Origin of the sequence: Pseudoalteromonas sp. SR41-1 (genome assembly GCF_014164015.1) — a bacterium.
GTDB classification, from domain to species: domain Bacteria; phylum Pseudomonadota; class Gammaproteobacteria; order Enterobacterales; family Alteromonadaceae; genus Pseudoalteromonas; species Pseudoalteromonas distincta.
In genome coordinates this window covers 1-41898 of the sequence record NZ_JACJEK010000027.1, presented here as the reverse complement: position 1 = coordinate 41898, position 41898 = coordinate 1, and the positions used below count along the sequence as shown (strand labels likewise).

General features: G+C 38.8%; 35 protein-coding genes and 1 tRNA gene. 9 read left to right on the top strand and 27 right to left on the bottom strand.

What is annotated here, in order from left to right:
* From tolA to H5118_RS18845, 8 genes are all read right to left on the bottom strand, one after another.
* Positions 1–369: cell envelope integrity protein TolA (tolA, locus tag H5118_RS18880; RefSeq protein ID WP_182749697.1), on the bottom strand; the 369-nt coding region annotated here is incomplete at its 3' end.
* A 4-nt stretch (positions 370–373) separates the two neighbouring features.
* On the bottom strand, positions 374–802 hold the full coding sequence (gene tolR / locus H5118_RS18875; RefSeq protein WP_002960641.1) for a protein TolR: 429 nt from the start codon (positions 800–802) through the stop codon (positions 374–376).
* The gene (gene tolQ, locus H5118_RS18870; RefSeq protein WP_002960643.1) at positions 789–1493 is read right to left on the bottom strand and encodes a protein TolQ; all 705 of its coding nucleotides are present in this window, start codon (positions 1491–1493) and stop codon (positions 789–791) included. Before tolQ ends, tolR begins: the two co-directional genes overlap by 14 nt.
* A 963-nt stretch (positions 1494–2456) precedes the next feature.
* On the bottom strand, positions 2457–3464 hold the full coding sequence (gene ruvB / locus H5118_RS18865; protein ID WP_002960645.1) for a Holliday junction branch migration DNA helicase RuvB: 1008 nt from the start codon (positions 3462–3464) through the stop codon (positions 2457–2459).
* Between the two features lie 7 nt (positions 3465–3471).
* Entirely contained in the window at positions 3472–4089 is a 618-nt protein-coding gene (gene ruvA, locus H5118_RS18860) for a Holliday junction branch migration protein RuvA (protein WP_002960647.1), read from the bottom strand.
* 2 nt (positions 4090–4091) lie between these two features.
* On the bottom strand, positions 4092–4616 hold the full coding sequence (ruvC, locus tag H5118_RS18855; RefSeq protein WP_002960649.1) for a crossover junction endodeoxyribonuclease RuvC: 525 nt from the start codon (positions 4614–4616) through the stop codon (positions 4092–4094).
* Between the two features lie 129 nt (positions 4617–4745).
* Entirely contained in the window at positions 4746–7247 is a 2502-nt protein-coding gene (locus tag H5118_RS18850; protein ID WP_182734437.1) for an ABC transporter permease, read from the bottom strand.
* Positions 7237–7950 (bottom strand): ABC transporter ATP-binding protein, encoded by a 714-nt coding sequence (locus H5118_RS18845; protein ID WP_008137049.1) that lies wholly within the window; start codon positions 7948–7950, stop codon positions 7237–7239. The genes H5118_RS18850 and H5118_RS18845 overlap by 11 nt, the downstream gene beginning before the upstream one ends.
* Between H5118_RS18845 and H5118_RS18840 the strand changes: the two genes are divergently transcribed.
* Complete coding sequence (locus H5118_RS18840) at positions 7951–8574, top strand: arylesterase (protein WP_039490141.1); 624 nt, start codon at positions 7951–7953, stop codon at positions 8572–8574.
* A 111-nt stretch (positions 8575–8685) separates the two neighbouring features.
* Positions 8686–8762: transfer RNA gene (locus H5118_RS18835), tRNA-Pro, on the top strand.
* A 438-nt stretch (positions 8763–9200) separates the two neighbouring features.
* Here the strand turns inward: H5118_RS18835 and H5118_RS18830 are convergent.
* Together H5118_RS18830 and H5118_RS18825 are read right to left on the bottom strand one after the other, a co-directional pair.
* Complete coding sequence (locus tag H5118_RS18830; RefSeq protein ID WP_024596835.1) at positions 9201–9449, bottom strand: hypothetical protein; 249 nt, start codon at positions 9447–9449, stop codon at positions 9201–9203.
* A 92-nt stretch (positions 9450–9541) separates the two neighbouring features.
* Positions 9542–11179 (bottom strand): cyanophycinase, encoded by a 1638-nt coding sequence (locus H5118_RS18825; protein WP_182749695.1) that lies wholly within the window; start codon positions 11177–11179, stop codon positions 9542–9544.
* A 262-nt stretch (positions 11180–11441) separates the two neighbouring features.
* Here H5118_RS18825 and H5118_RS18820 point away from each other — a divergent pair, with 262 nt between their 5' ends.
* The 3 genes from H5118_RS18820 (at position 11442) to H5118_RS18810 (ending at position 13442) form a co-directional block, all read left to right on the top strand.
* Positions 11442–12029, top strand: coding sequence for a hypothetical protein (locus H5118_RS18820; RefSeq protein ID WP_182696232.1), 588 nt, complete (start codon positions 11442–11444; stop codon positions 12027–12029).
* Positions 12030–12127: 98 nt separating this feature from the next.
* Positions 12128–13042 (top strand): zinc dependent phospholipase C family protein, encoded by a 915-nt coding sequence (locus H5118_RS18815; RefSeq protein WP_182696233.1) that lies wholly within the window; start codon positions 12128–12130, stop codon positions 13040–13042.
* Between the two features lies 1 nt (position 13043).
* Positions 13044–13442: a hypothetical protein gene (locus H5118_RS18810; protein WP_002960664.1), complete on the top strand. Its 399-nt coding sequence runs from the start codon at positions 13044–13046 to the stop codon at positions 13440–13442.
* A 23-nt stretch (positions 13443–13465) separates the two neighbouring features.
* On the opposite strand, the gene H5118_RS18805 is transcribed toward H5118_RS18810, so the two are convergent.
* A complete protein-coding gene (locus H5118_RS18805; RefSeq protein ID WP_182696234.1) occupies positions 13466–15736 on the bottom strand; it encodes an EAL domain-containing protein in 2271 nt (756 codons plus the stop codon).
* A 126-nt stretch (positions 15737–15862) separates the two neighbouring features.
* The gene (locus H5118_RS18800; RefSeq protein ID WP_182749693.1) at positions 15863–18712 is read right to left on the bottom strand and encodes a UvrD-helicase domain-containing protein; all 2850 of its coding nucleotides are present in this window, start codon (positions 18710–18712) and stop codon (positions 15863–15865) included.
* 271 nt (positions 18713–18983) lie between these two features.
* Between H5118_RS18800 and H5118_RS18795 the strand changes: the two genes are divergently transcribed.
* From H5118_RS18795 to H5118_RS18785, 3 genes are all read left to right on the top strand, one after another.
* Positions 18984–19721, top strand: a complete 738-nt coding sequence (locus H5118_RS18795; RefSeq protein WP_182749691.1) for a hypothetical protein — start codon at positions 18984–18986, stop codon at positions 19719–19721.
* A gap of 114 nt (positions 19722–19835) precedes the next feature.
* Entirely contained in the window at positions 19836–20750 is a 915-nt protein-coding gene (locus H5118_RS18790) for a M14 family metallocarboxypeptidase (RefSeq protein WP_182671832.1), read from the top strand.
* A 73-nt stretch (positions 20751–20823) separates the two neighbouring features.
* Complete coding sequence (locus H5118_RS18785; protein WP_182749689.1) at positions 20824–21234, top strand: hypothetical protein; 411 nt, start codon at positions 20824–20826, stop codon at positions 21232–21234.
* Between the two features lie 41 nt (positions 21235–21275).
* On the opposite strand, the gene ccoG is transcribed toward H5118_RS18785, so the two are convergent.
* The 10 genes from ccoG to H5118_RS18735 all read right to left on the bottom strand — a co-directional run bounded on the left by ccoG (position 21276) and on the right by H5118_RS18735 (position 34393).
* A complete protein-coding gene (gene ccoG, locus H5118_RS18780; RefSeq protein ID WP_182749687.1) occupies positions 21276–22658 on the bottom strand; it encodes a cytochrome c oxidase accessory protein CcoG in 1383 nt (460 codons plus the stop codon).
* A gap of 145 nt (positions 22659–22803) precedes the next feature.
* On the bottom strand, positions 22804–24222 hold the full coding sequence (locus H5118_RS18775; protein WP_182693059.1) for a sigma-54-dependent Fis family transcriptional regulator: 1419 nt from the start codon (positions 24220–24222) through the stop codon (positions 22804–22806).
* Positions 24223–24315: 93 nt separating this feature from the next.
* On the bottom strand, positions 24316–25620 hold the full coding sequence (locus H5118_RS18770; RefSeq protein ID WP_182749686.1) for an AarF/ABC1/UbiB kinase family protein: 1305 nt from the start codon (positions 25618–25620) through the stop codon (positions 24316–24318).
* A 68-nt stretch (positions 25621–25688) separates the two neighbouring features.
* Positions 25689–26243 carry a DUF1439 domain-containing protein gene (locus H5118_RS18765; protein WP_002960677.1) on the bottom strand — a complete coding sequence of 185 codons (555 nt, stop codon included), beginning with the start codon at positions 26241–26243 and terminating at the stop codon, positions 25689–25691.
* A 95-nt stretch (positions 26244–26338) separates the two neighbouring features.
* Positions 26339–29020, bottom strand: coding sequence for a DUF349 domain-containing protein (locus tag H5118_RS18760; protein ID WP_182749684.1), 2682 nt, complete (start codon positions 29018–29020; stop codon positions 26339–26341).
* Positions 29010–29291 carry a YeaC family protein gene (locus tag H5118_RS18755; RefSeq protein WP_007378333.1) on the bottom strand — a complete coding sequence of 94 codons (282 nt, stop codon included), beginning with the start codon at positions 29289–29291 and terminating at the stop codon, positions 29010–29012. Before H5118_RS18755 ends, H5118_RS18760 begins: the two co-directional genes overlap by 11 nt.
* Before the next feature lies 1 nt (position 29292).
* Positions 29293–29619 carry a hypothetical protein gene (locus H5118_RS18750; protein ID WP_002960680.1) on the bottom strand — a complete coding sequence of 109 codons (327 nt, stop codon included), beginning with the start codon at positions 29617–29619 and terminating at the stop codon, positions 29293–29295.
* A gap of 139 nt (positions 29620–29758) precedes the next feature.
* Complete coding sequence (locus H5118_RS18745) at positions 29759–31261, bottom strand: sodium:alanine symporter family protein (protein WP_002960681.1); 1503 nt, start codon at positions 31259–31261, stop codon at positions 29759–29761.
* Between the two features lie 378 nt (positions 31262–31639).
* A complete protein-coding gene (locus H5118_RS18740; RefSeq protein ID WP_002960683.1) occupies positions 31640–32767 on the bottom strand; it encodes a M14-type cytosolic carboxypeptidase in 1128 nt (375 codons plus the stop codon).
* Between the two features lie 183 nt (positions 32768–32950).
* On the bottom strand, positions 32951–34393 hold the full coding sequence (locus H5118_RS18735; RefSeq protein ID WP_002960684.1) for a glyceraldehyde-3-phosphate dehydrogenase: 1443 nt from the start codon (positions 34391–34393) through the stop codon (positions 32951–32953).
* 174 nt (positions 34394–34567) lie between these two features.
* Between H5118_RS18735 and H5118_RS18730 the strand changes: the two genes are divergently transcribed.
* Positions 34568–35368: a DUF2989 domain-containing protein gene (locus H5118_RS18730; protein WP_024596170.1), complete on the top strand. Its 801-nt coding sequence runs from the start codon at positions 34568–34570 to the stop codon at positions 35366–35368.
* 238 nt (positions 35369–35606) lie between these two features.
* Here the strand turns inward: H5118_RS18730 and ihfA are convergent, their stop codons facing one another.
* The 5 genes from ihfA to H5118_RS18705 form a co-directional block, all read right to left on the bottom strand.
* Positions 35607–35906 carry an integration host factor subunit alpha gene (gene ihfA / locus H5118_RS18725; RefSeq protein WP_002960690.1) on the bottom strand — a complete coding sequence of 100 codons (300 nt, stop codon included), beginning with the start codon at positions 35904–35906 and terminating at the stop codon, positions 35607–35609.
* 2 nt (positions 35907–35908) lie between these two features.
* Positions 35909–38296 (bottom strand): phenylalanine--tRNA ligase subunit beta, encoded by a 2388-nt coding sequence (gene pheT / locus H5118_RS18720; protein WP_002960691.1) that lies wholly within the window; start codon positions 38294–38296, stop codon positions 35909–35911.
* 15 nt (positions 38297–38311) lie between these two features.
* Positions 38312–39292: a phenylalanine--tRNA ligase subunit alpha gene (pheS, locus tag H5118_RS18715; protein ID WP_182734245.1), complete on the bottom strand. Its 981-nt coding sequence runs from the start codon at positions 39290–39292 to the stop codon at positions 38312–38314.
* A 345-nt stretch (positions 39293–39637) separates the two neighbouring features.
* A complete protein-coding gene (hda, locus tag H5118_RS18710; RefSeq protein ID WP_002960693.1) occupies positions 39638–40348 on the bottom strand; it encodes a DnaA regulatory inactivator Hda in 711 nt (236 codons plus the stop codon).
* Positions 40348–41403, bottom strand: a complete 1056-nt coding sequence (locus tag H5118_RS18705; RefSeq protein WP_182696243.1) for a DUF2066 domain-containing protein — start codon at positions 41401–41403, stop codon at positions 40348–40350. Before H5118_RS18705 ends, hda begins: the two co-directional genes overlap by 1 nt.
* Positions 41404–41898: the final 495 nt, after the last annotated feature.

Sequence of the window (41898 nt, the reverse complement as noted above, 5' to 3'; positions counted from 1 at the left end):
TTTAGCTTCTGCCTCAGCTTGCGCTTTTTCTTTCTCTTTAGCTTTACGCTCTTGCTCTAGCTTTTTAATATTACGTGCTTCTGATTCACGTTGCTTGCGTGCATTGGCCGCTCTGCGTTCTAAATCACGGATACGTTTATCTTCAGCACTTTTTTTATCTTTTTCTTTCTTTTGAAGTTCAGCAATTTTTTGCTCAACTTGTTTTTGATCAACTGTAACGGCTGATACCGCTTTATCTGGCGTAGGTATAGCCGAATTAAGCGTTACTTCCATTACTTTAGGTGTTGGCGGATGAATATTTGCAGAAGCATACAAAAATCCACCAATCCCTAAATGAAGTACTATTGATTTTACTACTGAACTATTCATACAGCTACTTCCCCTCAAAGGATTCAGTCATTAATCCTACTGATGGTACGCCTGCATTTTTCAAAAAATCCATTAGTAATAATACTTCTTGATACGACACCTTACCCGAGCCTTTAATCATTACCGGCACGTCAGGGTTTTTCATTAGCTGTAATTTTATAACCGCAGCCACATCAAGTGCTTCCATAGGCTCTTCTGGATCAGTACCTACACTCACGTAATATTTACCTTGTGCATCTATTGAGGCAATAATAGGCGGAGTATCTTTAGTATCAACTAAATCAGACTCTTCCATTTTAGGTAAATCAACTTTTACACCATGCGTAATAAGCGGTGCTGTAGCCATAAATATTATAAGTAGTACCAACATTACATCAATGTAAGGTACTACATTAATCTCTGCGACCGGACGGCGCTTTTTACGCTGATACATTCGCTTGTGCCTCTATTTGTGTAGCTGCTTGACGGTGTAAAATATTAGCAAACTCTTCCATAAAGTTAATATAGTGAGACTCAAGCTTTTCAACACTGTTTGAAAAACGGTTATAAGCAATAACAGCAGGGATCGCCGCAAATAAACCCATAGCAGTCGCAATAAGTGCCTCTGCAATACCTGGTGCTACCATTTGTAATGTAGCTTGCTTAACTTCACCTAGTGCAATAAAGGCATTCATTATACCCCACACTGTACCGAACAAACCGATGTACGGACTTATAGAACCTACTGTTGCTAAAAACGATAGACTAGATTCCATTTTTTCAATTTCACGAGAAAGCGCAACACGCATAGAGCGGTGCGTTCCTTCCATAACAATACTCGCACTTTGAAATGTATTCTTTTTATGACGAGCAAACTCTTTAAAGCCCGAAGTAAACAAAGCTTCAATGCCTTGAGACTGACCGCTGCGTGACGATATCTCGTTATATAATTTGCTTAAATCAATACCCGACCAAAACTTTTGCTCAAATTTCTTAGCATTTATTAGCGCATCCGATATTGCTTTTTTACGTTGAAATATAATTGTCCACGACATTACAGACATGGCAACTAGCCCTAACATTACTAATTGAACAAGCAAACTTGCTTCTAAAATTAGATCTAAAAAATTAAGCCCTGATCCCACGTTAAACTCCTAAATAATTTCAAAATACGGCAAATTGGTTAATTTGTGTAAATATGACCGTTTACACGGCCAAAAGTTGCATCTAGTGTATCTAGTCCATTTCAAGCTGACAACGGTATTGCTATGAATAGGCAACAAAAAACGTTAAAAAACAGCTTTAGTTGGCATTTCCCTTTGCCTCAGTATTTTATTTAAACTTTTAAACAAACTCGCTAACTATAAATATGCGTAAATATATACATGAAACGTCATAAAATGCGCCGTTTATTCAAAATAAGAGCATAAACACTCAAAACCTATAAGCCTCACCTGCACGTAATAGTAAAACTAATACCGAGCTATAACGAAATAAATTACTTAAGTTATAAATTTCATAAACTTATAAATTTAACGATTAATTAACGCACAAGATTCAAACAACAATAAAATTCACTAAATTAGTTTTTCTAATCTGAAAATACAAATTTTCTAGTTTGAACAAAAAAGTAAACTTACGTATTATTCTCCCATACCGAGCTAGCGCACTGAATGAGATAGTTTCATTAAGCCAAGTTCTTAGTAATAGGATATTTTATCGTATTACATTGTTTTACTCTTTCTGGATAAAACCAAATTTAGTAAAACGTAGTTCCCCTGGATTACTTCCTTCAACTTGTTGTTTGCCCGCATTTTTTGCGGGCTTTTTTTTGCCTGCAATTTAGCGCGCTACATATTTTATTTATAAACTAATAATTGCCCTACCTAATTTACAATAAGTAATTCGCTTACTAGTTTGAATGGTACGCAGGATAGCCTCGCGAGTCTTAACGCCCTGTGAATTAACAGTTAACTATAAAGCGTATTTGTATTTTGAAATAACATTTGCAACAGTGTGTTGAGGTTTTGGGTATAATAATTTGAAACAAAGGGATACTGAAACAATTACCTGCTGCGCAATAAACCACAGCAAGTAAAGTATATAGGCTAGTCTTTTTTAGGAAGTAAACCAAAGTGATGGTATGCACTGTCAGACACTATGCGCCCACGTGGTGTACGTTGAATAAATCCTTGCTGGATTAAAAATGGCTCTATTACATCTTCTATTGTTTCGCGCTCTTCGCCAATAGCAGCCGCTACATTGTCGAGCCCGACAGGGCCGCCCATAAATTTTTCGATTATGGCGAGTAAATATTTGCGGTCCATATAATCAAAACCACTTTTATCTACGTCAATCATATCAAGGGCTTGCTTAGCTACATCGGCGTTTACTGTACCGTCAGATTTTACTTGAGTGTAATCGCGTACACGGCGTAATAAGCGGTTTGCAATACGTGGTGTGCCGCGTGAGCGCTGGGCAATTTCGGTAGCGCCATCGTCACACATTTCTAAACCAAGATAATGTGCAGAGCGCCCTACTATGTGCGACAAATCTTCTACAGAATAAAACTCTAATCGCTGCACAATTCCAAAACGGTCACGCAGTGGCGATGTAAGCGAGCCTGCTCGTGTGGTTGCACCAATGAGTGTAAATGCAGGTAAGTCTAATTTAATAGAACGCGCAGCTGGGCCTTCACCAATCATTATATCAAGCTGGTAGTCTTCCATTGCGGGATACAGTATCTCTTCAACTTGCGGGCTTAGCCTGTGTATTTCATCGATAAACAGTACGTCGCCCTCTTCTAAATTAGTAAGTAGAGCAGCTAAATCGCCTGCTTTTTCAAGTACAGGGCCTGATGTTGTTTTAATACTTACGTGTAATTCATTGGCTACAATATTTGCAAGCGTGGTTTTACCAAGCCCAGGTGGGCCAAATATTAATAAATGATCGAGCGCTTCACCACGAGTTCGCGCAGCTTCAATAAAAATTTCCATTTGCTGCTTAACATGAGGCTGGCCTCTGTAGTCGGCTAAAAGTTTTGGTCTTATTGCACGATCTATAGAGTCTTCATTTGTTTTTTCAGTCGCATCAATTAAGCGATCCGCTTCAATCATGGGTTACTCACAACATAGATTTTAAAGATTCTCTAATAAGAACCTCAGTAGACATATCGGGTTTACTTATCGATTTTACTGCTTTTTGAGCTTGTGGCAATTTATAACCTAATGCAAGCAGTGCCGATACGGCATCATCCGCTGCATTATTAGCAATTGTCGCATCGCTCATTGGCTCTATTACTGCGCTGTCGCTAAATGGTGTAAATAAATCATTGCCCCAATCTTTTAGTCTGTCTTTCATTTCGAGTACTAAACGCTCGGCTGTTTTTTTACCTACACCGGGTAATTTAACAAGCGATGTTGAGTCTTCGTTATTTACACAACTTACAAATTGTTTTGCCGACATGCCCGATAAAATAGCTAAGCCAAGTTTTGGCCCTACGCCATTTGCTTTTAATAGCTCTCTAAACAAGGCACGTTCAACTTTATTATTAAAACCAAATAATAGTTGAGCATCTTCACGCACTACAAAGTGAGTGTAAACAATCGCATTTTCACCAATTTTTGGTAAATCGTAAAAACAGGTCATTGGCATTTGTACTTCGTAACCGACACCACTTACTTCGAGTAATATTTCTGGTGGCTGTTTTTCGACTAAAATACCATTTAAGCGGCCTATCATAGTTATTTCCTTAGACGTCCTCTAACGGTTTTGCTTGCGCTACCCGCTAGTTTAATTAAATTTTGTTCTGAGTGGGCGTGGCAAATCGCAATAGCGAGTGCATCAGCTGCATCGGCCTGTGGCGTACCGGGTAGTTTTAAAATATTTTTTACCATGTGTTGCACTTGTGTTTTATCTGCGCCACCGTTGCCTACTACTGCTTGCTTAATTTGCCTAGCTGAGTATTCAAATACGGGTAAGTCGGCCATCGCAGCGCCAACTATCGCAGCGCCTCTAGCTTGGCCTAGTTTTAAAGCTGAATCGGGGTTGTGCGCCATAAATACTTTTTCAATGGCAAAGGTTTCTGGCGAAAACTGCTCAATAAGCTGTGTAATGCCTTGGTAGATCATTTTAAGCCTAACCGGAAAAGGATGATCGGCTAACTTAATACAGCCACTGCCTAAGTATGTAAATTTAGAACCTTGATGGGCAACAACACCATATCCGGTCAAACGTGAACCAGGATCGATCCCTAAAATGATGGCCAAACAGCGCTCCATTGTTATTATTTTTAAATTACGCTAATAATGCCAGAGCACTGTATAAATTACCAGTACAAAGAAAAACAAAAATGCCCACGTACTAGGTGGGCATTTACAGAGCATGTTAGTTTAAGCTTACCCTAGGGCACGCACTAATCCTTGGGTGTTTTGTTTAAGTGTTCGGGCAATCATTAAATAACCTAAACCTGCCACAAATACGCCGCCAGCTACCGGCCCTATAATCCATATATGTGGGTGTAACTTACCTGCTAAATCAAACATTTGTTGCTGCACAATCAAAAGCGCTATATCACTAAAAAATGCAGCCACTAAACCAGCTAAACCGCCTAGTAATAAAAACTCATACAGGGTCGCGTTTTTAATTAATCGGCTTTTAGCGCCAAGCGTTCGCAGTATGACAATTTCTTGCATACGCTCACCTAAACTAGCTTGCACTTGTGATATAAGTACAAGCGCGCCACACAGCACAACAATTGCAAGTACAAAGCCAATGGCGAGCGATACTTGCGAAATAGTAGTTTGTATTTGCTTAACAAAGTTATCAATATCAATGGCTGTAATAGTAGGGTAAGTACGTAATAACTGGCTAAAGTCACGTTTTTGATCTGGATTTATACGTACCGACGAAATATACGTCGCGGGAAAATCTGCAAGTACATCAGGGCTTAAAATAATAAAAAAGTTAGGTTTAAGCGTGGCCCAATTTACTTTGCGCACACTGGTGATTTTAGCGTCGAACGACTGCGAACCAATTAAAAATGTAAGCGTATCGCCTATCTCAACATCTAAACGCTCAAGCATCGACTCCTCTACTGAAGCCTCAGCCATCGCATTGTCACCAAACCACGAGCCTTGTGTTACTTCATTTTGGTCAGGCACATCTTTAAGCCATGTAAGGTTTAGCTCGCGGCCAATACCTGCACGTGCTTCTTCGTCTTTTTTCTCGTTGTCTTGCAGCGATACAGAGCGCGCTACCAACTCGCCGTTCACAGCATTTACGCGCCCACGAATAGTTGGATAAAACTCTGATACTTGAATATCTTTTTGTGCTAAATATTCATTAATTGGCTCAAGCTCATTTTGCGTAATATTAACTAAAAACGCATTAGGCGCGTCGCTTGGAAGTTGCGACTGCCAATCAGATATCATGTCGTTTTTAAGTACCACTAAAAACAGCAGTAATTTAATCGCTAACGAAAAACTAATTAACTGTACCGCGTTCACATTTGCACGCTTTTGGATAGATGCAATTGCAAGCGACCAACTGTTACCTGGCTTTAATCCTAGCTTTCGACCACCACCAAATATTAATTTAGATACTAAAAACAGCACACCAATTAGCGCAAGTGTTGATATAAACAAAATAAGCGTTATTTTTATGTTGTTACTAAATAACCACATTAATAAAAACACGGTTAACGCACTCATACCTAAATGCACACGACTTACTGCCAACTTGTCGCCTAAGTTACGGCGCAGAACTCTAAGCGGTGGAATATCAAATAAATCAAATAATGGTTTAATAGAAAACATAACGGCACAAATTACGCCAGTGCTTATAGCCACCAGCCAAGGTTTAAAGCCACCTAAAGGCAGCTCTGTGCCCATACTTTTTGATAAGTAACTTGTTGCTATTTCTTGCAAGCCATAACCAATTAACAGCCCAATACTTACCGCCATTGCACATACAAGCAATAAATGGAGCATGTATATTTTGCGGATCATTGAACGGCTACCGCCTAGCGTTTTCATCATCGCTACTGGGTCGTATTGGCGTTCACAATAACGTTTTGCTGAAACAGCTATAGCCACTGCGGCTAAAATAATACCTAATAAGCCGGCTAGTAATAAAAAGCTCTCTGCGCGGTTTAAGCTGTTTGAAATGGGTGATTGGCGGTCTTTAACGCCATACCATTGTTGGTTTTCTTTCATTTGTGGTTTAAGCCACTCGTAAAAGCTATTTATGTCGGCCTCACTACCTGCATAAAGTTGGCGGTAATAAACACGACTACCCGGCTGCACAACTTCAGTTTTTGCCACATCGTCAATATTAATAAGCACACGGCGGCTACTTGAAAATACATTAAATGGCGCGTCTGGCTCTTCTACAATAACTTTTGAAACATTAAATAGTGCCGCGCCAAGCTCTACTTGTGCGCCTATATCAATATTTAAACTGTAAAATACCGATTCACTTAGCCACACATTACCCGGCGTTGGTCCGCTATTAGCAACTTTAGTTTCACCGGTTAGGGTATCTTTAACTTTTAACTGCCCTTTTAGCGGGTACGCATTAGATGCCGCTTTTACTGAGCTAAACTGCATTTCATCATCGGCAAACAACATAGTGTCGAAGTACACCATTTGCGCCGTTTTTAAATTTTGGCTCTGTGCTTGAGTAATAAAAGCGGTGTCCAGAACATGGTCGCTTGCAAGTACACGGTCTGCTGCAATAAAAGCACTGCTTTTTTGCGCAATACTTTGCCCTATTCGCTCAGTAACCATCGACAGTGTAAGCACGGTTAAAACAGCAAGGGCGATAGCTGCGCTTATAACCGTGAGCTCACCACGGCGAAATTCTCGCGAAAATAACTTAAGCGCTAACTTAACCCACATTAGCAACGTCCTCTACTTGGCTTTTTACCAGTAAACCCGCTTCTATTTGAATAATGTGCTCACATTTTTGTGCAAGCCCTTCATCGTGAGTTACCAAAATAAGCGTAGTGCCGTGTTGCGTGTTTAAATCAAATAATAAGGATTCAATCATTTTACCGTTTTTGCTGTCTAAGTTAGCCGAAGGCTCATCAGCAAATAGTATTTTAGGTGTACCAATAAATGCTCGCGCAATAGCAACACGCTGCTGTTCACCGCCAGAGAGTTGCGACGGGTAATGATCAATTCGATGGCTCAAGCCTACTTTTTCAAGCAAAGCAATTGCTTGCTCTTTCGCATCACTTTCGCCAGCAAGCTCTGCTGGTAGCATAACGTTTTCAAGTGCCGTTAAGCTTTGTACTAACATAAACGATTGAAACACAAATCCAATTTTAGCGGCGCGCAGTGCAGCACGCTCTTCTTCATCTAAATTGTGTAATGGTTCACCATCTAAAAATATTTCACCGCTGCTGGCGGTATCCAGCCCTGCTAATAAACTGAGTAACGTAGATTTACCTGAGCCCGATGTGCCAACAATAGCAACAGACTCGCCATGCTTGACATTAAAGCTGATGTCGCTGAGGATGGGCAGCTCACCTTCAAAGGTAGAGACTACTTTAGACAAACCATTAACCTGAATTATATTTAATTGAGAAAGCGCTGACATATGACTCATTCAATCCTTCGTTTAGTATTCATTTTATTTTTAGTTATCAAACCGCTGAGCGCAGCAGCCGACAACACGATTTTAATACTCGGTGACAGTTTAAGCGCAGCCTACGGACTTCAACAAGAAGAAGGCTGGGTAAAATTGTTACAAGATAAATACGATGACGAACAAGCCGACATTGAACTTATCAACGCCAGTATTAGTGGCGAAACATCTGGTGGAGCCCTACGCCGTTTAGATGCATTGCTTGAGCAATACGAACCCACTCATGTACTTATTGAGCTAGGTGCTAATGACGGTTTACGTGGTTTTCCAGTCAAAAAAATGCAAACTAACTTAACGTCTCTTATTCAAAAAAGCCAAGCAGCTAATGCGATGACCGCCTTAATGGAGATTTACATTCCCCCTAATTACGGCCCGCGTTACAGTAAAATGTTTACTGACACTTTTTCGCGCGTTAGCGAAGAAACAAATGCGCATTTAATGAACTTTTTTATGCTCGATATTGCCAGCCAACCTGAGCTAATGCAAAACGATAGTTTACACCCTAACAAAAAAGCTCAGCCATTAATACGAGATGAGATGTATGACTCGATCAAAAAGTGGCTAAATAAAGACTAGCTAATTAATACACCGCAAGGGCGCCTTTTTAGGCCTCTTGCGTAATAAACACCCAAACAAACAATCGCTTATTGATTTTTAAAAAAATACACGTACTATTGCAAACAACGTCGGTATGTAGCGCAGCTTGGTAGCGCACTGTCATGGGGTGGCAGGGGTCGAGAGTTCGAATCTCTCCATACCGACCATTAATACCAATCCGCAATAATACTTAATCATTTTGCGGGGCTAAACGTGTCGCTACCTGTGTTAAAAAATTCTCATTTAGAACAACTAAATAGCGAATTTTTTGCCTAGCTATCAACACGTTTTTCCATCCTAAAAATAGATCACTTAATTAAGCGAATTGGTATAAACTCCCTCTATATGAATAAGTTAAACTTCTCTACAAAATATAGCCAAAATCCATCTGTTTTGATTCTACAATTTATCCGTAGCACTATCTTATTTATCTAAGCGCACTTAATAAAACTGAGTTTAGCTGGCTAGTTTTGTGGTTTTTGAGGGGGTTATATTTAATTGTTATTAACTTGAAGTGGCCTTTGTGGAATCTATATGAAGGCATTTGATTTCAATTTATTGAAATTAAAATAAAAAAGCGCTCTAAGCGCTTTTTTATTAAAGTACTAGTGCTTGCGCCCTACACCATTACGTACCATATCTTGCCCTGTTTGGAATACATCTTCTGTAATACCGCGCGCTAAAAGTAATTTTTGATTATCGTCAAACACGGCTACAAAACGACTACCATCACTATTGTTTGTTGCCATACCAACGCCCGAAACACCCTTAAGGCCAAGACCGCCGTTTTCTACATTTAATAAAAAGCTTTCTAATTCGGCTAGACTAGAAATTACATCATTTTCTTTATTCATTTTGACACTCTTTTAGTAAGGCTTTTAAATCATTATGGTGGCTATTTTATATAGAAGAGCCAAAAACTTAAACCCTTGGCTCAGGTTAGTCACTAAATCGATTTTATAGCTAACTCTAAATTGCTTAGCGCACAACCAAACTCTTTTGCATTTACGCGATGATACTGCGTGTCACTCGTTGCTGTAAGGCTAATTATAAACTCGTCTTGTTGGGCTACCGCACTTTGCTCTTGGCTTAGGCACATCGCTTGAGTAAGTGAACGCAGTTTTGAATTTGTTAAAATTGAGCCAAAACGCTGCACTGGCAGTGGAGGTATTTTTATAGCGGGTAACGCTTCATCTATTGTGCGTGCGCTTAATGTAAACGTATTATTGGTAATTTCAATTACACTGCTTGTAGGCCAGTACGAATAGCTATAGCTCTTACTCCCAGGTTGGGCTTTACCTTGGTTAGCCAAATGCACTACACCACTTTTGCCTATTACGGTTATTAAGCTACCTTCTGGCGATTTAATAACAACTAAGGCTGTATTTTCATCAATACCAAAACCATGTCGAATCTCTGTTTTAGTATTTTTCACTTCGTTTTTATTTAGCGCTGCTGCAAGCCTAAATGTACGGTTTTGTTCGCTAAATTGAGTATCTAGTACACCAAAGTTAAAACTGCCCAGCCCACCAGCATTAGTGTTATTTTCACTTTTACGAAGTGCCTCAAGGCTTGTCGTATTTGTAAGCATGCCCGTCACTTTACTTTGGATTGCAGCACCGGCTCCTTCACCTACAATTACTGGGCGAGTTTGCAATGCTTGCGTCCACGGGTATGGGTTATTGTTTTGATCAAATAATACCTTGTGAGTTAATGCTGTATTACCGCTATTAAACATCACACCGGTACTATTTTTAATAAGTGATACAAGTGCATTAGTGCCATTTTTACATAAAGCGTATTCGGCCTTTGTGCGATCGGGATAAATCACTTCACGGTTATACACATTCATTAATGTATTTCTAAGCGCAGGTAATTCATCGCACGAGTTACTCGTAATCGCTTTAGCAAGCGCTGGCGTTAGTGCTAACCATTGAGTGTTTATATTTGATTGTGCCAAAAGGCTTTGCGCTACATCTGCCGACTCATAAGGGTCGCGGCTCGAAGCCGTAATAGCAAGCATGGTTGGTTTTGCGTTATTAACTTTTAAACTGCCCGACACAAATTGTAAAATATTATTAGTCGCAACCTCATTATTAAAATCGGTATTTACTTGCTCTTTTACACGCTCACCGTTTTTATTAAGTAGCGGTACTTCTAGCATATCAAATACAAAGTTGTACTCTTGCTGAGTTAGACTTTCTAATTGCTGATTATTTATATCGCGCCACTGCCAGAGTAAATCTGTTTTTGATACGCTATTTGACGATTTACTTTGTATGGCTTTAAGTGTTTTTAATACAGCCGTTTTTGCCTCAACATTATTATTAGGCCAATGCTGCGCGATGTTTTTTATTTGAGAGCTGCTAAGTGTATATAAATTATGTGACTTACCATCAATAACAGGCTCTTTTTGGCAGTTATTAAGCTTGGCGCTAGTACAGGTAGTAAGCTCTGACCCCACTAAAATTAAAGTTTGGCTTTGCTCTTGAGCCACTGCATTTATTGAAAAACCGGCACCGAACAATGCCACTACCATACCCAGTAACTTTGGCTGTTGATCACGTAAAAATGCACATATCATAATGTAAACTCTAATATAAATAATAAAACTAATGTGCTGTAGTTTAACAGCTAGCCACTAGCGCCTAAATATATTTTTATAAATGTTAAATAATTCAAGTCTCTGAAAAACGTTCGGGTTAAGCACTGCATTTAAATACATTGTTTAGTTTGCCCTTCTGTCTTTGTAAATATTATCTAAACAAATTTAAACGGAGCATTTATTGACCAATTTCATTGTTTAAATTACGGTGGTGAATTATTTTATGTAACTGGGGTGAAATATGGACTTTTCTAATGAAGAGATAAATTTTTTTGCTGAGTTATTTAAGCCCAATACAAAGTCACATGCTCACAACAGTCACGTTTTAACGTTACAAAGTTCAGTACCAGCCAATATTGCTCACTTACTTAGTAGCGCTAATTTAACCCTGCTCGCAGAGGTTGCACACTATCAGTTATGGTTTCCGTTGGACTTGAAAATTGATAGCGCCGGTATAATCAAACCGATTTTAACCGCCCCCGAAGTAATAGACACACAAGGCACGCTGCGCAGTTGGCGCTGGAGTGAGCTAAATATTAAAAGCCAAGGGTTTAAAATTGAATCAATATCAAACACGGGGATGTTTTTAAAACCCCTCAGAAAAGGTAACCATTTAAATAAATCGCAGCACATGGAATTTCTTTTACCTAACAAACAAAGTATTTCGATGGAAATAGAACCCGTAAGGCAAAGCACGCAAGGTATAGCCGCTAAAATAACGCAAATTCATAGCGGTCAAGAGCAACTAAGAGCTTACCTATTTGAAGAACATAAGCGTCAACATGCTAAATTATACGAGAATGGCCAATTAGTTGAGCAGCTAATTTAATAGGTGTTTACCCCGCTATACTTGCATTTAGTTGGCTTTATTTAACCCCCTCTCAATGTTAATCTGTACCCTTATTAATAAATCATAAGGATATGACAATGCCAGGTGCTTTTGCGCACATCACTGCTGTTAATATTGCAACGCAAACCAAGTCACTCGCTAAAATGGATATGCCTAAAAAAGCAAAGCTTATTTTAAGCCAACGCCAAGCATACCTTGAACTAGGCTGTGTAGCCCCCGATTATCCTTACTTAGCTGTAGCGCAGCCTAGCCAAAATGCGTGGGCCGACCTAATGCACTATGAGCACACAGGCGATTTACTTAAAGCAATGATTGAATACTGTAAAACACTTGAAGGTGAAGCATTTGAAAAGTGTTTTTCCTGGTTATGCGGTTATATGGCCCATGTTGCTGCAGATATAACAGTGCATCCGGTTGTTGAATTAAAAGTAGGCCCTTACGCGCAAAACCAAACGGCGCACCGTACCTGCGAAATGAATCAAGACGCGTTTATTTGGCAACGTTTAAACTTAGGTGAGTTAGGTTATGCTGACCGCGTGCAACAAAATATTGGATCTTGTACTAACAAAGACGATAATTTTGATACCGATATTGCAAAAATTTGGCGACATGCTTTATTAACGGTTCACCCAAGCTACGCAGCACAACACGCTCCTAACTTTAATTCATGGCATAACGGTTTTCAGCTTGTAGTAAATAATGTTGAAGAAAGCTATCGATTATTTGCCTGTGCACGCCATGTTGCTGCTAATTTAGGCTTGTTTTATCCTCGCCCAAACGAAGTAGACCCCACTTTTATTGAACATCTAAAAACGCCGCACGAGCCTATGCATTACAACGATATTTTTGACTTTGCCGTTAGTAACATTCAGCACTACATAACCATTATTGCCAATGCCGTATTTTTAGATACTGATTACAGTGCAATTAAAAATTGGAACCTAGATACAGGCTACGATGAACACAACACGATGACGGTATGGAGCCAATAAAATGAAACACTTACTTTATATAAGCCTCATAGTATTACTTAGCGGTTGCTACACTCCTAAAAAAAACAATCCAGAAGTGATGGCCGACTTAGCCTCACAATTAAAAGATATTGCTACAGCCGTTGATGGCACACTAAAATTTAGTGAAACATCCTATTCAACAACTGATGAGTTATTAAAAGCCGCTGTTAATAACGATTTAAGCAAACTTGCACCTTTTGGGGAATACACGCTTATTGTAAACGTACAAGATGATAACGCAGTGCTACTTTTATGTGATGCCAATACGGCTTTAATTGAAGATGCAGGCTGTACTGCTCAATCAGATATACAGCATTGGGGAGCAGGAGTTATTCATCAGTGCGAAATAACTATAAACGCCCAACAGCTCTGTAACTAGGTAATAAAATACCTGCTATACATTTAAAGTTGAGCCGTCACCTCTTTGGGGTTAAACACTAAGCCATGGCGGCTAACATGCTCTGCAAAATTTTCGGCTGACATTGGTTTCGCAAAGTAAAAGCCCTGAAATTCTTTACACCCCATTTGCGCCATTATTGCTACTTGCTCTTGGGTTTCTACTCCTTCGGCTACACACTTAATATCAAGCTCTTCACACATAACGTGCACCGCTTTAACTAAACTTTTTTGACGCGTAGAGCTTGTTACTTGGCTGATTAATGAGCGATCTAACTTGAGCTTGTTAATAGGGTAATCGGCAAGGCGTGCAATATTAGAATACCCCACTCCAAAATCATCAACCGAAATAGTAAAACCCCACGATTGCAGTGTTTGCATAAGCTTTAGCGAATGCGCTTGGTTTGCCTCAAGAGAGGTTTCAGTCAGTTCTAACTCTATTTGAGGTGGCTTTACGTTGAAGTCGGCAAGGTATTTAACCAGTTTTGACATAAAATCGGTTTGGCTAAAATCAATTAGAGATATATTTATTGCCACCGGCACACTCGGTAAACCCGCCTTAGTCCAATTGGAAATTTGAGCGCAGACTTTTTGAATAATCAGATCGGTTAACCTACTGACCATTCTGTATTCTTCGGCAATAGGAATAAATACCACTGGCGACACATTACCTAGTATAGGACTGTTCCAACGCGCTAAAGCTTCAAGCCCTATACATTTACCCGTTGCATCTACTTTAGGTTGATAGTGTACCGACAAATCGCCCTGCTGAAGCGCTTCATCTAATAACATCGAAATTTCGTATTTTTCGATAAAAGCTTGTGATTGTTTTTCGTTATAACCACTTAGAGGCATATTACAGTTTGCAACTTTAAGTGCTTCGCACGCATTGCTAAGTACTGTTGTGCTGTTTTTTCCGTGATCAGGATACTTTGCAAAACCAAATAAAAATGATTGCTGACACTTAGTGCCAAACACATTATAAGTTTTATCTAATGTATTTTTTATTTGCATTAATAGCTTATCTTCAAGCTCGTTTTGCGAGTTTGCGCCAATTATAAAAGCAAGCTTTCCTACTCCTATATGGGCACACAACAACGGCCCATCTGCCATCGCCTTTAAACGCTTGTACGCGTTAATAAGTAATGCTTGAGAGTCGGCTTTAGTGAGCTTTAAATTTAAGTATTCACTATTTGCACTTTGGGTAACAACGATAAAAAAACCTTTTTGGTATTTGCTTGTTAATCTGTCGCATTGCAGCTCAAACCATTCTCTATTAGGTAGTTTTGTTTGCGAGTCTCTAAAGCGTAAACGTTTATTTTCTTGTTCCATCATCGATAAATTTTGTTTAATGAGCTGTTCTTGCGTGCAATCGTAAAAGTCGTATACACGGTAGTTTGTACTCATTGTTATTTGTTGGTAGCAGGCTTTAAAATAGCTTTTTTTGTACTTCACAATTTTATTTTGAGCATTAGGGGCGTCAAAAACTAAAGTAGGAAATAAATGAGAAAGGTTAACGCATTCTTCTTTTAATTCTTTTTTTATACCAAACATATCAATAGCGTGTTGATTAAAATCAGTAATGACAAGATTTTCGTCAACAATAATTTTGGCTTTATTTGATTCGGTGAACAGGCTTCGATAAAGCTCATTTTTATCTTTAAGGTGTGTATTAGCGCTTATCATTGTTTTGTTTAAACGCTTAGCAGCCACAATTGTGCGTGCCACAGCAAGGGGAATACAAATGTTAAAAAATAAGAATATTAGCCCTGTAATGTATAAGCTGGCATCGGGAAGTTGCTGAGCAATGCCAGTTAAGCCCGATACATCAACGTTATTGATGATCATATAAAACGGTACAATATTTAATACGCCATAAGCAAGGGCTGTTCTATAACCAAGTAGCATAAGTGCGATTATTGGGCAGGAATACATATACATAGAGCCCACTTTAGCAAGTTCTAGGTCTGTTAAAAATAAGTTCATTGACACGCTAGCAGCTACAATGGCTATTAAAAGTACATGAGCGCTGAAGTGATAAAAACGCTTACTTGCTATAAGCAAACCGCATACGGTCGCAAAAAAACTGCTTGTTAATACAACAATATAAATTAAGTTAAACTCAATAGCGCTTGCGTACGTGTGGCACACCACAGCAAAACATAACACCATTACTAATGATAGAATAATGCGCAGTGCACTTACTCGCCAATTAGCAACCTGATCAGGGGCTGAATAGTGATCGTTTAATAAAAAGAACCTATTGAAAAAATGCATAATAAACAACAGTTAAAGCTCATTCTTCTATTAGACATTGATAACTTGTTAAAATCAATCAAATGAATATAATTTCTATTTACATTGTTCTATAAAATAGACAGGTGTAAACCTGCTCGTTAGCCATTAAACATTCATTTTTCGAGTGTTTTTACAGTTATCCTCTTTAAGCGCGAAACCACTGCACCCTAAAAATTCACCGTGCTTAGATTTACGTTTACGCATTTCGCGACCACACTTTTCACAAATTGGATGCTGCGTTTTACACTCTGTATTCACACATTGTGAATACGTGCTTTTATCAACTGATGGGCTACTACAGCTTTTACACACTCGTAGTTTAGTTTCGCAAATCTGCGTATTAGTACAGCTATAATAATCACCATACTGACCCGTTTTTGGCACAATTAATCCGTCGCTGCACGTATTACACTCTCTTTGCTTTAGTTGCGACTTGTTAAACAACGTGGAGCCGATTTGAATAGGATAATCGTCATTTACTAGTTCTTTTACAAACGCTGAGCATGCATAAGGGTCTGCAATTAAATACGCTTTATGTTTTGCGCGCGTAATACCTACATAAAGCAAACGCCTTTCTTCTGAGTGAGTGAATTCATCTTGCACTGGTAATAACGACTCCACCAGGACGTTATTTTGATTATCGCTAGGAAACCCTAATTTACCTTGTTCAAAACCAATAATAATACAGTAATCGGCTTCAAGCCCCTTAGCGCTATGCAATGTCCAAAAATAAAGAGGGTTTGTATGCTTTTTATCTTTTAAATGCTGCTGCACGCTATTTAACATGTATCGGTATCGACTAAGTATGGCAATGCTCGCTGATGCATCGTTTTTTTGAATAGTGCTTATGCTCTGCTGTACTTTTATTTCTATCGATTTAGTGCCTTGGTATAAATCGTCTAACAAAATAACTTGTGGTGTGGTTACTTGCGTATGTGTGCTGATCTGCTTTTTATATTGCTCAGGGTTTTGCATTACAAAGCGCCCCGCTACATCACTAATACTATTGTTATATCTAAATGTTTTTTGCAACATAGTAAGTGAGTGGCTGCCCACTAATTCATTAAAGCGTGTAGTAAGCGCTAAATTACCACCCGAGAACCGATAAATTGCTTGCCAGTCATCACCTACCGCAGTAAAGCGTATTCCTTTGCCATATTTTAATATGGCATTTAAAAAAACCATACGCGCACTTGATATATCTTGAAACTCATCAACTAAAATGTGGCTCCATGGAATATTAAAATCTCCGCTTACTATCGCCTTTGTTGCTTGAATAATCATGTCGTCAAAATCAATGGCATTTTGCGTGCTTAGTTCATTTATATAAGCGTCATGAATTTGCACTAACAAGTTTGCATATTGTTGATAGTTTTTAATACCACTTTGCTTGATGCGCTGCGCTATTTGCTTATTACTTAGTTGCTCCACTCGAATAGCTTGTAAGCATTTTATGTACTTATCAATGCCTTGCTGTAACTGTCCTGAGTTATTTAAAGTATGAAATATTTCGTCGTTACTTAAAGGTGTTAATTCAACATTATGCTGCTTTAATTGTTTAGCGAGAGTTTGCTCTAGCTTTCCTTCTACCCAGTTGTAATGAAAGGTTTCGAGTAAAGTGGTGCCATTTTGTTTATGTAACTTACGCTTAAATGCAATTTGCTCGTTATAGTGTTTTTTATCTATATCGGCACGAGTATTCCCTTGCCTATCAATGCCAAAGTGCTCTAAGTAAATATCGTATTGAGGTATATAAAAGTCTGGTTGGTATTGCCCACTTAGCTCTGCGCCTTGATTAAAGTGATAATTCACCTCATAACTGTGCGCCACGCAATTCAAATGTAGCCAGTTTGAAATAAGCACTTCCTGATAACTTTTTACTTTATGACCCGCAAGGCTACGGTATTCGTTATCGCGTACGTACCGCTCGTACTGTGCATTATCTTTAAAGCTAAATATATCAATCGGCTCATGGAGTAAATCTACAAATGCTTTTAAAAACTGTGGCTCGGTTTGTATTTTTTTACTTACCCACCCAGTTAACCAACTATTTAATTGAACTGGGTCGGTTGCAAATTTTGACAATTCGATTGGCTTTTTAGCACTTTGTAATAATTTAAGCCCAAGCGCATGAAACGTTAAAATAGTGGGTGCTTTGGTATGCAATTTTGCATACGTGGCGCGTTTAATAAAGCGCTCTTTAAGCTCATTTGCTGCTGTTTTATTATAGGCCAGCACCAAAATTTGCTCAGGCTTGGCAATATCACACGCTATTAGATCTAACGATTTTGCGACCATCACAGATGTTTTACCTGTGCCTGCTGCCGCTAATACTAGGTTTTTATCGTTATCGCGTATAACCGCTAAGCGCTGCTCTGTTGTTAATGGATTTGACTCTACTTGATTAAAAAAGTCATTTTTAAGAGTTAGCTGTTTTTTTTCATATTTATGGCGCAGCTGTGCGATTGCATCGTGAGTATTGGGTGTGGAGCTCAGTATATTTAAAAATTTAATACTGCTTGGCGATAAGTGTTGTTGCCATGTATTTGTACTTTGAGCGTATTGTTTAGCAAGTAAAAATACTTCGTTATTAAGTATTTTCATGGAACTATCACGTAAAAACTCATCTAAAGCATAACGCTTTAGCAAAGCCTTGGCGTTATTTACTTTTTGCTCAAGCATGGCTGAAAATTGCGTATTAAGGGCGGTATTTAAAGACTTAGCTTGTGCTTTGTTTAAAAAGCTAATTGATGTATTGCTACTATCGCACAAATTAATTTTGGCGCTAAATAAACGATTTTTAAGTATTGAGTAATTATCAAAGTCTTTAATTAAAAATGTCCGTGCGGGAGCACTTCTAAAATGCACAACAAGGCGCTCTTGTTCAATAGTTACGTGTTTAATACGGGTAAAAAAACGGCCTAGCCAACTTGGAGTAGCAATATACTGCGCCATAATACTCAATATGAAGATATGCTTTGGCTTGATTGTAACATACTCTTTTATATTACATTTAACGCTAAATAGTAGCCATTTATCAAGCAACCTCTTAGCAGGCTGACTTTTAAAACTTAATGTTATCATTTTACTCACAACCATTAACAATTTTAAACATTTACAGATAGTGTGTTGTGTAACAATGCACAAATACACTTAATATATTTACCAGGTATATCCGCAATTAAACAATTACTTATAGCTAATTCAGTGGTTAAAAGGAGCTAACATGCTTAAAAAGTGCATTACCACAACTGCTTTAATTTTATTATTATGCGCCTGTACAACAGAAACAGAGTCGAATTTAGTAAAAACAAAAGGAATTTGGGCAGGCTTTGAACTGATTTCTGACGGTAACCGCACGCGTGTTAACGCAGAGCTAAATGCGGGAGATGCTAATGGCTCAAACATTATTTTAAGCGATAGCGACTCATTGCAAGCTGTTGTTAATAACACTGCTATTGTACTTACAAAAGATACCGACTTTTTAGACGTTGATTACCAAGCGTATATAAATGCTACTGATGATAACCAACAGTTTGATATAAAATTTAAACGAGACGATGGCATAAATACGAATTCAGGTGTGGAACTACCTTTAAATTTTATTATTTTAACCCCGAGTAACAACCAAACTTTTAGTATTAATAGTCCCCTTACAGTTCAGTTAGATGGCACTGATCCCAATAGTACTAGTCAAGTAGGACTTAGCAGTAGCTGCACTAACAATAATAATGAAACACTTTTACAATCAATGCTTTTTGCGCTTGGCACTTCGCGCCTTGAAATAGATTTGCAAAGCTTAGATATGTTTAGCAGCTCGCAAGTAGATCAAAGTAAAACGTGTAGTTTAACCGTTAGTGTAAGGCGTGAACGAGTAGGTAGTATTTCGGGTGAGTTCGCAAACCAAAGTTATATTAAAGCCCAGCAATCACGCGCTATTAAAAATATGACTTTAACGTTTTAATTTGCACGCTAATTTACTCAGCGTTAAGCTACGCCTTTATTAAGTAATTTTACCAATTGTAATTGCCCTCCTTATTTATAGGAGAACAAATAACAGTTGATATAAAGGTTTATTATGACTAACAGCACATACCCTATTGGCACACCAGGCAAAAAATGGAATAACAACGATAAAGCCCAGTGGTTAGCACGCCAAAACATTAAACGCAGTTACCAAAACGAAGTCGTAACGCTAATTAATGACCTTAAAAGCACCTTAGATATAGAGCAATACGGCGAGCTTAATTACGCCGCTGGTACTTACCCATTATATATATTAAAAACGCCTAACTTTAATGCCAATAAACCAACTGTTTTAATCACAGGTGGTGTACATGGCTACGAAACCAGTGGCGTACATGGCGCACTTAGATTTGCTAAAACATCCGCTATGCAACACTCAGAGCAGTTTAATATTGTTGTTGCGCCCTGCATTAGCCCTTGGGGATATGAAACTATAAACCGCTGGAACCCTGATGCTATTGATCCTAACCGCTCATTTTACGAAGGCAGCCCAGCACAAGAGTCAGCAGCTATTATGGCGTTTGTAAAATCACTCAATGTAGACTTAGTTGCTCATATTGATTTACACGAAACAACCGACAGCGATAACAGTGAATTTAGACCCGCACTTGCTGCCCGTGAAGGCACAACAAACACTAATTGGAACATACCTGATGGGTTTTATTTAGTGGCCGATACCAATAAGCCTGAGCCTGAATTTCAAAAAGTAATTATCGAAGATGTAGCAAAGGTCACGCACATTGCACCGAGTGATGAAAATAACCAGTTAATAGGCGTCCCTCAAGAGCAATTTGGCGTTATTAATTACGCAGCACGCGATTTAGGTTTGTGTATGGGCTTTACAGATGCACCCTATGTAACCACAACAGAGGTATACCCTGATAGTCCAACAGCCACAGATGAAGAATGTATTTTGGCGCAAGTAGCGGTTATTAAAAGCGCCCTTAACTATATTAAAGCACTTTAATAAGTTTGCAGCCGCTTGTACCCTCTTGGCTGCTAAACTAAATTTAGATAAAAAGCTAATTTAGGAGGTATTAATGGAATACAAAAATAAAAACGGACACGTTAATTTATCGCTTGAAAATAATATAGTTATTGCACAATTTAGCGGAAACCTAGAACTTGAGCTTTTAAGTAATTTTAAAACAGCGCTTTTTGAAACCATTCAATCATTTAAAGGCGAGAAATGGGGTTATATAAGTGACTCATCAAACGTTGTAGCAGCAACCCCACAGGCCGAGCAAGAAATGGTAGCCATAAGCCACAGCATGCAGCAGAATAACTGTTTAATTAGCGCGTTTGTGCTTACATCACCTATTGCTATAAGCCAAATGCAACGAATAATGCAAAACGCCAAAAGAGACGTTTCTTTCAAAGATTGTCTTTTTGATAATCTAGAATCGGCAAAGTATTTTATTTTAAATGAATTAAACAATGACTTGAGCTAGGTAAAGCTCAAGTCATTGTTTATATAGAGCTTATTACTGGACTAATTTTTATAAAATTGGCTGTCTTTGGTTATAGTAATGCTGGCATCTTCTTGCGCTGTTACTACAAATTGTAACTTACTCACTTTGTGCGCAATATTGTAACCATCGGCTGTTACAGTAACGGGGACTCTTTTCATTGCACCTGGCTGTATAAGTGTAGAACTTGGACTTGAGAGTGTTGCTTCTGGCAAGCCCTCTATGGCAATACTGTAATGCAGTGCTTGCTGCGTTTTATTAATAATAGTAAGTGTATAAGGGTTTTCTACCAGGCCCTCGTAGTTCACTCTATAAAGCGCATTTCTATCGCGTAGTACTGAGGCTTCTATTGGTGTGCGTTGCAGCATCCATGCAAACATAGAAATGATTAACAAAGCCGTTAATGCGCCGTATCCTATTAGTTTTAATCTAAATGGATTGGTTTTTTTGCCTTCCATTTGTTTTTCGCTGGCGTATTTAATTAAGCCTTTTTGATAACCAAATTTCTCCATGGTATCGTCGCAAGCATCAATACATAAGCCACAGTTTATACATTCATATTGTAAGCCATTTCGAATGTCTATACCTGCCGGGCAAACCTCTACACATAAGTTACAGTCTACACAGTCACCTAAGTTAAGCTCTTTTGGATCGGCTTTGCGTTTACGCGGTCCACGACTTTCACCGCGCTTGCTATCATAGGTTACAAGCAACGTATCTTTATCAAACATAACAGCCTGAAAACGAGAATACGGGCAAGCAATCGTGCACATTTTTTCGCGTAAAAACCCTGCATTACCGTAAGTACAAAAAGCGAATAAAAACACCCAAAAGCTCGTAATACCTGACCATTCAAATGTAAGCATTTCCATATACAAACTTTTTGCTGGAATAAAATACGCCATAAACGAGGTGGCGGTTAAAACTGAAATAATAATCCACGCACTGTGCTTAGTTATTTTTTTGCGCCAAGTACTTAGCGTCCACTGAGATTTATCTAATTTAATTCGCTGATTTCGCGTGCCTTCTATGCGCTGCTCTACCCACGAAAACATGAGCATCCATATTGTTTGCGGGCACGTGTATCCACACCAAACCCGACCAAGCCAGTTGGTTACAAAAAATAACGCAAAAGCCCCCACCATGAATAGCAAGGCTAAAATCATAAAATCTTGAGGAAGGAGTGTTAAACCAAAAATAGTAAAGGTTTGCGTTGCCACATCAAGCAGCACAGCTTGTTGACCGTTATATTGGATCCACGGTATTGCAATAAAAGTTAGCATTAACAGCCAACCTAAATTACGGCGTATGCGCTGAAAAAATCCTTTTTGCTCGCGGATATAAATTGGCCCTTCGGTGTTATAGGGCTTAATGATCATGTCTTCTTCTTTAATATCAAACTTCATAGTACTTGCTTCACAATGACGGGTATTACGCAAGCACTTGCAACTTTCAGACCAAGCTGAAAATTTATTTACATTATTGATATTAAACGGTTTATTTCAAAGCAATAAAATAAAATTCGCGATATTAAACGCACTTCGCGATATATCACGAATCTTTAGCAATCCCTAACTTTCGCATTTTTGAGCGTAGTGTACTCTCAGGTAAGCCCAATTTAACTGCCGCTCCTTTATCACCTGATATTTGCCAGTGCGATAACACAAGAACAGAGGTTATATGCTGCTTTTGCGCTTCATCGAGCGTAAGTGAAGGATTAATAACTACTTCACCACCCGCTTGCAAAGGCTGACTTAGCTGAAGTACCGCTTGATTAGATAAAATAGCTTCGCGTTCAAGTACATTTTGCAGCTCTCTAATATTGCCTGGCCAATCGTAAGCCTGCAGCTGCGTAATTGCTTTTTTACTTAGCCCTTTTAAATTTTTCCCGAGCCGTTTATTTAGCTGCGCAATCAAATTAGCGCATAAATAAGGAATATCTTCTTTTCGATCTTTAAGGGCAGGTACTTTTATAGGAAATACATTGAGCCGATAATACAAATCAATTCTAAACGTGCCTTTTTGTACCATTTCCCACAGGTCGCGATTAGTCGCTGCAATTACTCTAATGTTTACTTTTAGCGTGTTGCTGCCACCCACACGCTCAAACTCTTGTTCTTGCAGGACTCTCAGTAATTTACTTTGCGCCTCAAGTGGAAGCTCTGCTATTTCATCTAAAAACAAGGTGCCTTTATCAGCAAGTTCAAAGCGCCCTTTACGGCGGTCATTGGCACCTGTAAACGCGCCCTTTTCATGGCCAAACAATTCCGACTCTAGCAAGCTCGGTGTAAATGCAGCGCAATTTACTTTTATAAAGGCTTGTTCACTACGTTTGCTTAGCCTATACAAGTTACGGGCTACCAACTCTTTACCCGTGCCATTTTCGCCAAGTATAAGCACTGTGCTGTCGGTTTCACTCACCAGTTTTATTTGATCTAACATGGTTTGAAATATATGGCTTTGTCCAACTAGCCCTGAGTCTTGCCAATCTTCGTTAAGTTCTGCAATTAAGTAGTTATTTTCATCTTTTAGCTGCTCACTTAAATGCTTTACTTGCTCAAGTGCCTCTTGCAGTGCATTTTGTGTTTGCTGTTGCAGTGATATATCGCGAAATACCGCTACAGCACCAATTAACTTATCATTTTGATAAACCGGTGTTGAAGTGTATTGAACTGCAAATGAGCTACCGTCTTTACGCCAAAAAACTTCATTTTTAACTTCACGACGTTTTCCATCAAACATGGTGCAGTAAATTTGGCATTCATCAGCGGGATAAGGTGTGCCATCAGCATGAGTATGGTGATGATATTGGTGTATTTTTTTACCTAATAGTTCCTCAGCGCACCAACCTGTCATGCGCTCAGCGGCAGGATTAACAAACACCGCATTACCCGATAGGTCAAAACCGTATATGCCCTCACCTACTGCGTTTAGCAATAATTTAGGATCGTTTAAAAATTGTTTTATCATAAATACACCTCGCGAAATATCGCGAGCATTATGGCAATTTTATACACTAATTGCACTCATTACTTAAAGTGCACTTACGCGTAAGTTAAAAAGCTATAAATAGTGCTTAAATAACGTTTTTACATCTATTTTTACACCTAGCCTTGCGGCTATTAAATAAAGTCCTGCAAGTTTTCGGTGAATAAATAACGCATCAACGGGCGGTGTATGCCATTGTTGAGATTGCGCACTAAGGGCAAGCCCTGCATTTTTAATTTTGAGCGCGAGTTCACTATTTTTAAAATCAAATTCCCCTTTTACTCTTAGCGGCTCGCACGCCATTAAAAATAAATCAATGACGTTGTTTTTATACTCATCAACTAAGTCATTTTTAAAATAACCTATGTGTGATGCCGCTTTAAGTACACCTTCTCGGTTGTTTTCGCTACCCGCTTTAAATAAGGCTAAGTACGCTAAGCTAAGCTCGGTTGATATTTCTCGCGTTGCACCAAAATCAAATAAAACAATTTTTTGTGTATCAAGCTGATAATGAAAGTTGGCAAAGTTAGGGTCGGTTTGAATTAATTTAAATTCAAACATTTCTTTAAAAAACAAATCAATCAGTTGCTCTGCAACAAAGCTTTTTTGACTATCTGGTAGCTCTGTAATGCTCTCAATAGGTTCTGCTTTTATATACTCCATAGTTAGCACTTGTTGTGTGCTGTGCTCTGGATATACGTTGGGTACTTTAAAGTGGGGATTAGTTGCTAATGCATTTTTATAACGTATTAAATACTGAGCCTCCCGCTTATAATCAGCCTCAGCTAATAACTGTGCCTTAGCCTCATTAATAAGTGGTTTAATATTAAGATCTTTTGGCAATAATCGAGAAATCGTTAATAACGAAATAACGTTATCGACATCACTTACTACACTTTTAGCAATACCAGGGTATTGAATTTTAACAGCAAGCTGCTCGCCATTTTCTTTATAAGCTAAATGAACTTGCCCTATAGAAGCCGCTGCAAAAGGTCTTAACTCAATATGAGAAAAACGCGCTAGCCACTCATCCCCCCATTGCTCTTTTAACACTTCAACAAGCTGCTTATGAGGCATTGGGTTCGCGTCTGAGCGAAGTAAAGCAAGTAACTGAGCTAATTCAGGACTAAGTAGATCACCGGCATCCATTGAGAGCAATTGCCCCAGTTTCATTGCTGCACCACGTAAATGTGATAGCTGTGTGGCTAGTTTTTCAATGTTTTTAGGTTGTAGTAGTAAGCTTTTATTATCCCAACCTTTACCAGTTAGCGCGCTCTTAGCACCATCAACTAACATGTTGGTAGCAACACCTGTGGCAAGTGAGCCTAATTTTGCAAAACGGGAAAGCCGAGAAGTGGGAACAGTACGAGGAGCCGCCATAATATTAAAACCTAATTAGCCTGAAAGTCAGGCTAATCAATACGTATATTGTAAGTAGGTAGATCTACTTATAGACGAGGTACTAGCTTAATTGCGCCTTCAACCACTTTCATATCAAGTGGAAGTTTACTAAGTAGCATCATTTTAGGGTCATCCATGTTTAATGTATAAACTGGGTTAACCGCTAAAAAAGCATTAATAACATCCATTGCTTGGCTATCAAGCGCACCTAAATTACCTTTAAAACCGCCGGCATCTACACTCGAATCAAGTAATTTAATATTACGTAAAAACACTGCTTTTTTCTCACTGTCGTAAAATGGGCTACCTTCAATTTGCAGCTTTAAACGCACAGGATATTTAAGAGCGAATGCATTAATTTCAGCGCTCGAATCGGCACCAAGCACAACAACATCGCGGTTATCAGGTCCAATGTTGACACTTAAGTCGTTTACATCAAACTGAACTGGTAAACCCATTAAGCTTACTTTTTCACTTAACTTTGGTAATTGCTTACCCAGTACAGATTCAACCTCTGAGTTAGTAAATGAATATACTGATATGCCTTGCGTGGTATTACAGGCAGTTAAAAATAACGCTGCAATAATAACTAAAATTCTCATGAGAACCCTTTTGTTTATGAATTAGTGATACATAAAAAAGCCGCTATTAAAGCGGCTTAGTAAAATAGTAACCAGCACATATTGTGCTGGTTTTATTAAGCTGCAAGTGTCGCTTTAAGTCGCGTTAGTGTGTCAGGTTCAACTGAACCGTCACTGAGCGCTAATAACTGTTTTAAATAATAGTTTAAATCAGCATGATCGCCACGATGTTTGTCATCTAGCATGGCTACTTGTTCTGCCATTCTAAGTGACTTATCGGTTGAACTTACGTTCGCTAGTATTTCCATGCGAGTAATAAGTTGCTCTTTACTTAATGTTGTTTTAAGCGGTGCTTGATACTGACTTGGTAACGCTTCATTGTTTTCAAGTGCAGTAATTAATGCATCTAAATTAGCTTGCTCAGATTTACTTGTAAGCAATGCAAGTTTATCTTCAATAGCAGCTAGTAGCTTAGTAACCTTTGGCGCTAACGATCTAAATTGCGTGTACCCTTTCACTTTTGTTTCTAGGTCGTGCAACTGCGCTCTTTGATTAACATCACTAAGTGCTGCTTCAAGCTCAGCAAGTTCTGCAATTGCTTGTTTATCTGACTCGTTTTGCTCGAGCTTTTGCTGCTCAAACTCACTACTACGCTTAGTAAATGTTTCATCGTTATACTGACGAAACTTTTGCCATAACGCATTTTCAGCTTTTAAACCAGCAAAGCCAATGGTTTGCCATTGCTGCTGCATTTGCTTCAACTCTTGGCAAGCAGCGGCTAAATCATCGCTTAGTGATAATTGCTGCGCTTTTTCTACTAGTTCATTTTTAAGTGCTGCATTACTTTTATGAAATGCGTTTAATAAAGCCAGTACTTGTTGTTGCTCATTTTTATAACGATCGTTTAGTGTACGGTATGTTTTAGGGTCAACTTTACCCACACTGCGCCACGCTTTATTTAAACGATTGTATTGGCTTTCATATTGTTTCCAATCAAAGTCATCCTCAGCAGTTGGCTGTAAATGGAGCGCATGCATGTCGTTAATAATACTTTCACGTTGTGCTTTTGATGCTTCGCGTTGCACTTCTTGCTCTGCGAAGTAACTACGGCAAGGCGCAAATAACAGCTCGATCTGTTCATCAAACTGCACGCCTTGTTGCTTTTCTTCATCTGTATCTAAACGACCTAACTCATTCCAACGTTTACGTAGCGCTTTTACTTGCTCTGCGCGTTGTTGTGGGTCTGTACACTCTTCGCTTACTAATGCACTTACTTCTTCTAATAAAGCTTTACGCTTTGGTGCTGCAGCGTATTTTTGCCAATCTTTCGCATCTGCAAGTTGCGCTTCAAGGTCTGCTTTTATGTTCACAAGTGGCTGCTGATATTGCTCAGTAAGTGTATTAAATAACTCTTCAAAGCCTTTAAACACGCCAAAAGCAACATTAAAACGACCTTCTTCAATTAGGCGCTTAACATCACGAGCTTTGCGCTTTGCTTGGCTTTGGTTTTTTTCAAGTGGCTTAACTAGCTCATTCATTGGTGCTAAAAATTGCTTTTTATGCCCATTTAACTGTGTTTTAAAGGTACTTTGCAGTGCGCCATCTAAAATATTCAAATGATTACGCGCTGCTTTAAAGCCATTATTAAATTCAGTTAGAGTTGCATCGTATTGTGCTAAATCCTCTGCTGGCTTAATTTCGCATAATGCTGCAAAAGCGAGTTTGTACTCTTTAATAGCCGTTGTTAGCTCGGGTAACTTAGCAACTTGAGTAAATAGTTTTTCTAACTTGCTTACAGCGAGTTTTGATTGTGCATTATTAGCAAGTTCTGTTTCGCTAATAGCTTGCTTAGCTTGCGCTACTTTTGCATCAAGCCAATCTTGTTGAATTTGCTCTGGAGTTTCAAGACCAAGCTGTAAGGCATTTTCAATTTCTTCACCTAAAGCTTCAAGTGTTGCAAGTGCTAATAATTGACGCTGTTGTTGCGCTAATTGCTGCTGCTCTTTGTCATGTACCGCTTTTAGCTGTTCAATGTGTGCATCTAACTTAGTGGTAATCGAAGTGTATTTTTCATCAAGAAGCTTTACACGTTCATCACTTAACCATTTAAGCTCAAGTGCTTGCCACTGGGCCATTAATTCGCCGGCTTGTGAATTTACAACACCAAAATCTGTTTTTTCACGTAAAGCATTTAACTTAGCTAAAATAACACGTGTTGCACTTTCAACCTGAAGTGGCATTTCAATTGCTAAACGCTCATTTTCAATATGCGTTTCAAGTGCTGCTTTTGCATCACCTTTTGCATGTTTTACTAATGGCTTAATTAATTGATGGGTAATAACAAGTTCAACTAACTGAGTTTGTAGCTCTTCGCTACCTTCTTTAAATGCTTTTTCTACTAATTTTGGATTTGCTAAACGTTTTAATAATTTAACGCGTACTTGCAGTTCTTTTTCTGCAAATGCTAACTTTTCGAGTGTTTTAACAGGTGCAAAACGCTCTATGTATTCACTTTTGATTTGCGCTGTTAGTGTACTTTCGCTATTTAAAACAGCATTAGATATTTGCAGCTCTGCTATATCTTTTAATGCTTGATCTTGTTTATACGCTTTCCACCATAGCGGCAAATTGTTTACCTTTTGCAGCGCTTTACGGCGAATTTCAGCTGAGCTATCTTCAAGTGCTAACGTGTTTAATATGGTTGCATCACGTTCAATGTCTAATTTTTCGATAGCATCAAGACGTACTTGTTGCTTTGGGTGTTTCCACTTAGGTGTAAAAAGGTGCTTAAAGATCATGTTCACTAAACCTAGCTATTTCGTTGTCTGATTTGAATTCTTTTTGTAGTTGAGCTTTTGTCTTTTGGATCATTTCACCATTAGCACCAATCGTAAATTGCTCGTTTGATTGAGCCACCTTTGCTTGATACAACATAACCAACTGCACTGTTTGTTGCTTTTGTTCATCTGATAAAACGGTACCGTCTGGCCACTTGCCAGTAGAAGCACCGTATTGTAAGCGTTCGAATAATTCGGGAGTAATATTTTGTACAAGATTGTCGATGTTCATGTCATTTTTTCTTTTTTAGAGTCACTAAAATAATACGATTTATAAGGTACCAGATACAGCCTATGCCTATTGCGGCAGTGTAAGCATACCACTGAAGTGTTTCTTCTTGCGGTTGTAAAAAGTACAAGCAGAAAAAACCACCTAAAAATAAGATAAGCGCCAAAAAGGAGTGATTTATAAACATCTGCTTTTTTTTAATTCGCTGTTCACGCTGAAGTTGTAAAACTTGCTCGTCGTTTAGCTCTGCAATGTTGCTTTCGCAATGCGGACATTGCTTATGTTTATCTGAAATTGATTTTGCACATTTTGGGCAACGAATAATCGCCATACTTCTCTCCATACTACGCATAAAAAAAGCGCCTTTCGGCGCCTTTATTGTACTTGTTTTATTTCTCGTTGTCTTTTTTGAATTCAAACCAACAACTGATTTAGGGGCTATAATTTTCTAAGTTGCCCACTAAGTTTAATTACTCAGCGTCTTTTGACTGTTTCTCTAGACGCTTTTCCCAAAACGAGGCGTTTTTAATCCCTAATTTAACTGGGTCAAATGTGATTTTTCCGCCTTTTTTCTTCTGATCCTCATAATCGCTCAAACATAACAAAGCTGGCTTAGCTACAAAGAAAATAGCTAAAATACCCAATATGTTAATCCAAGCCATTAAGCCAACGCCAATATCTCCAATAGTCCAAATATAACCTGAATTATTAACCATACCGTATGCAACCATGAACATGATCACAAATTTCACAAGGACAAGCGGGATATTGCCTTTAAAGTAACGATTTAAGTAAGCAATATTTGTCTCTGCAATGAAGTAATAAGCAAGTATTGTGGTAAAGGCAAAGAAGAATAATGCAATACCGACAAATGCTTGTCCAAAGCTGCCAAATACACTAAATAAAGCCATTTGAGTAAAGGCTGCTGAGCCTACTTCAGTGGCTGCATCGACATTTTGTACAATAAACTGTCCTGCTGGTAAATCACCCACAACATTATATTGCTGCGTTATTAAAATCATTAATGCTGTTGCAGTACACACAAAAATGGTATCAACATAAACCGAAAAAGCTTGTACTAAACCCTGTTGAGCTGGGTGATCAACCTCTGCAGCGGCTGCAGCATGAGGCCCACTACCTTGGCCAGCTTCATTAGAATATATACCACGCTTTACGCCCCAACCAATAGCGGCACCAAAACCAGCCTGTGCAGTAAATGCATCACTAATAATTAAATAGAATATATCAGCTACTTTATCTAAATTTAAAAATACCACGATTAATGCCAGTACTATGTAACCCAGTGCCATAAATGGCACTACTACTTGCGTAAAGTTTGCAATACGCTTTATACCGCCAAAAATAATAAACGCTAAAACAATAAGGATGATTGCTAAAGCGACTAACTTAAAGCTACCTACGTCACCAAAGCTAGTAGTAACCATGTTGCCACTGCCAAACACTTGGGTAAACGCATTACCTACTGCATTTGCTTGTACACCAGGTAGAAAAACACCACAGGCAATAATCGCCGAAACAGCAAATAAAACAGCTAGCCACTTTTGCCCTAAACAACGGTCAAAATAGTACGCTGGGCCACCACGATATTGCCCGTCTTCTTCTGTTTTATAAATTTGGCCTAAAGTAGACTCTGCGTATGCAGTGCTTGCACCTAAAAATGCAACAACCCACATCCAAAAAATTGCGCCTGGCCCACCAAAGCCGATAGCGGCAGCAACGCCAGCGATATTACCAACGCCTACTCGTCCAGACAACGATACTGCAAGGGCTTGAAAAGATGAGATACCTTTATCAGACGTGTTAGGACTAAATAATAACTTACACATTTCTTTAAAATGTCTAACTTGAGCAAATCGAGTTAATACTGAATAAAACAAGCCTGCGCCTAGGCATAAATAGATGAGTGCATTACTCCAAACAACATCATTAACAGCACTTACAAAAGCTTCCATGGATATCCTCTATAGTTATATTTATTATTTTTAATTACGAGACTCTGCTTTAGCTACTACGCTACATAAGCTTTACGAAATAAGGTTTTACCTCTCCCGTCCCGACTCATGATTTAATTAATCTTAACTTAAGTAACCTAACTTTGTTAACACTTAATTTTCAAAATATATAATTACACACTTGGCGAAAGGCATTACATCTGTAGTATTTAAATGAAAGTAGATTGATTTGTACCGATACGGTGATGATACGCAGCGAAGAAGCGTTGAAAACGTTTTAAGAATAAAGCTGCTATATGATTATTATTTTTTATACAAAGGGTTTTATTAAAAGCAAAAAGGGTATCAAAACTATTGATACCCTTTTAGATAAACGTTTTATCTTAAATCATCAACAACATTAACAATAGCCGCTAATGTATCTTGACCAAATTGATACGAACGACGATCTGACCAGCCGTAATCTGGATCAGGTAAATCGTTGTTGTCTTTAAATGGCATTTCAATTGTGTACGTTAATGCTTTGAATTCTTCAGCCGTAGCTGATGAACCTACCGTTAGGTTAGCTTGACCTGGCTCATCTTTTGGATAGCCATGCTCATCTTGAAACTCAGGTGTAATAGTTAAAAGCGCAGCTTTAAAGCTATCTTCTAAACCTTTTAAGCGTTCATCGTAACTTGGAATACCTTCACTGCCTGCCACAAAGTTATATGGGATAGCTTCATCGCCGTGTATGTCTAAGTGCATATCTAAGCCAGCTTCGCGCATTTTATTAAGCACTAAGTAAACCTCAGGGCTATTTTCCATGCTTGGTGTTTGCCATTCACGGTTTAAGTTAACACCTTTAGCGTTAGTACGAAGATGTCCGCGTGCGCTACCGTCTGGATTCATATTAGGCACAACGTAAAAAACTGCTTTTGATAGAAGCGCAGCTGCATGTGGGTCTTCGTCATCAAGAAGTTTGTGCAGTAGACCTTCAACATACCATTGCGCCATTGTTTCACCTGGGTGTTGACGTGCTGTGATCCAAATGGTTTTCTTGTCTTCACTTGGCTCACCAATTTTAAGCACACTCATATCGCGGCCATCGAGTGTTTCACCAAGCGTTATTAATTGGCAAGCGCCTTGGCTTTGTGCCCAAGATAATAAATCTAAATGGCGGTCGTAACTGTATGGCGCAAAGTAAGCAAAATATACGCTGCCGCACTCTGGTTCAATTTCAAAGCTTAATGTGCCATTTTCATAGCTTGATGGTACACGAAACCATGTTTGGCGGTCATATGATGCAACGGCTTGGTACCCTTCCCAACCATCTGGGTAAGCTGATTTATCAAGCTCATTAATATTTAACTTATGCAATTGGTAAGGTGTTGTTTCAAGACGAAAGTGAAACCACTGATAAAATTCAGACTGGTGATCTTTATTAATTTCTAATTGAATATTTAAAGGATCGGTGGCTTCAATAACTTTGATATTACCACTGTCGAAATTGCTGCTGATTTTCATGAAAAAACCTTTAGGTTGAATAAGTTTATCTGCTTATTAATTCACAGAACTGACATTATTTTATAAATAGTAAAACGAATGTGCATCTTCTTAATTAAAGCCTATCACAAGGCATACGCTTTAAAAATAATACACGACCAAAAAAGCCAGCAACATGCTGGCTTTTAAGTCACTGCAAATAAATTAGCGAGGTAAGCTTGGGAATGACACTTCGGCCATATCGCGCATACAACGAACTACTTGGCAGCTGTAACCAAACTCATTGTCGTACCATACATATAAAACGATACGGTTATCTTCAACAATCGTTGCTTGTGAATCAACAACACCTGCGTAACGGCTACCTACTAAATCGGTAGATACAATTTCCGTTGATGCGGTGTAATCAATTTGGTCACGTAAGTCTGAATGAAGTGCTGTGTCGCGTAAAAATGCGTTTAGCTCTTCAACTGATGTGCTTGTTGCTAAGTTAAGATTTAAAATAGCTAGCGACACATTAGGTGTAGGTACGCGGATTGCGTTACCTGTTAATTTGCCTTCAAGCTCTGGTAATGCTTTTGAAACCGCTTTTGCAGCCCCTGTTTCAGTAATTACCATGTTAAGTGCTGCGGCACGGCCACGGCGCTCTGCTTTGTGGTAGTTATCAATAAGGTTTTGATCGTTCGTGTACGAGTGTACAGTTTCAACATGGCCATTATTGATACCAAACTTATCGTTTAATGCTTTAAGCGTTGGTGTAATTGCATTGGTTGTACAGCTTGCTGCACAAACAATTTTATCTTCAGGTAATATATCTTTGTTATTAACACCATATACGATGTTTTTGATATTGCCTTTTGCAGGAGCTGTTAATAATACTTTTGCAGCGCCCTTACACTCTAGGTGCTGGCCAAGGCCCGCTTCGTCTTTCCAAATACCGGTGTTATCAACAATTAATGCATTGTCGATACCGTATTGAGTGTAATCAATTTCGCTAGGAGAGTTAGCGTAAATAACTTGAATGTAGCTACCGTTAGCTTTAATTGCATTGCGCTCTTTATCAATCGTGATTGAGCCATTAAATGGACCATGAATTGAATCACGACGCAGTAAGCTTGCACGCTTTTCAAGATCCCCATCTTTACCACCACGCACAACAATAGCGCGCAAACGTAAATCTGAATATGGACCTGATTTTTCAATTAATAAGCGCGCTAATAAACGACCGATACGACCAAAACCATACAATACTACATCGCGTGGCTCTTTCGCTGGTGAGTCTGTTATTTCTGCAAGTTCATCTTTTACAAACTCTTCTACTGAACGACCTTTTGCGGCTTCAGTGAACAAATAACTATATGCAAGCTTACCAATATCAATACGTGCTGAGTTTAATTCCATTTTGCTGATAGCTTCTAAAAATGGGAAGCTTTCGCGCAAACGTAATTTAGTGCCTTCAAACTGAGCAACGGTTTTGTGAGATTTGATAATATCGATAGTACTGGCATTTACGAGAGGACGGCCATATACAGCGATTTCGATACCACGATTACGGTAAAGCTTACCAATGATTGGTTGCATGCTTTCTGCGTAATCTTGGCGCTCTTGCCAACTATTTGTGTATTCTAACTCGTGAGATGAGGTCATTTTATTTACCTAAGTTTATCATTTTGAACGGATAGCCTTTAAAAATGCACTATATTTTGAGAGTAATGCACTTCAGGCAGGGCTATTCTAATTTAAACTGAAGTTATTCTCTACTGTTAGGCGTTAAATGATTGCGTTAGAATAACAAAGTAAATATTCATTTGGGGTTAAGGAATGCTTAAAAAAGCAAGTGTACTATTGGGTTTGCTAACATTGGCAGGGTGTGAAGAGCCGTTAACACTCGCACAAGTGTGCAAAGAAACACCTGGCTTTTGTAGCGACTTAAACAAAGACAGTCACTGCAAGGATGAGCGTTCTGATGTAATTATCAAACGCTACATAGAATACAAAGACCCTACTGATGAAAATAAATACCAATTACTCAAGGACTTTGAATCTTATAACCAATGCATAACTTTGGCCGCTAAAATTGAACATATTAAGTTAAAAGCTAAAAAAACGTCTCGTATTGATGGTCAATTAACGAGTATTAAAGAAATGACTCGGTTATATCAAGATACCCAAAATACAAACCACCCAGGTTTGCTCTACTACCAATGGTCACGAAATAACAACCAAAGTGCGTTGACTAAATTATTGGCTATAGAAAATGATAAAAGTGTAACGCAAAGTGCCGAAATGCAATTTTTTTTAGCATCGTACTATATTAAATTTGATGATGAAAAAACCATTGATTTACTTTATAAAACTCTAGAGCTCAATAAAAAAGACAACATACCGAATCCGGAAGTGTATACATCACTTATTAGTCTTTTTTATAAACATGATAAGTTTAAGCACGCATATATATTTTCTAAAGTAGCGCAAATGTCGGGGATTGAAAATATTGATGTATTTGAAATTGAGCAGAAATTAGTCGCAAATGGTAAAAGCTTAGATAGCCTAGATGTACTTGCAGAGCAAACATTTCAGCAAATAATGGCAGGTGATTTTGTATCTCCTCGAGAGTTTTAATTTATAATCGCAAAAATAACCTAATACCAATCTGCTTATGTATGGGGTCTATTTAACGTTAAGGAAATTACGCTAGAACTAGGCAAAAATTTTGTATCTAGTTGTTCTAGATAAAGATATTTTAACGACGTTATAGTGTTATTTAATTCGTTAAATTGATCAAAGATTTATGCAGGTTGGTATAATTTAATAACTAGGTTATTCAGGCAAATAAAAAGGCAGCTTACGCTGCCTTTTTTTATTTTGCTTTGCTTGTGCCCACTTCTACGCGGGTTTTAAGCTTTTGACCTGGTCGAAAAGTCACCACGCGACGTGCCGAAATAGGAATATCTTCGCCTGTTTTCGGGTTGCGGCCTGGTCTTTCTTTTTTGTCTCGAAGATCAAAGTTACCAAATCCAGAGAGCTTAACCTGCTCGCCTTTTTCTAGCGCTGAGCGGATTTCTTCAAAAAACGCTTCAACTAAATCTTTGGCATCTTTTTTATTGATCCCGAGCTTTTCAAATAGGTGTTCAGCTATGTCGGCTTTAGTAAGCGCCATATCTAGTCCCTCAACGATGCATTAAACTGTTCGGCCAATTCGGCCACCACGTTATCAACTACTAGATTGATATCTTTCTCTTCGAGTGTTCTATCAACCGCTTGCAGTGTTAGAGCAATCGCCAAACTCTTATAATTTGGCTCAATACCTTTGCCCTTATACACATCGAATAAGTTTAGGTCAACCAATTGATTTCCGCCAACTTTTTCGATCACGCTTAAAATGTCGCCAGATTTAACGCTGTCTGCCACTAAAATCGCGATGTCGCGGCGATTTGAAGGAAATTTAGACACCCCTTCGGCTTGCGGTAAATTTCTTTTTTCTATTGCTGACATTTCAATTTCAAAAACAAAAGTTGCGTTGTTGATATCTAACGACTTTTGAGCTTGAGGATGTAAAGCACCAAAAAAACCAACCTTTTTACCATCAACATATATTACTGCTGATTGACCAGGGTGAAGCCCATCTGACTGCTCGGCTTTAATTTCAAAGCGAGTAATGTCATTGGTAATTGCAAGTAAGGCTTCAACATCACCTTTTAAATCGTAAAAATCAACATTGCGTTTTTCTTCAACCCAATGTTCACCATTTACAAGACCCGTAATAACACCGCCAATAACCGGTACTTGGTAAACACCATTTTCTGCACTTTCGTCGCTTATAAATTTAAGACCATGTTCGAATAAACGAATACGAGGCTGTTGGCGATTTTGGTTATACGCTACAGACGCTAATAAACCCGGCATTAAACTTACACGCATTGCTGACATTTCAATTGAAATAGGATGCGGTAATACCATTGCTTTACACTCTGGGTGTAAAATAGCTTGTGCTTTAGGGTCTACAAAGCTGTAAGTAATTGCTTCTTGGTAACCACGAGTCACTAACGTATTGCGGAACTTGCTAAGCGCAATAGTTGCTTCGTTATGTGTCGTCATTTTAAGTTTTGCAGTTGGTGCAACATTAGGAATGCTGTTGTAACCGTAAACACGTGCTACTTCTTCAATTAAATCTTCTTCGATGCGAATATCAAAACGGTAGCTTGGTACGTCCGCACTCCAGCTTTCATTTTCTACTTTAACATCAAGACCTAAACGCGTAAGAATGTCTGTTACTTTAGCATCTTCAATATGATGACCAATAACACGGTCTAAACGTGCACGACGAAGACGTACTTCAGTCACTTTTGGTAGTTTATCAGCCGCAACAGCTTCAACTACTGGACCTGCTTGACCACCCACAATTTCAAGAAGAAGTGCTGTTGCACGTTCCATTGCATCGTGTTGTAGAGCAAAATCAACACCGCGCTCATAACGGTGTGAAGCATCAGTGTGTAAACCGTAGCTACGTGCTTGTCCTGCAATTGCTACAGGATTAAAAAATGCGCTTTCAAGTAATATATCAGATGTTTTATCTGTAACACCTGATTGCTCCCCACCAAAAATACCCGCAATTGCAAGTGCTTTATTATGATCGGCTATCACAAGTGTTGTGTCGTTTAATTTAGCGGTATTACCGTCTAATAAAACAAGTTCTTCGCCTGCGTTTGCACTACGAACTTTAATACCACCTTCAATCGCATTTAAATCAAACGCGTGCATTGGGTGACCAAGTTCAAGTAATACATAGTTAGTAACATCAACTACAGGATCGATAGAACGTACGCCACTACGACGTAATTTTTCAACCATCCAAAGTGGTGTTTCAGCATCAAGGTTAATGCCCTTTATCACACGGCCAAGGTAACGAGGACATGCATCTTCGTTAACTAGCTCAATTGATACTTTGTCATCAATTGTTGGCGTAACCGCTGGGATATCTAATACATTTACGTCAATGCTATTTAAAACACCTACTTCACGAGCAAGGCCTTTAATACCTAAACAATCACCACGATTTGGTGTTAAGTCAACATCTATAATATTGTCATCAAGACCTAGGTAGTCACGTAAATCAGTGCCTACTGGTGCATCGCTTGGCAATTCCATAATGCCGTCGCCTTCTTCGCTAATACCTAGCTCAACAAAAGCACATAGCATTCCGTTTGAAGGTTGGCCGCGTAGTTTGGCTTTTTTAATTTTAAAGTCACCAGGAAGTACAGCGCCCACAGTTGCAACAGCAACTTTAATACCTAAACGACAATTTGGTGCACCACACACGATATCAAGTAGCTCATCGCCACCTACGTTAATTTTGGTAACACGAAGTTTATCTGCATCAGGGTGTTGACCACATTCAACCACTTCACCAACAACTACGCCATTAAATTTGGCAGCAGCAGGCTCAACACCATCAACTTCTAAACCAGCCATTGAAAGCTGTTCCGAAAGAGCTTGCGTATCAATAGCAGGATTAACCCACTCTCTTAACCACTTTTCACTAAATTTCATTTTATTGTTTCACTCTTAACGGAACTGGTTCAGGAATTTTAAGTCATTTTCGAAAAATGCACGCAAATCGTTTACGCCATAGCGCAACATAGTTAAACGCTCTACACCCATGCCAAAGGCAAAGCCGGTGTATTTTTCTGGGTCAATGCCCACAGACTTAAGTACATTGGGATGTACCATGCCGCAGCCTAGTACTTCTAACCACTTTCCGTCTTTACCCATAACATCTACTTCAGCTGAAGGTTCTGTAAACGGGAAGAATGAAGGACGGAAACGAATTTCCATATCTTCTTCAAAGAAGTTACGTAAAAAATCATGCAAAATACCTTTTAACTCAGTAAAGCTAACATCGGTATCAACCATTAAACCTTCAACCTGGTGGAACATTGGTGTATGTGTTTGGTCGTAATCGTTACGGTATACACGTCCAGGTGAAATAATGCGCAGTGGTGGCTGCTCAGTTTCCATAGTACGAATTTGCACGCCACTAGTTTGTGTGCGTAGTACTAATTTAGGATTGAAATAAAAGGTATCGTGATCAGCACGTGCTGGATGGTGCTCAGGGATATTTAGCGCATCAAAGTTATGAAAATCGTCTTCGATTTCTGGACCAGATTTAACTTCAAAACCTAACTCACCAAAAAAGCTTTCTATACGCTCAATAGTGCGCGTAACAGGGTGTAAACCGCCGGTAGGCATAACACGCCCAGGCAGAGTTACATCTATAGTTTCAGCAGCTAGCTTTTCTTCAAGTGCTTTACCTGCAAGCAATTCACGCTTTTCGTTAATAGCAGCTTGCACATCCTGTTTAGCTTGGTTTATAACTTGGCCTGCTTCTTTACGTTCTTCAGGTGCTATTTTACCTAACGTTTTAAGTAAGCTAGTGATTTCGCCTTTTTTACCAAGGTAATTAACCCTGATATCTTCTAACTGCGCTATTTCACTGGCACTGGCTACCGCCTCAAGTGCTTGCGCTAATATGTTTTCTAAGTTCATTCGATACCTGATCTTTCACAGAAGGTGATTGCTTAAGAGCGTGTTGGCCTTTCAAGATTGCTTTTCAACTGTGTGGTTGGCTATTAAATAAGGTTAAGCATTGGGCTGTAGTTTCCTACATAAGTCATGCAATAACCCTAAATAAAGACCAAACACGTGTTGTTCGAAGTGTTTATCTCGGAGGCTACGTTCTTTGTTGTTCGGGTTTTGCATATAAAAACTATGCTAATGTCCTCACGACGCGATTAAAGCACCCTTAAGTTAAACAAATTCCAATCAGGAAAGGTAAACACGCTCTGATAATAGCTTATGATAACTGAAAGCAGGGTCTAGATTCTAGACCTACTACAGCTTTAACGTTGATTTTATAAAAGGAATAGTTAATTTTCGCTGTGCAGCCATAGATGCATGATCTAATTTGTCGAGTACATCTAATAAAGCTCGCATATCACGGCTTAAACGGGTTAATAAAAAGCGTGCACACTCATCACTTAATTCAAGGCCGCGCATGTGAGCGCGCTTAACAAGTGCTTGTGCTTTATCGTCATCACTCATAGAACGAATTTGAAAGGTTGTTCCCCACGTTAAACGAGACTCTAAGTCAGGCAGAGATATATTGAGCATGCTCGGAAGTAAATCAGCAGTTACTACTAGCATTTTACCGGGTTCGTTAAACCGGTTAAAAAAGTTAAATAGTGCTTTTTCCCACGCATCATTCCCTGCAACTAAATGCACATCATCAATACATAGAACATCAAGCGCCTCTAACCCGTCTAATACCATAGGTCCAAAGTCAATTACTTCGCGCATAGACAGCAACATATTAGATAAGCCACGCTCTTGTGCTTTTATGCAGGTTGCATATAAAAGATGAGACTTGCCCGAATCACCTAAACCACATAGGTATGTATACTGAAACGTTTTTGCTAATTTGGAAAAGCTATCTTTTAGGTGATTAACCTCCAAAGAGTCTTCTCCCCCAAAATACGATGCAAATGTTTCGTCATCCGGTAAAGTAACCGGTAGTGCCATTTGCATCGGCTCAGACATTAGCATTATGGTGTTACCCATTGATACTCTAAGCTATTTTTATCAACAACATGATAAAATGCGCGTGGATCCTCATAATCTTTAAATGAAGAGTCTAGCCCTAACCCTTTTTTAAGATCACTCAAGTTACCAGTATGATTTAATTTAAATTCAACAAATTCCGGTGTTTTACGAACAATTTTGACTTGCGTAACAACACTTATGCTCAATAATCTTCGTTTCGCTAATTCTATATCAACAAAACTTTGTGTGCCTTTTAGCGTGAGCGTAGCAGTTGCTTGTTCATAATAAGCATTTGGGTCAATTGCATACTCGCTTGCAAGGCCTCGCGCTAAGGTGTCAATCATCTGGCTCACTATTTGCTGCTTATCGCCCGTTAATCTATTTGAATCAAATTGATCATCATTAGTAAAACGCCAATCTAAAATCCAATTTTCGCTATCTGCTTCTTTATACATTCTAGCTGTAATACTTCGCTCAGCGCTGTAGCGTCTAGAGGCCTCTTCTACTGGTTCTGAAAAGTTACCCCACACCTCAGGAATACCTACTAGACGTCGATCTTGTAAATCAAGTAATGGAACAACGACAGGTAAACCACGACGCCCTGCTTTGTCATAAATTAACTGCTCTAACTGCGGGTAACTTTCTTGTGTTACCAATTCTCTGCGCCAATTGTCTTCAATACCTAACCATATTGCGACTAATGGACGTTGTACTCCCCATAAAGGTAAGTTTAACTCTTTGATTAGCGCGTTGATCTTTCGAGCTTCAAATTTAACAACGAGTTTCAATTGTCCATTTGCTCTCTCGTCATATTCAAACTTAAGCATATAATCAGAAATATCTTTAGTACGTTGCTGCGCTAATTTATTTTGATCTGCAGTTTCATCACCGCTTACTTTCACTAAAACATTAAGCAAAGCTTTACGGCTCGCAGCTAATCGAGTATCTCGTGTTTTGTCATCCACTTTTAAAATATCTTGATATAGATCAGTTACTTCAACTGCCGACACAGAAAAACAAAATAAAATGGATATGGCGCTAATTAATAATCTATACACAGGCTGTTAGTTCTTGGTTTTAAACTGATTTGATCCTAAATCAAAGACAGTAACAAAGCAAAATTAAATTTGTTATCTAAGGAAATGAGAGTAATTAGCTTTTATAAAAAATAAAAAAGATTAAATTAACTTCAGGAGTCGCTAAGCTCACCCGACCTACGTGATGGTGTTGATGTGAATGTGTGTTAATTGCGCGCATTTCACTTTTCTGCAGACGTAAAAAAGCCCGACTATTTCTAGTCGGGCTCTCTACAATTTGAAGTCGGTGCGCTACGCAGTAGGATGTCGTAGTGCCCACAGCGGTAGAAAGTCACATAGTAAATGCTACACTATCTTTGTGGCGCGATATGAGTGTGTATTAATTGCGCGAATTTCACTTTTCTGCAGACGTAAAAAAGCCCGACTATTTCTAGTCGGGCTCTCTACAATTTGAAGCCTGGTAATGTCCTACTTTCACATAGCAAATGCTACACTATCATCGGCGCTGTTTCGTTT

Bases quoted from the DNA above. Each gene is read 5' to 3' on its own strand.
- hda (WP_002960693.1), bottom strand. From the start codon at position 40,348: ATGCTAATGTCTGAGCCGATGCAAATGGCACTACCGGTTACTTTACCG.
- H5118_RS18745 (WP_002960681.1), bottom strand. From the start codon at position 31,261: ATGGAAGCTTTTGTAAGTGCTGTTAATGATGTTGTTTGGAGTAATGCA.
- H5118_RS18795 (WP_182749691.1), top strand. From the start codon at position 18,984: ATGCTTAAAAAGTGCATTACCACAACTGCTTTAATTTTATTATTATGC.
- ruvB (WP_002960645.1), bottom strand. From the start codon at position 3,464: ATGATTGAAGCGGATCGCTTAATTGATGCGACTGAAAAAACAAATGAA.
- pheS (WP_182734245.1), bottom strand. From the start codon at position 39,292: ATGAACTTAGAAAACATATTAGCGCAAGCACTTGAGGCGGTAGCCAGT.
- H5118_RS18755 (WP_007378333.1), bottom strand. From the start codon at position 29,291: ATGAACATCGACAATCTTGTACAAAATATTACTCCCGAATTATTCGAA.
- H5118_RS18750 (WP_002960680.1), bottom strand. From the start codon at position 29,619: ATGGCGATTATTCGTTGCCCAAAATGTGCAAAATCAATTTCAGATAAA.
- H5118_RS18775 (WP_182693059.1), bottom strand. From the start codon at position 24,222: ATGATAAAACAATTTTTAAACGATCCTAAATTATTGCTAAACGCAGTA.
- H5118_RS18785 (WP_182749689.1), top strand. From the start codon at position 20,824: ATGGAATACAAAAATAAAAACGGACACGTTAATTTATCGCTTGAAAAT.
- H5118_RS18735 (WP_002960684.1), bottom strand. From the start codon at position 34,393: ATGACCTCATCTCACGAGTTAGAATACACAAATAGTTGGCAAGAGCGC.
- H5118_RS18760 (WP_182749684.1), bottom strand. From the start codon at position 29,020: ATGATCTTTAAGCACCTTTTTACACCTAAGTGGAAACACCCAAAGCAA.
- ruvA (WP_002960647.1), bottom strand. From the start codon at position 4,089: ATGATAGGCCGCTTAAATGGTATTTTAGTCGAAAAACAGCCACCAGAA.
- H5118_RS18850 (WP_182734437.1), bottom strand. From the start codon at position 7,247: ATGTGGGTTAAGTTAGCGCTTAAGTTATTTTCGCGAGAATTTCGCCGT.
- H5118_RS18845 (WP_008137049.1), bottom strand. From the start codon at position 7,950: ATGTCAGCGCTTTCTCAATTAAATATAATTCAGGTTAATGGTTTGTCT.
- tolR (WP_002960641.1), bottom strand. From the start codon at position 802: ATGTATCAGCGTAAAAAGCGCCGTCCGGTCGCAGAGATTAATGTAGTA.
- H5118_RS18820 (WP_182696232.1), top strand. From the start codon at position 11,442: ATGGACTTTTCTAATGAAGAGATAAATTTTTTTGCTGAGTTATTTAAG.
- H5118_RS18815 (WP_182696233.1), top strand. From the start codon at position 12,128: ATGCCAGGTGCTTTTGCGCACATCACTGCTGTTAATATTGCAACGCAA.
- H5118_RS18825 (WP_182749695.1), bottom strand. From the start codon at position 11,179: ATGATATGTGCATTTTTACGTGATCAACAGCCAAAGTTACTGGGTATG.
- H5118_RS18810 (WP_002960664.1), top strand. From the start codon at position 13,044: ATGAAACACTTACTTTATATAAGCCTCATAGTATTACTTAGCGGTTGC.
- H5118_RS18805 (WP_182696234.1), bottom strand. From the start codon at position 15,736: ATGCATTTTTTCAATAGGTTCTTTTTATTAAACGATCACTATTCAGCC.
- H5118_RS18800 (WP_182749693.1), bottom strand. From the start codon at position 18,712: ATGGCGCAGTATATTGCTACTCCAAGTTGGCTAGGCCGTTTTTTTACC.
- pheT (WP_002960691.1), bottom strand. From the start codon at position 38,296: ATGAAATTTAGTGAAAAGTGGTTAAGAGAGTGGGTTAATCCTGCTATT.
- H5118_RS18790 (WP_182671832.1), top strand. From the start codon at position 19,836: ATGACTAACAGCACATACCCTATTGGCACACCAGGCAAAAAATGGAAT.
- ihfA (WP_002960690.1), bottom strand. From the start codon at position 35,906: ATGGCGCTTACTAAAGCCGACATAGCTGAACACCTATTTGAAAAGCTC.
- H5118_RS18730 (WP_024596170.1), top strand. From the start codon at position 34,568: ATGCTTAAAAAAGCAAGTGTACTATTGGGTTTGCTAACATTGGCAGGG.
- H5118_RS18840 (WP_039490141.1), top strand. From the start codon at position 7,951: ATGACTCATTCAATCCTTCGTTTAGTATTCATTTTATTTTTAGTTATC.
- H5118_RS18765 (WP_002960677.1), bottom strand. From the start codon at position 26,243: ATGAGAATTTTAGTTATTATTGCAGCGTTATTTTTAACTGCCTGTAAT.
- H5118_RS18830 (WP_024596835.1), bottom strand. From the start codon at position 9,449: ATGAATAAAGAAAATGATGTAATTTCTAGTCTAGCCGAATTAGAAAGC.
- H5118_RS18740 (WP_002960683.1), bottom strand. From the start codon at position 32,767: ATGAAAATCAGCAGCAATTTCGACAGTGGTAATATCAAAGTTATTGAA.
- H5118_RS18770 (WP_182749686.1), bottom strand. From the start codon at position 25,620: ATGGCGGCTCCTCGTACTGTTCCCACTTCTCGGCTTTCCCGTTTTGCA.
- ccoG (WP_182749687.1), bottom strand. From the start codon at position 22,658: ATGAAGTTTGATATTAAAGAAGAAGACATGATCATTAAGCCCTATAAC.